The organism is Streptomyces sp. NPDC054786 (assembly GCF_053611685.1).
Map to the genome: position 1 here is coordinate 1 of NZ_JBSHAW010000039.1, position 55,171 is coordinate 55,171.

56 protein-coding genes (1 of these 56 cut by a window edge) are annotated in these 55,171 nt (G+C 71.7%); 20 read left to right on the forward strand and 36 right to left on the reverse strand.

Annotated features, from left to right (window positions below):
- Positions 1-2,721 (reverse strand): FtsK/SpoIIIE domain-containing protein (locus tag ACWGI6_RS28735; protein ID WP_453270279.1); only part of this gene is annotated, 2,721 nt, incomplete at its 3' end.
- A gap of 260 nt (positions 2,722-2,981) precedes the next feature.
- Here ACWGI6_RS28735 and ACWGI6_RS28740 point away from each other — a divergent pair.
- Positions 2,982-3,923 (forward strand): hypothetical protein, encoded by a 942-nt coding sequence (locus ACWGI6_RS28740; RefSeq protein WP_453270202.1) that lies wholly within the window; start codon positions 2,982-2,984, stop codon positions 3,921-3,923.
- 3 nt (positions 3,924-3,926) lie between these two features.
- On the opposite strand, the gene ACWGI6_RS28745 is transcribed toward ACWGI6_RS28740, so the two are convergent.
- The 6 genes from ACWGI6_RS28745 to ACWGI6_RS28770 all read right to left on the reverse strand — a co-directional run bounded on the left by ACWGI6_RS28745 (position 3,927) and on the right by ACWGI6_RS28770 (position 7,903).
- On the reverse strand, positions 3,927-4,511 hold the full coding sequence (locus ACWGI6_RS28745) for a sigma-70 family RNA polymerase sigma factor (RefSeq protein ID WP_453270203.1): 585 nt from the start codon (positions 4,509-4,511) through the stop codon (positions 3,927-3,929).
- A gap of 145 nt (positions 4,512-4,656) precedes the next feature.
- A complete protein-coding gene (locus ACWGI6_RS28750) occupies positions 4,657-5,436 on the reverse strand; it encodes a LamG domain-containing protein (protein WP_453270204.1) in 780 nt (259 codons plus the stop codon).
- Between the two features lie 498 nt (positions 5,437-5,934).
- Positions 5,935-6,102: a hypothetical protein gene (locus ACWGI6_RS28755; protein WP_453270205.1), complete on the reverse strand. Its 168-nt coding sequence runs from the start codon at positions 6,100-6,102 to the stop codon at positions 5,935-5,937.
- A gap of 113 nt (positions 6,103-6,215) precedes the next feature.
- Positions 6,216-6,866: a GTP cyclohydrolase I FolE gene (gene folE / locus ACWGI6_RS28760; protein WP_453270206.1), complete on the reverse strand. Its 651-nt coding sequence runs from the start codon at positions 6,864-6,866 to the stop codon at positions 6,216-6,218.
- A gap of 1 nt (position 6,867) precedes the next feature.
- Positions 6,868-7,296 (reverse strand): hypothetical protein, encoded by a 429-nt coding sequence (locus ACWGI6_RS28765; protein WP_453270207.1) that lies wholly within the window; start codon positions 7,294-7,296, stop codon positions 6,868-6,870.
- Between the two features lie 70 nt (positions 7,297-7,366).
- A complete protein-coding gene (locus tag ACWGI6_RS28770) occupies positions 7,367-7,903 on the reverse strand; it encodes a DUF2231 domain-containing protein (RefSeq protein ID WP_453270208.1) in 537 nt (178 codons plus the stop codon).
- 133 nt (positions 7,904-8,036) lie between these two features.
- Between ACWGI6_RS28770 and ACWGI6_RS28775 the strand changes: the two genes are divergently transcribed.
- A complete protein-coding gene (locus ACWGI6_RS28775; protein ID WP_453270209.1) occupies positions 8,037-8,759 on the forward strand; it encodes a helix-turn-helix transcriptional regulator in 723 nt (240 codons plus the stop codon).
- Between the two features lie 118 nt (positions 8,760-8,877).
- Complete coding sequence (locus ACWGI6_RS28780) at positions 8,878-9,075, forward strand: hypothetical protein (protein ID WP_453270210.1); 198 nt, start codon at positions 8,878-8,880, stop codon at positions 9,073-9,075.
- A gap of 160 nt (positions 9,076-9,235) precedes the next feature.
- On the opposite strand, the gene ACWGI6_RS28785 is transcribed toward ACWGI6_RS28780, so the two are convergent.
- The 3 genes from ACWGI6_RS28785 to ACWGI6_RS28795 all read right to left on the reverse strand — a co-directional run bounded on the left by ACWGI6_RS28785 (position 9,236) and on the right by ACWGI6_RS28795 (position 12,111).
- Positions 9,236-10,297, reverse strand: a complete 1,062-nt coding sequence (locus ACWGI6_RS28785) for a hypothetical protein (protein WP_453270211.1) — start codon at positions 10,295-10,297, stop codon at positions 9,236-9,238.
- Positions 10,298-10,682: 385 nt separating this feature from the next.
- Positions 10,683-10,859 (reverse strand): hypothetical protein, encoded by a 177-nt coding sequence (locus tag ACWGI6_RS28790; RefSeq protein WP_453270212.1) that lies wholly within the window; start codon positions 10,857-10,859, stop codon positions 10,683-10,685.
- 52 nt (positions 10,860-10,911) lie between these two features.
- Complete coding sequence (locus ACWGI6_RS28795; RefSeq protein WP_453270213.1) at positions 10,912-12,111, reverse strand: FAD-dependent monooxygenase; 1,200 nt, start codon at positions 12,109-12,111, stop codon at positions 10,912-10,914.
- Between the two features lie 105 nt (positions 12,112-12,216).
- Between ACWGI6_RS28795 and ACWGI6_RS28800 the strand changes: the two genes are divergently transcribed.
- From ACWGI6_RS28800 to ACWGI6_RS28830, 7 genes are all read left to right on the forward strand, one after another.
- Positions 12,217-12,837, forward strand: a complete 621-nt coding sequence (locus ACWGI6_RS28800) for a PadR family transcriptional regulator (protein ID WP_453270214.1) — start codon at positions 12,217-12,219, stop codon at positions 12,835-12,837.
- Between the two features lie 145 nt (positions 12,838-12,982).
- Entirely contained in the window at positions 12,983-13,339 is a 357-nt protein-coding gene (locus tag ACWGI6_RS28805; RefSeq protein ID WP_453270215.1) for a YwqJ-related putative deaminase, read from the forward strand.
- Positions 13,340-13,404: 65 nt separating this feature from the next.
- The gene (locus ACWGI6_RS28810) at positions 13,405-13,881 is read left to right on the forward strand and encodes an SUKH-3 domain-containing protein (RefSeq protein WP_453270216.1); all 477 of its coding nucleotides are present in this window, start codon (positions 13,405-13,407) and stop codon (positions 13,879-13,881) included.
- Complete coding sequence (locus tag ACWGI6_RS28815) at positions 13,874-14,263, forward strand: YwqJ-related putative deaminase (RefSeq protein ID WP_453270217.1); 390 nt, start codon at positions 13,874-13,876, stop codon at positions 14,261-14,263. The genes ACWGI6_RS28810 and ACWGI6_RS28815 overlap by 8 nt, the downstream gene beginning before the upstream one ends.
- A gap of 6 nt (positions 14,264-14,269) precedes the next feature.
- Positions 14,270-14,878, forward strand: a complete 609-nt coding sequence (locus ACWGI6_RS28820; protein ID WP_453270218.1) for an SUKH-3 domain-containing protein — start codon at positions 14,270-14,272, stop codon at positions 14,876-14,878.
- 888 nt (positions 14,879-15,766) lie between these two features.
- Positions 15,767-16,969, forward strand: a complete 1,203-nt coding sequence (locus tag ACWGI6_RS28825) for a hypothetical protein (protein ID WP_453270219.1) — start codon at positions 15,767-15,769, stop codon at positions 16,967-16,969.
- Positions 16,970-17,337: 368 nt separating this feature from the next.
- Positions 17,338-17,784, forward strand: coding sequence for a nuclear transport factor 2 family protein (locus ACWGI6_RS28830; protein WP_453270220.1), 447 nt, complete (start codon positions 17,338-17,340; stop codon positions 17,782-17,784).
- A 194-nt stretch (positions 17,785-17,978) separates the two neighbouring features.
- Here ACWGI6_RS28830 and ACWGI6_RS28835 read toward each other — a convergent pair whose 3' ends face one another.
- Entirely contained in the window at positions 17,979-18,323 is a 345-nt protein-coding gene (locus ACWGI6_RS28835; protein ID WP_453270280.1) for a hypothetical protein, read from the reverse strand.
- Between the two features lie 990 nt (positions 18,324-19,313).
- Between ACWGI6_RS28835 and ACWGI6_RS28840 the strand changes: the two genes are divergently transcribed.
- Positions 19,314-19,544 carry a type A2 lantipeptide gene (locus tag ACWGI6_RS28840; RefSeq protein WP_453270221.1) on the forward strand — a complete coding sequence of 77 codons (231 nt, stop codon included), beginning with the start codon at positions 19,314-19,316 and terminating at the stop codon, positions 19,542-19,544.
- A gap of 471 nt (positions 19,545-20,015) precedes the next feature.
- Positions 20,016-20,945: an SCO2400 family protein gene (locus tag ACWGI6_RS28845; protein WP_453270222.1), complete on the forward strand. Its 930-nt coding sequence runs from the start codon at positions 20,016-20,018 to the stop codon at positions 20,943-20,945.
- A 294-nt stretch (positions 20,946-21,239) separates the two neighbouring features.
- Here ACWGI6_RS28845 and ACWGI6_RS28850 read toward each other — a convergent pair whose 3' ends face one another.
- The 11 genes from ACWGI6_RS28850 to ACWGI6_RS28900 form a co-directional block, all read right to left on the reverse strand.
- A complete protein-coding gene (locus tag ACWGI6_RS28850; RefSeq protein ID WP_453270223.1) occupies positions 21,240-22,856 on the reverse strand; it encodes a protein kinase domain-containing protein in 1,617 nt (538 codons plus the stop codon).
- A 177-nt stretch (positions 22,857-23,033) separates the two neighbouring features.
- On the reverse strand, positions 23,034-23,261 hold the full coding sequence (locus ACWGI6_RS28855) for a ferredoxin (protein ID WP_453270224.1): 228 nt from the start codon (positions 23,259-23,261) through the stop codon (positions 23,034-23,036).
- Between the two features lie 4 nt (positions 23,262-23,265).
- On the reverse strand, positions 23,266-24,567 hold the full coding sequence (locus tag ACWGI6_RS28860) for a cytochrome P450 (protein ID WP_453270225.1): 1,302 nt from the start codon (positions 24,565-24,567) through the stop codon (positions 23,266-23,268).
- A 196-nt stretch (positions 24,568-24,763) separates the two neighbouring features.
- The gene (locus tag ACWGI6_RS28865) at positions 24,764-25,561 is read right to left on the reverse strand and encodes an ABC transporter permease (protein ID WP_453270226.1); all 798 of its coding nucleotides are present in this window, start codon (positions 25,559-25,561) and stop codon (positions 24,764-24,766) included.
- Entirely contained in the window at positions 25,558-26,550 is a 993-nt protein-coding gene (locus ACWGI6_RS28870; protein WP_453270227.1) for an ATP-binding cassette domain-containing protein, read from the reverse strand. The genes ACWGI6_RS28865 and ACWGI6_RS28870 overlap by 4 nt, the downstream gene beginning before the upstream one ends.
- Positions 26,551-26,601: 51 nt before the next feature.
- Positions 26,602-27,438, reverse strand: coding sequence for a DUF4097 family beta strand repeat-containing protein (locus ACWGI6_RS28875; RefSeq protein WP_453270228.1), 837 nt, complete (start codon positions 27,436-27,438; stop codon positions 26,602-26,604).
- A gap of 181 nt (positions 27,439-27,619) precedes the next feature.
- Complete coding sequence (locus tag ACWGI6_RS28880; protein WP_453270229.1) at positions 27,620-28,156, reverse strand: hypothetical protein; 537 nt, start codon at positions 28,154-28,156, stop codon at positions 27,620-27,622.
- A 321-nt stretch (positions 28,157-28,477) separates the two neighbouring features.
- Positions 28,478-29,005, reverse strand: coding sequence for a DUF5994 family protein (locus tag ACWGI6_RS28885; protein WP_453270230.1), 528 nt, complete (start codon positions 29,003-29,005; stop codon positions 28,478-28,480).
- Positions 29,006-29,184: 179 nt separating this feature from the next.
- Complete coding sequence (locus ACWGI6_RS28890; RefSeq protein WP_453270231.1) at positions 29,185-30,489, reverse strand: glycosyltransferase 87 family protein; 1,305 nt, start codon at positions 30,487-30,489, stop codon at positions 29,185-29,187.
- Between the two features lie 5 nt (positions 30,490-30,494).
- Complete coding sequence (locus ACWGI6_RS28895; protein ID WP_453270232.1) at positions 30,495-31,196, reverse strand: class I SAM-dependent methyltransferase; 702 nt, start codon at positions 31,194-31,196, stop codon at positions 30,495-30,497.
- Positions 31,197-31,266: 70 nt separating this feature from the next.
- Complete coding sequence (locus ACWGI6_RS28900; protein ID WP_453270233.1) at positions 31,267-32,385, reverse strand: glycosyltransferase family 4 protein; 1,119 nt, start codon at positions 32,383-32,385, stop codon at positions 31,267-31,269.
- Positions 32,386-32,459: 74 nt separating this feature from the next.
- Between ACWGI6_RS28900 and ACWGI6_RS28905 the strand changes: the two genes are divergently transcribed.
- Together ACWGI6_RS28905 and ACWGI6_RS28910 are read left to right on the forward strand one after the other, a co-directional pair.
- Positions 32,460-33,284, forward strand: coding sequence for a PIG-L deacetylase family protein (locus ACWGI6_RS28905; protein WP_453270234.1), 825 nt, complete (start codon positions 32,460-32,462; stop codon positions 33,282-33,284).
- Positions 33,281-34,315, forward strand: a complete 1,035-nt coding sequence (locus ACWGI6_RS28910) for a lysylphosphatidylglycerol synthase transmembrane domain-containing protein (RefSeq protein WP_453270235.1) — start codon at positions 33,281-33,283, stop codon at positions 34,313-34,315. Before ACWGI6_RS28905 ends, ACWGI6_RS28910 begins: the two co-directional genes overlap by 4 nt.
- Here the strand turns inward: ACWGI6_RS28910 and mptB are convergent.
- The 4 genes from mptB to ACWGI6_RS28930 all read right to left on the reverse strand — a co-directional run bounded on the left by mptB (position 34,248) and on the right by ACWGI6_RS28930 (position 39,455).
- Positions 34,248-35,705 carry a polyprenol phosphomannose-dependent alpha 1,6 mannosyltransferase MptB gene (gene mptB, locus ACWGI6_RS28915; RefSeq protein ID WP_453270236.1) on the reverse strand — a complete coding sequence of 486 codons (1,458 nt, stop codon included), beginning with the start codon at positions 35,703-35,705 and terminating at the stop codon, positions 34,248-34,250. The two genes, ACWGI6_RS28910 and mptB, sit on opposite strands and share 68 nt — an antisense overlap.
- 65 nt (positions 35,706-35,770) lie before the next feature.
- A complete protein-coding gene (locus ACWGI6_RS28920) occupies positions 35,771-37,327 on the reverse strand; it encodes an alpha/beta hydrolase (protein WP_453270237.1) in 1,557 nt (518 codons plus the stop codon).
- Between the two features lie 126 nt (positions 37,328-37,453).
- Positions 37,454-38,194, reverse strand: a complete 741-nt coding sequence (locus tag ACWGI6_RS28925; RefSeq protein ID WP_453270238.1) for a PP2C family protein-serine/threonine phosphatase — start codon at positions 38,192-38,194, stop codon at positions 37,454-37,456.
- A gap of 130 nt (positions 38,195-38,324) precedes the next feature.
- Complete coding sequence (locus ACWGI6_RS28930) at positions 38,325-39,455, reverse strand: site-2 protease family protein (RefSeq protein WP_453270239.1); 1,131 nt, start codon at positions 39,453-39,455, stop codon at positions 38,325-38,327.
- Between the two features lie 185 nt (positions 39,456-39,640).
- On the opposite strand from ACWGI6_RS28930, the gene ACWGI6_RS28935 reads away from it, so the two are divergent.
- Positions 39,641-39,928 (forward strand): hypothetical protein, encoded by a 288-nt coding sequence (locus ACWGI6_RS28935; RefSeq protein WP_453270240.1) that lies wholly within the window; start codon positions 39,641-39,643, stop codon positions 39,926-39,928.
- A gap of 287 nt (positions 39,929-40,215) precedes the next feature.
- Positions 40,216-40,614, forward strand: a complete 399-nt coding sequence (locus tag ACWGI6_RS28940) for a hypothetical protein (protein ID WP_393908475.1) — start codon at positions 40,216-40,218, stop codon at positions 40,612-40,614.
- Positions 40,615-40,805: 191 nt separating this feature from the next.
- Here ACWGI6_RS28940 and ACWGI6_RS28945 read toward each other — a convergent pair whose 3' ends face one another.
- The 3 genes from ACWGI6_RS28945 to ACWGI6_RS28955 all read right to left on the reverse strand — a co-directional run bounded on the left by ACWGI6_RS28945 (position 40,806) and on the right by ACWGI6_RS28955 (position 43,119).
- Positions 40,806-41,186: a hypothetical protein gene (locus ACWGI6_RS28945; protein WP_393908385.1), complete on the reverse strand. Its 381-nt coding sequence runs from the start codon at positions 41,184-41,186 to the stop codon at positions 40,806-40,808.
- Between the two features lie 205 nt (positions 41,187-41,391).
- A complete protein-coding gene (locus tag ACWGI6_RS28950; RefSeq protein ID WP_453270241.1) occupies positions 41,392-42,054 on the reverse strand; it encodes a transglycosylase family protein in 663 nt (220 codons plus the stop codon).
- A 300-nt stretch (positions 42,055-42,354) separates the two neighbouring features.
- Positions 42,355-43,119, reverse strand: coding sequence for a hypothetical protein (locus ACWGI6_RS28955; RefSeq protein WP_453270242.1), 765 nt, complete (start codon positions 43,117-43,119; stop codon positions 42,355-42,357).
- Between the two features lie 363 nt (positions 43,120-43,482).
- Here ACWGI6_RS28955 and ACWGI6_RS28960 point away from each other — a divergent pair, with 363 nt between their 5' ends.
- A complete protein-coding gene (locus ACWGI6_RS28960) occupies positions 43,483-44,631 on the forward strand; it encodes a sensor histidine kinase (RefSeq protein WP_453270243.1) in 1,149 nt (382 codons plus the stop codon).
- Positions 44,632-44,715: 84 nt separating this feature from the next.
- Positions 44,716-45,447: a response regulator gene (locus tag ACWGI6_RS28965; protein ID WP_453270281.1), complete on the forward strand. Its 732-nt coding sequence runs from the start codon at positions 44,716-44,718 to the stop codon at positions 45,445-45,447.
- A 32-nt stretch (positions 45,448-45,479) separates the two neighbouring features.
- On the opposite strand, the gene ACWGI6_RS28970 is transcribed toward ACWGI6_RS28965, so the two are convergent.
- From ACWGI6_RS28970 to ACWGI6_RS28995, 6 genes are all read right to left on the reverse strand, one after another.
- On the reverse strand, positions 45,480-47,324 hold the full coding sequence (locus ACWGI6_RS28970; RefSeq protein WP_453270244.1) for an FAD/NAD(P)-binding protein: 1,845 nt from the start codon (positions 47,322-47,324) through the stop codon (positions 45,480-45,482).
- A gap of 251 nt (positions 47,325-47,575) precedes the next feature.
- Positions 47,576-47,662, reverse strand: coding sequence for a class III lanthipeptide (locus ACWGI6_RS28975; protein WP_199838955.1), 87 nt, complete (start codon positions 47,660-47,662; stop codon positions 47,576-47,578).
- Between the two features lie 125 nt (positions 47,663-47,787).
- Entirely contained in the window at positions 47,788-47,874 is an 87-nt protein-coding gene (locus tag ACWGI6_RS28980; protein ID WP_199812551.1) for a class III lanthipeptide, read from the reverse strand.
- Complete coding sequence (lanKC, locus tag ACWGI6_RS28985) at positions 47,875-50,556, reverse strand: class III lanthionine synthetase LanKC (RefSeq protein ID WP_453270245.1); 2,682 nt, start codon at positions 50,554-50,556, stop codon at positions 47,875-47,877. It abuts the gene before it with no gap.
- Positions 50,553-51,350 (reverse strand): GNAT family N-acetyltransferase, encoded by a 798-nt coding sequence (locus tag ACWGI6_RS28990; protein WP_453270246.1) that lies wholly within the window; start codon positions 51,348-51,350, stop codon positions 50,553-50,555. Before ACWGI6_RS28990 ends, lanKC begins: the two co-directional genes overlap by 4 nt.
- A gap of 15 nt (positions 51,351-51,365) precedes the next feature.
- A complete protein-coding gene (locus ACWGI6_RS28995; protein ID WP_453270247.1) occupies positions 51,366-52,625 on the reverse strand; it encodes a beta-ketoacyl-[acyl-carrier-protein] synthase family protein in 1,260 nt (419 codons plus the stop codon).
- Positions 52,626-53,166: 541 nt separating this feature from the next.
- Here ACWGI6_RS28995 and ACWGI6_RS29000 point away from each other — a divergent pair.
- Positions 53,167-53,346 (forward strand): DUF5708 family protein, encoded by a 180-nt coding sequence (locus ACWGI6_RS29000; protein ID WP_030075520.1) that lies wholly within the window; start codon positions 53,167-53,169, stop codon positions 53,344-53,346.
- 60 nt (positions 53,347-53,406) lie between these two features.
- On the opposite strand, the gene ACWGI6_RS29005 is transcribed toward ACWGI6_RS29000, so the two are convergent.
- A complete protein-coding gene (locus ACWGI6_RS29005) occupies positions 53,407-54,654 on the reverse strand; it encodes a helix-turn-helix domain-containing protein (protein WP_453270248.1) in 1,248 nt (415 codons plus the stop codon).
- 372 nt (positions 54,655-55,026) lie between these two features.
- Between ACWGI6_RS29005 and ACWGI6_RS29010 the strand changes: the two genes are divergently transcribed.
- Positions 55,027-55,171, forward strand: partial view of a DUF1707 SHOCT-like domain-containing protein gene (locus ACWGI6_RS29010; protein WP_453270249.1) — the start only. It continues 509 nt past the right edge of the window; the window shows 145 of its 654 coding nt (coding positions 1-145); its start codon is at positions 55,027-55,029; its stop codon lies beyond the right edge, outside the window.

Consider the following 55,171-nt stretch of genomic DNA (forward strand, 5'->3'; position numbering starts at 1 on the left):
GGTGCGGCCCGTCCCCACCGGGGGGGGCGGGGCCGCGCCGCGCGGCCGCGCCGGCAGCGGCTCGCCGAGCCGCTCCCAGCCGACCGCCACCGCCCAGGGCGCCGGCAGCGAGGCCGCCGCGGCGCCCGGCCGGCGGCCGCCGACCCGTCCTGACTGGAACGGCACGAGGGAGTTCTGGCCGAGCCGTACGTACGCGCGGCCGGGCGTGCCCTGCGAAATCCCGGCGGCCTCGGAGGAGTTGATGACGTCCTGGCTCTCGCCGGAGTCCGTCACGCGGAGCGCGATGCGCAGGTTGGTGTTGGCGCGGATCTCCGAGGAGACGACGCCGCTGGGGCGCTGGGTCGCGAGGATCAGGTGGATGCCGAGGCTGCGGCCCCGCTGCGCGATGTTGACCAGGCCCTTCACGAAGTCCGGCAGGTCGCGCACCATCGAGGCGAACTCGTCGATGACGATGAGCAGCCGGGGCATCGGGGTGTGGCTCGCCGGGTTCCGCTCCAGCAGCTCGACGTAGTCCTCGATGTCCTTGGCGCCGGCCGCGGCGAGGATGTGCTCGCGCCGGGTGAGCTCCGCCGTCAGCGACACCAGGGCCCGCTCGACGAGGTGGGCGTCGAGGTCGGTGACCATGCCGACGGTGTGCGGCAGGTTCACACAGTCCTTGAACGCGGAACCGCCCTTGTAGTCGACGAGGACGAACGTCATCGCGTCCGGACGGTTCGCCACCGCGAGCGAGGCGACCAGCGTCTGGAGGAGTTCGGACTTGCCGGAGCCGGTGGTACCGGCGACCAGCCCGTGCGGGCCGTCGCGCTTCAGGTCCAGGAAGAACGGGCCGTCCAGGGAGACGCCGACGGCCGCCCGGGTCGAGCGGCCCCCGGCCGTCCAGCGCGCCCGGATGCCGGCGGCCTGCGGCGGGTCGAGGGCGAGTACGTCGAGCAGCCGCGCGGAACCGGGGAGCACCGCGGCTTCCTCGTCGGCCCCGCCCGGGTCCCGCAGCGCGCCCATCGCGCGGGCCAGCGAACGGCACCAGTCCAGGGACACCACGTCGGGCCGGATACTCCCGACGGTGCCCCTCCCGGAGCGTCCCACCCGCACGGTTCCGCCGGGCTCCTCGGCGACGACGGCGTGGCACTCCTCGGGCAGCAGCCGCTCCTCGGCGTCCAGGCAGACCGCGCGGACGCCGACGGACGGTCCGTCGCGCAGGATCTGCGCCACGCCGGGCAGCGAACGCAGCCTGCGGGCTCCGTCGAGGACGACGAGCACGTCGGGCCCGGCGGTCCGGCTCCGCCGGTCCTCCCGTCCCGCGCGCTCGGCGATCAGCGCGGTCAGTTCGGCGACCCGCCGGGCGCAGGTCTCCGTGCCGTAGCCGATGCTGGCCGGGGTGTCGCCGGACTTCTTCCGCACGTGCGGCAGCCAGCGCAGCCAGGACCAGCCGTCCCGGCCCGGTTCGCCGGTCGTCAGCAAGTGGATCTGGAGGTCACGGGGGCTGTGCAGGACGGCGGCCTGGGCGACCGCCCACCGTGCCACGGCGCGTGCGGTCGGGCCCTCGCCGGCGATTCCCAGGACGTCGTGCTCGCGCAGCGGGACGGTCACCGGGACGTCGTAGGCGGTCCAGGGGTCCTGGCGACGGTGTTCGTCCTTGGTCGGGTCATGGAGTACCACGTCGGAGGGCAGGTCGGCGGTGCCGATGCGCAGTTCCAGGAAGTCGGCGTCCGAGGTGCGGCGCTCCCACAGGCGGTGCCGGGGGCCGACGGCGGTCAGGACGACCTCGGCCGGGTCCGGGAAGCCACGGCGCCGGGCGGTGCGTTCGGCCGCCAGGGCCTGCTCCGCTTCGCCCTCGATGCGCGCCTTCTTCTCCTCGTAGGCGGCGACCTCGCCGGAGTGGGACTGGCGTCCGTTGCGCCGGCTCATCAGGTAGTTGCCGACGATCACGACCGGCGAGAGCAGCCCGAACAGCAGCATCGTCGGGCGGCCGAGCATCGTCGCCCCGGCCACCGCCATCACCAGCGGGGCGGCAGCGGCGAGCCACGGGAGCGGCCGGGCGGCGGGCGACGCGGGCGGGGAGGGCAGGGTGAAGCGGGTGGCGTTCTCGGCCGGCCGCAGCCGAGGGGGCCGGTTGTAGTCCCAGCCGGTGCCGTCCTCCGACGGCTGCACGGCCGCGTCCGGCGTCTGCGGGAGGGCGAGTTCGAGCAGGCAGCCGTCGACGAGGAGCTGTGCGCCGGCCGGCCAGGCGGTGGCCCCGGCGAGGTCCTCGCGGTCCAGTTGCAGGGTGCCGCCGTCCGGCGCGGACGCGTCGGGCGCCACGCGGCAGCGTCCTTGGGGGCCTACCGTCAGGACGGCGAAGGGACGGGCCGGTACGGCGCGCAGCACCTGGGCGGTCCCGTCGTGCGCCAGTCCGATCCGGTACTCGCCGATGTCGAGCCGGTGCACCGCGCCCGCCCCGGTCCCGCCGACCGCACGGACCTCCACCAGCCCGGCCGGTTCGGCCGACGAGGTGCCCGCCGGGCGGCCCAGGCCCACGACGGCCGCGTGGTGGAGCGGCGAGTCCCGCAGCCGCAGGTCCGCGGGCAGCAGCCGGTCACCGGCGTACAGGCCGAGGCCCTCCGGCGGCCGGTGGACGCCTCCCGCCCCGGCCAGCGCCTCCGCGACGGCACCCACGGGCGTGTCGGGGTCGGCGTCGAGGTGGACGTCGAACGCGTCACCGCCCCCCTCGACCACGGTCAACATCAACGACACGAAAACGTCCTCCAGCCGGCGTGAATGCGGGGGTACGGGAGCCCTGCTCGGCGGCACCCGTACCACTGACGGGACCTACGGCGCCCGTCCGCGGATGGTTCACGGGCACGACCGTCCACCGTCCGTGAACCATCCGCGGGCGGGCTCCGTAGTGGCCTTCGGGTACATGCACCGCGACGTTGCCGCGGTGCCGCCCCCGCTTTCGACCGTCCCGGCTCCGCCGCCGGGGCGTCCCGACAAGGAGTCAGAAGATGATCTGGTACGTCCTGGCCATGGTGCTGGGGCTGGCGCTGATCGGGGCGGTGGCCGCGCTGATCGTCACCGAGCGGCGGCCCCGCCCGCCGAAGCCCGCCGCCGCCTCGGCCGCCGTCGTGGGGCGGGAGGCGCTGGACGTGGTCGACGCGGGCCTGCGCCGGCTGACGGGCGCGTGCCTGCGCTCCGGCCGGTCGCTGCCCGACCTGTACGCCGTCGTCTACTCCGAGGAACGCCTCGGACTGCTGCTGGCCGGCCCGGAGGAGGCCGCCCCCGCGCCCTGGACCGCCGAGGCGGACGGCGAGCGCTGGACGATCTCGCCCGACGACCTGCACCGCCCCGGCCCGGAGGGCGAACCGGCCCTGCCGTACGCGCTGACGGTGACGGTGGGGCTGGACGGCGCCGACCGGGTGCTGGTCGACCTCTCCCGGGCGGCGGGGCCCGTCTCCGTGACGGGCCCGGACGCGGAGGTGCGCAGCCTGGCACAGGCCGTCGTCGCCGAGGCGCTCGCCGGCCCGGTGGGCGCGCTCGCCGAGGTCACCCTGGTGGGATCCCTGGCCGGCGACGGGTTCCTGGCCGGCGACGCGCCGCGGACCTCGCGTCTGCACACCGCGGCCAGCCTGGAGGAGGCGTTCGCCAGGGCGACTTCGGCGGGCCCGGGACAGCCGGAGACCGGATCGTCCGACGTCACCCAGATCTTCCGGCTGATCGAGGGCAGCAGCCGGATCGCCGTCCAGGGCGAGGCGCCCCACCTGTTCGTCGTGGACGCCTCACAGCTCCCGCGACGGGAGGGGGCGTTGGACGGCCTGCGGCGCGGGGACGCGCTGCTGGTGCTCGGCGACGCGCCCGCGGGGTGGCCCTGGCGGGCCGGTACGGACGGATCCCTCGACACCGGACCACTTGGCCTGGAGATCACCCGGCACGCGGGGCGTTTCGCATGAGTCTCATCCGGCGGCCCGGTCCTGGCCGCCCGCCTGCAGTCCGCGGCTGTGCAGCGCCTCCCGCAGGGCGCGGGCGGCGTAGTACGTCCGCGACTTGACCGTGCCCGGCGGCACGCCGAGGACCCGGGCCGTCTGGTTGACGCTGCGCCCCAGGTAGTGCACGTGCAGCAGGACCTCGCGCTGCGGCGGCCGCAGGTCCCGCAACGCCTCGATGAGCACCTGGGAAGTGAGGATGTGGTCCACGTCGTCGGACACCGGAAGGTGGGCGAGTTCCGGGTCACCGGCCTCCGGTGGTCTGGCCTGGCGGGCCCGGTGGCCGTCGATGACGAGGTTGCGCAGCACGGTGAACAGCCACGGCCGCACCGAGTCCGCGGTCGGGTCGAGCTCCCCGGCGTGACGCCAGGCGCGTATCGCGACTTCCTGGAGGACGTCCTCGGCGCGGTGCCAGTCGCCCCCCAGCCGCCGCGCGGCGAACTGCAGCAACGCGCTGCCGTGAAACTGGTACAGGGCTCTGAGGAACTCGTCGGGGCGGAGTTCCGCGGTGCGGGGGCGGGATATGCGGTCTTCGGTCGAAGCACTGGCCGACAAAGGCCTTTTCCTCTCCGGTCGTCTGTGAGGAGACGGATTCCGACGGCCGCGGGGGAAGCCGGCGGGCGCCGCCGCGAGCGGTCGTCCGCTCCGTGCGGCGTGCCCGCCGGCCGGCGGCGGCGGTGCACCCGCCCCGGAACCGCCGTCAGTCCGGTTCGCGGGAGGAAAGCGACCGCACCTCGCGGGGCGTCAGTTCCCTGTCGTAGAGGTGCACATCGGCGACACCCCCCTTCCAGTGGTCGGCCGCCTTCCCGTCGAACTTGCCGCGTCCGATCACCACAGAGCCGGTGGGCTTCACCGTGCTGGAAGCCTCTCTGCTTCCCGCGAGCCGGCCGTCCACGTAGATCCGCATCCGGTGGTCCTGCTGGCTGTACGTGCCGGTGAGGTGGTACCAGCGACCGGCCTGCGGCTTCTCGGCCTTCTCCGCGACGGTACGGGCACCGGTGAAACTGAACGCGAAGTTCTCGTCCTGGCCGGAGTACTGGAGGAAGAACGTGCTGATCCGGTCGCCGTCCTGGGACAGGACGGTGTGGAAGCCGCTCATGTCCTCGGGGGTGAGCCGCACCCGTGCGGCGACCGAGTAGTCCTTGCCGGCGGTGTCGATCCGGGAGCCGGTGTCCGCGTATCCGCTGGTGCCGTTCAGCCGCAGGGCGCCGCCCTCGGGGCCGTCGGTCCACTGCCCGCCGTCACTGACGACGGCGTCGTGCTCACCCGCCTTAGCGGTGCCGGACCGGTGCAGGGGCCACCACCCGACCCCGCGCAGCGACCCGGCGTCGGCACCCGGGCCCGTCGAGGCCGATGTCCCCCCAGCCTGCTCCTTCCCGGACTCCCCGGCCCCCTGGCCGCGCACCAACTGGGCGACGACGAAGGCCAGCGCAACGGTCAGTGCGGCGATCGTGGTGATGAGCGACCATCTGCGCGTCATGAAACTCCCCGGGACGTACGGCATACAGGTGTCACTGGTGACCACGTGTCCGTTCCGGAAGTGGTTCAACGTGCCCCCGAAGTCTGACAGGCCGTTGAGACCGCAGGCGTGGGCGCCCCTGAATGTGCCGCCCTGCGCCGGAACATACGGCGACACCACGGTATGAGCAGTTCAGCGCGGTTCGTTGGGATGCTCCGGCGACGCGGGGCCGTCGTCCGGCGAGCGTTCCGGGGTGTTCGGGAGCATTACCCGGATCTCCTCAGCATCGAGTCCGGTTCAGCTGGTCCCGAACCGTGCGGTCAGGCTGCGGATGCCGGTTGTGGCCAGGGTTGCCGCCAGCAGGGCGATGATGCCTACCTGCACGGCGGAGGCGGGACGAGCACGCCGGGGGCGCAGAGCATGGTGGCCATGACCGGCGTAAAGGGCACCACACGCTACGAATCCTGAGACTACGGACTCCCCCATGACTGACAACGAAGACCGCGCAACCCTCCTCTTCTACCCGCCGGTGGACGACGCGAATTCGTGGCGAAACGGGCTGAGCCCCTTCGAGGCCGGGCCGGGGCCGATGAGCCTTGGCGGCGACTTGCGGTGCTGCAGGAGCCGATGTGCCAGGCTCTGGCCATCGACACCGGCATGCGTGTCGATGACGCCGACTTTCTGCATGACGCACATGCTCCGCCCACAGCCGGAAAAGGGAGCGCGGGGTTCAGGCGTCTCCCGCATCCCCGCAGTGTCCACCAGCGGTTCTGGAGCCTCCTACGGCAGGACGGGTCGTGTCAGGTGAGGCCGGCCAGGGCCAGGAACTCACTGCGTGAGCGGGCGTCGCTGCGGAGCGTTCCCAGGAGGGTGGAGGTGAGGGTGCTGGAGCCGGTGGCCTGCACACCGCGCAGGGTCATGCAGGTGTGTTCGGCCTCGATGACGACGCCTACGCCCTTGGGCTCCAGCTGGCTCTGCAGCCAGTCGGCGACCTGTTTGGTGAGGCGTTCCTGGACTTGCGGGCGGCAGGCGAAGTGCTCGACGACGCGGGCCAGTTTCGACAGGCCGAGGATCCGCCGGCCCGGCAGGTAGCCGACGTGGGCGATGCCGACGAACGGCAGTAGATGGTGCTCGCACACCGAGCGCACAGGGATGCTGCGGGCCAGGACGAGTTCGTCATAGCCCTCGTCGTTCGGGAAGGTGGTCAGGTCGAACGGGCGGGGGCTGAACAGCTCGGCGTAGGCGCGGGCCATGCGCCCAGGCGTCCCGCGCAGACTCTCGGTTCCGGTGCTGATGCCGAGAGCGTGCAGGAACTGTCCGGCCGCGCGTTCGGCGGCGGCCAGGTCGATGCCGTCGGTTTCCTGGACGACGCGCAACGCGGCCGGGGCGGGCAGCGGTATCTCCGGGTCGTCGGGTGCCCGGTGCACGGCGGTGTGGGGATGCTGGGCCATGTCAGCTGCCACCGATACCGAGGGCGGTGAGCAGCACCAGGACGACGGTGACGACGGCGAAAAGCCCGTGCCCGGCCACCACCGGCACGGGGAAGTACCGCTCGGCGGGCCCGGCTTGCCCCTGCGCGGTGGCCGGGGCGGCGGAACGGGCCCGGTACACGGGGATCCACCGGGCCAGCATCACGAAGCCGAGCAGGGCGACGGGAACCAGCAGGCCGAAGGCGGTCCAGGCCAGTACGTCCTTGTCGGCGATCACGTAGACGATCCAGACGACCAGACCGACCGCGGCGAGTGCGAAGTGCCCGAAGAGAACGGGGACGGGCAGCCGGCTGTTCCCGGCCTTGGCGCCTCCGCGAGAGAGCCAGGTACCGAGCATGTAGAAGCCGCCGAGAGCGGTGAGCACCCAAGTGATCAGTGCGGCGATGTCCATGAGGACTCCTCGTTGGTGATGTGCGTACCCACCGCGACCACGCCTGCGCGCGGCCACGCCGGGAAAGGGGTCAGCCGGTCCGCCGGCCCGGACTGTCGTGGGTGGGCACAAAGCCCTCGGCCTGGGTGGCCTCGTCGGCGACGCGCACTCCGTAGCGGTAGGCGAGCTTGCCGCCCAGATATCCGGAGACGCCCAGCACCACGAGGCTCACGGCGTTCAACGCGAGCATCCCGCCGCCCCGCTGCCCATGGCTCGCGTGCCGCCACAGGAAGTTCCCTGCGTAGGCGGCGGTCACCAGCAGGTTCAGCGCCATGTGCACAAGACCGACGCGGAACGCCCGGGTCCCCGGCGGGATCGCGAGCAGGTCCAGGAAGCCGACCATCGCCGCGGCCAGTGCGCCGACCACCCCGAGGGCGATGAGCCACATCGCTCCCCGGGTCAGGAAATCCGGGTGACGTACGAAAGGAGAGGCGACATCGAAGACCAAGCTGCCCACCCAGGCCCCGATCGGGACGGTGACCAGGATCGGATGGAACGGATGCCCGTACGGGCCGGCCAGCGCGGCACTCACCGGCCGCTTGGCCCCTTCATACGACGGATCCACCATGCCGACCACCACCTTAGTTTCACCAATAAATATTGGTCTTATTCAAGGGAGGCGTCAAGAGGCCCAGCCAGTCGCACATGCCGCACGAAGATTCACTGGTTGCACCTATCGGTGTACGCGTTACCGTGAAGAGGTGACCTCCGATGCAACGCCGCAGCCTCCCACCGGTGACGCCGCGATCGAGTCCGTCAGCGTCCTCGGCGAGGACTCCCGGCGGCAGATGTTCGCGTTCATCCGACGTCAACGCCGCCCCGTGACCCGGGACGAGGCAGCCGCCAGCGCGGGCATCTCGCGCAAGCTCGCCGCCTTCCACCTCGACAAGCTGGTGGATGCCGGTCTGCTGCGTGCCCGGTACGAGTCACCCGGCGGCATCCGGAAGGTCGGCCGCCAGCCCAAGGTCTACGAACCCACCGACAGCGAAATCCGCGTCAGCATCCCCGACCGCCGCCACGAGCTGCTGGCCGACCTTCTGCTGGAGGCCGTCGTGACCGAGGACGAGGGGGAGACCGCCACCCACGCCGCGGTGCGTACGGCCGGTCGGCGCGGCCGGGAACTGGGGGAGACCGAGCGGGAGCACACCCGCCCCGGCCGGCTCGGCGCAGAACGCGGCCTCAGCGTCTGCGAGCGGATGCTCGACCAGCACGGCTTCGAGCCGGTCCGCGAAACCCCCACCCAACTCCGGCTCCGCAACTGCCCCTTCCACCCCCTGGCGGCCAAAGCCCCGGACCTGGTGTGCGGCATGAACCACGCCTTCATCGCGGGCTACCTTCAGGGCCTGGAGGTCAGCGGCGTAGAGGCCGTACTGGCACCCCGCCCCGGGGAATGCTGCGTCCAGCTCGGCCCCGCCAAGGGCTGAAGCCTGACCGCAACGGGGGATGCCATCCCCTCGGGCCGAGGCGACGCGATCGAAGCGGCCGTCAGTCACTCACCCCCAGGAGGCCTCGTCGTCTGCACAGGAGACGTCCCAGGTACTGGTGGCTCTCGACACGTGCATCGCCGCTGCACCCGAGGAGCAGAGCGGCCCGCTGTGGCGGCCGGCGCAAAGAATCCGGCAGCTCGACGACAACCTGGTGAGGCTGCCCGCGGGCGCGTGTGTGACCGGCCACGTCGAACCCGAAGTGGACGTGTTGCTGGTCGTGGTCGACGGCGACGGACAGCTCGACAACCCGTAGGGGCGCAGACGCTGGAACCCGGAGTCGTGGCGTGGCTGCCGAAGTCGACGCACCGGGCGCTGTTCCCGGGTCCGTGCGGGCCGGCCTACCTGACCGTCCACCGGCGACGTCTGGTCGGGAGCGGGCCCTTCCGCCGGCGGACTGCCGCCGGGGCCAGGCCTCAGCCCGCGTTTTTTTCGGGCGACAGCAGCGATTCGTGCACCGTAAAGAAATAGGCGAGGGCGAATCCGGCGACAACGCCGCCGATCCCGGTCACCCAGCGCCAGAGGCTGGGAATGTCACATGTCAGCAGCACTCCGCATGAGATGAGCAGCACAGAGAGCGTGAGCGCCAAGGGGGGCACGAAGAGTGGCCAGGCGGAGCGTGGATCCCAGAGCCGGAGGGCCCTTGTCCCTCGTCCTTCGTCCGCGGCCTTTTCCGGACCGGCAGTTTCCACGTCAGCCTTTTCCACGGAAATGCCCTCGGCGGCCAGCAGCTTCGCGTCCCCGGCCTTGAGCATGCCGTGCATCACCCAGCCATCGTCAGAAACCAACGCCGCCGGAGTGCTGCTCGGCGAGAAACGCTTGCCGCCGGTTCCGCGGTGGGCGTCCCAGCAGAGCCAGAGATGCTGGCCGTTCAGGGAGTCAGGGAGTTCACGTTCCGTGACGTTGACAAGGAAGTGTGCGGTCCGGGATGACGGACTGACCATCCTCAGGCACCGCTCCTTGCTGGAGCCTTGCCGCCAGAAGCCGGGCCCCAGGCATACCGCTCGTACGGCCTTGTCCGCGTGGCCCAGTCGGGAAAAGGAACGGAAGCCATAGCGAACTGATACGGCAGCCACGGAGAGGCCCATACCGAGGATCCAGACGCTCATGAAGATCCAGGTGCCTGTGGTCGACATCGTGTCGCCTTGCAGTGCATGACCGAGAGTGCGCTCGTCTCCCGCGATGGCGCCCAGGTGGGGTTGCCCAGGGGCATAGAGCACGGCGACCCGGCTCCCGGGGGCCAGTCGGTTGGGGGAGTTCGTGTGCACGGTTGCCTTCACCGGTGCGCCGGTTGGCCCTTGGGCAAGCCGGACGACTGCGGTCGAGGTGTAGTAATCCTTGCCCTTGCTCGGATCGTGGAGCTGGACGTCGCTGACCTTCTCGACCCGGACGTTCGCGAATTCCGCCCCGGCGTCATGAATACGCTGCATCAGTTCCGGCCGCTGGGGCGTGCCCGCCGCAAGCGCGATCAGGCTCACCAGCACTGTGGAGGCACCGACATACCACCCCAGCGCACGCCACTGCATTCCCCGTCGAGAGGGGAGCCCACGGGGCATCGTCGCCGGCCCCGACGCGGGCGCTCCGTCCGCTGCGGTGGCTCCCGAGAACTCGGCGACGGCGACCGTGTGGAACCGCCGCCGTCCGCCCGCCGTGCGCTGATACAGCGCAATGGCCACAAGGCAGCAGAGAGCGCACCCCAAGGCGGCAAGGATCCACTTCTGCCGCAGGGCAGGGGATGAGCTGAAGAGCCAGAGCGGGAGTACGGGCACGACGACCGCCAACCCGAGCGCGGCGAACCATGCTCCAGCCCGGCGGGGTGCCGCGCTCACACGGTCGTCGGTAGCAGCGCCCGCCACAGCGTCGTCACCCGAAGACATCTCGGACCTCGTCGGTCGCGGTTCCCTTTCTGCCCTGGGTTCCCTGCTTTGCATCCGACTGGCCTTCCTTTGTGCTCTTGTCGACGTCTTCCCAGCCGTCCTTGCCGTCGTTCGCTGCGACGCCTCCGGCGATGGGAACGACGGTGCCCCACGCCGTGTCCATGTTGGTTTCATGGTGCTCCGGCGTGTGCGTGCCCTTGAGATCATTCGCGATCTCACACCGACCCGGCGCTGACCTTCTCCTCCCAGTCAATCCGATGGAAGTGGAGCGGGCGGAACATGTCCTCAGGGGAGGGGAAGGCCGGCCCCGGGGCGTCGTCCTTGCCGGCTTTGACCTTGTTGACGGCTGCGGCGTTGCGGCCGATCGCTTCCACGCGCGGGCGGCGCAGGGCCTCGTAGGCGGCGAACGCCTCGCCGGGCGTGGGCAGATCGCGCAGGCAGCGGGCCAGTTCGACCGCGCTCTCGATGGCGAGCGAGGCCCCCTGCCCGGAGCTGGAGGACGGGGCGTGCACCGAGTCTCCGACCAGCACTATCCGGCCGCGGTACCAGTGCGGTACGGGCGGCATGCGCTCCATCCGGCCGACCACCATCAGCTCGTCGGGGCCGGTGTGCTGCAGCAGCCGCTCGCCCGGGACATGTCCGGCGTACAGGTCACGCAGCCGGCTCAGCCACTCGGTGGCGGGCACGCGGGCCAGGTCGGCCGGGCTCGGCGGGGTGTCCGTGGGCAGTCCGGCGAACCAGATCAGTCGCCCGTCCGGGCCCCGCCAGTAGCCCATGAAGGCGCGGCCGAACGCGAAGTACATGGTGCCCGGTTCGCACCCGTCCGCACTGCCCACCGCCGCATAGCCGCCGAAGCTCAGTACACCGCCGTACTCGGGGACGGGTGAGTGCGGATCGATCACGGTGCGGACGGTGGAACGGATGCCGTCGGCGCCGATCAGTATGTCGGCGGACGCGGAGGTCTTGTCGGCGAAGTGAGCGGTCACGCCGCCGGGCGTTTCCTCGGCAGCGACCAGCCGCTTGCCGTACGCGAACCGGACGCCCGCGGCGACCGCACTGTCGGTGAGCGCCCGGAACAATTGGTCGCGCGGCAGCGTCAGCGTGGCGGGCAGTTCGGGGAAACCGCCGAAGCCCGCGAGGTGATTGCCGGCGCCGTCCGCCATCACCACTCCGGGCACCGGCTGTCCGGCGGCCTTCACTGCCGCGTCGGCACCGACCGTCGCCAGCGCCGCCTGACCGTTCGGCGCCAGACCCAGCCAGGCCCCCACGCCGTCCGCCGCGGTGGGGTACGCCTCGTAGACCGTCGCCGTGATGCCCGCCCTGCGCAGTGCAAGTGCCGTCACCGGGCCCGCCACACCGCCCCCGATGACCAGTGCCGTCCGTACGCCGGAGCCGCGGCCGTCGTTGTCGCTCATAACCCCTCCCATGGGTCATGCGGATGCGCCGTTTGAGCGCTGAGTCCATAGTTGCAAAGCAACTAGTCTCCATGCAACTAATTTCCCCATGACTACGATGCCGGTATGTCCGCCTCCGTAAAGAGTTCGCCGCTCGGCCTGACCGTGCTGACGCTGCTGCACCACCGGCCGCTGCACCCCTACGGCATCCAGCGACTGCTCAAGCAGTGGGGCAAGGAGCAGGTCGTCAACGTCGGCCAACGGGCCGGGCTGTACCGCACCATCGAGCGGCTGCAGGCGGGCGGCCTGATCGCTGTCCGGCAGACCGAGCGCGACCAGCAGTACCCCGAGCGGACCGTCTATGAGGTCACCGACGAGGGCCGGGCGGCCACCCGCGAGTGGCTGGAGCAGATGCTGGCGGTACCCAAGTCGGAGTTCCCGCTGTTCCCGGCGGCGCTCTCGAACATGCTGATGCTCGACCCGGACGAGGTGGCGCCGATCCTGGAACGGCGGGCGACGCGACTCGCCGCCCAGCGCACAGACCTGGAGCGCCAGTCCGCCGAAGCCCCGACCGGGCTGCCGCGCATCACACTGATCGAGAACGAGTACCTGCTCGCTGTCCTCGACGCCGAGGAGCGCTGGCTGCACGGCGTGATCGACGATCTGCGGGACGGCAGCCTGACCTGGTCCCCGGAGATGCTCGCGCGGTTCCAGGAGGCGTCCGAATCGGGTGCGGCTGCGACCTGACGGGGCCGGAGCCGCCAAGCGCCCTGATCCCAGGCTCAGAGCGCGGCCGGGTTCGATTCCCGTCAACCGCTCCACAGACTCAGGTCCAGCTCAGGGGTACAACCCCAAGGCTGGGCCTCTGTGTTGGCCGGGCCGGCTCAGGTCCGTGCACCACCTGGCAGGCGTCGGGCCAGGCGGAAGCCGCCTATCGGGAAGTGATCCTGGCAAGGATTACCGTAAAGACGGGTGTGCAGGCAGCCTCTTGCACAATGGAACAGTCACTTCACATACGAGTGCAATCAGGCGGAAGCCTGTCATCACTCCGCAGGACAGGAAACGGATCGATGCGGGGGAGATGGAAAAACCTGAACCACAGCTGCACCCCCGAGCCCACCCTGCCGTACAGAAGGTGCTCGACGATATCGAGCATGACAGCAAGGCTCAGGGCGGACATCCGGGATCGGGGCATGGAAACTGCGCGGAAGTGTCGCTGATTTCCGACCGACTTCACCAGTTGCTGTAATGCTTCCCGCCCTGGGAGTCAGGGCTCACCGATAGCTGAAATCACGCCGGAAGGAAGGAAATCCTATGCCAAGTGACACAACACTCGAAGAGATTGACCATTTTCTGGCTGAAGCGGGATGGGATCCGGGGCGGGACGAGGCGGACCGGGTGGCCGAGTTGACGCAATTTGTGGTCTCCGACCTGGCTGCTCACGACTGCGCCGTCTCACTATTTCCTGCCGCGGAGACCTTCTTGCGCTCCTACGGGTTCCTCGATGTAAAATTCCCTTATGACCCGGGCCGCACGGAACACTTCAATACGTGCGCCAGGTTCTGCGCCGATGAAGCCGAAGAGATCACTGAACTCTCCGAGGACCTGCAGCAGTCCATATTTCCTGTTGGCTGGGACAAGATTGAAGGGGGGCTCGCCGTGATCGACCCGTCGGACCGGATGTTCTACATTCACCACACCGGGTTCTACTACATGGGAGTTGGAATCAGAGAGGCGATTGCCGCCCTGTACGTGGGAGGCCTGCAGCCAGTGGAGGATTACCTTGTCTAGCATTGTCCCTGGCACTGCCTCTTCCCTGCTCGTTCATGGCAAGATCTTCAGTCATACCAACTTGACCGGTGATGGCGAGCCGAACCTCCATCCAGCGGTGCTTGAGTTCTTCCACCGGCTCCCGGTCGAACAGCGTGAACCATTTGCCGGATACTGCGCGGAGTCGGCGCTCGTTTCCGACCAACTTTGGGCACTGGAATCCGAACAGGCAGGACAGCACCAGATTTCCCTTGACGAAGCCGCTCCACACTTTGCGGGTGCGGCCATGGTTTCGAAAAAGATCCGCGATCACGGAGATCCCAGCCATGGGCAGCCCACAGAGCCGTGTGGCGCCTGTCGAGCCCTTCTCGACAGGCTGAACATCCGATTCATCGGGCCGTGAAATCACATGGAAACTACATCTCCAGAGCCGGTGGTGCGCAGCGCGGTCGAGGTCTTGACTCGCGCGGGATGGGCTGCTGGGCGAGACTGCGGCTCGTCCGCCCTCATGGCCATCTTGGAAACTGTCAGTACGGTCGGCCGCGATGAGCAGGCAAGCTGGAAACTCTTCCCGGCGGCTGAGAGCGCTTTGCGCGAGTTTCACGGGGTGGAGGCGCTCCTCCACGGTCCCGGCATGGAAGTTGCGCTTCATGGCATAGTCATCGACCCTCGCGAGGGTCGTCATGCACTGACCGCAATGCGTCGGTTCGCGGAGCGCATCGGCAATCTGCTCTTCCCCTTCGGCTCTCATGGTGAGGAGTCCCTGATCGCCGTGGACGAGCGGAACAAGCTTTTCCTCGTCAACCATGGCGGCTGGTGGTTCCTCGGAAACTCGGTGCTCGAAGGGCTCACCGTGCTCATCGAAGGCCGCCGTCCCGCCCACGTACGCGAGGATGGGACATGGAGAGAAGGCGGCTGCTCCGAACCAGATCTGAACCAGGACAGCGAGCCTGCCGGGATCGAGGTGCCGCCGACCGCCCCTCACGCTCACACGGACATTCAGATCGTTTTCGGTTAGCGGTCCCCCCAGGGTCGTGAGTCTTGATTGCTGTCTGGACCATTTTGGGGCCTCGTGCGCTTCGTGCGCCCTACACGCTGACCGCTGAACCGAGTTGGCAGCCGCAAGACCCGCCTCCGTGATCCGATGGGTGCCATCACACAGCCACGAAGCACAGTGAACGATCAACGCGGCCAGCTGTTCCGACAGCTGAGCGCGTGGCTGGTCATAGAGATGGCCCATCTACGAGCGGGGATGGGGAGACGGCTCCGGCGCTCCGTGGTGTGCCCGCGGCCCCCGGCCTCCGAACTGGCCGCCCCGCCAAGGGAGAACCGCCCGTGAGCAGTCCCGTCGTCCCCGCCGTCCCCGCCGTGCTGTTCGGCTGCGTCCACAACGCAGGGGTGTACTGCAACGGTTGTTAGTGAGGCGTTACCGGTGCGCTAGCGATCTCCGTGAGAGTCATGTGCATCCAAGGGCGTTGGGTGAGGGCCGCTGAGGCTTTCAGCTCTCTGCCGCGCCCATCGATCGGGGGAGCACGACATGCAGAACATGACACCGGACCACGACGGTCACGCCGGGCAGGCCGCGAAGACAGAAAAGGGGCGGGGCCCACGGGGTCCGCTCCTGACGGTAGGGGTGACCGTTGACAGCCCCGTGAGCGGCAGCGGGGCAGCGCAAGGGTTCACCTTCTCCTTTTTGAAGTTGACCATCGCCTAGTTCGCTGCGGAGTGCCGGGCCGGAGCGCTTCCCATGGCTTCGGAGAATAATGCGCCCGCGACGCTCCGTTGATAATTCTCCTTCTCGGGGTCGAATCGGAACCTCGGCATCCGCCTCCCCGTCTTTCTGGACGTCCCACTTCTCCGGCCGTCCCCCATACCAGAACTTCGAACGAATGCGATGGGTATCGTGATGCGTGAATTCAGCCGACGGGGCATATTTGGACTCGGGGTAGGAGCGGCGGCCGCGCTGTCCGTCGCCGGCTGCTCAACCTCCGGGTCGTCGGCCTCCGGCAAGGTCGGAACCACTCCCGGAAAGACGGCGCAGAGCAAGCCGATAGGCGACGGCTCGACCGCGTACACCGGAAAGCAGCCCAACCAGCCGCCCGCACCGGAGAAGCTGAAGCCGGGCCAGAAGCCACCGCAGTTCGTCGTCTTCTCCTGGGACGGGGCAGGCGAAGTGGGCAACGGCCTCTTCCCGCGGTTCCGCAAGCTCGCCAAGGACCACAATGCCTCGATGACCTTCTTCCTTTCCGGGCTGTATCTGCTGCCCGAATCGAAGAAGCGCCTGTACCGCCCGCCGAACAACCCCGTCGGCGCCTCCGATATCCCCTACCTCACCGATGCCCACATCAAGGAGACGCTGAAGAACGTGCGCGCCGCGTGGCTGGAGGGCCACGAGATAGGCACCCACTTCAACGGCCACTTCTGCGGAACCGGCAGCGGCTCGGTCGCCCACTGGACCCCCGCCCAGTGGGACTCCGAGATAGAGCAGGCCATGGACTTCGTCACCAAGTGGCGGACGAACACCGGATTCACCGACCTCGAACCGCTGCCGTTCGACTACGGCAAGGAACTCGTCGGCGCCCGTACGCCGTGCCTGCTCGGCCAGGACAACCTGCTGCCCACGGCACGCAAGCGCGGCTGGCGGTACGACGCCAGCTCCCCCGGCGGCCTCCAGGCCTGGCCCACCAAGAAGCAGGGCATCTGGGACTTCCCGCTCCAGTCGATACCGTTCGCCGGGCTCTCCTCCGGGGTCCTCTCGATGGACTACAACATGTTGTACAACCAGTCGAAGAACTCCACCAAGGGTCCGCCGGCCAACTACCCGGGCTGGCGCAAGCAGGCCACCGACTCCTATGTCGCCGGCTTCCAGCGGGCGTACGAGACGAACCGCGCCCCCCTGTTCGTCGGCAACCACTTCGAGCAGTGGAACGGCGGCATCTACATGGACGCCGTCGAGGAGGCGATCAAGCACATCGCCGACGACAAACACAAGGACGTCCGGATGGTCTCCTTCCGCCAGCTCTGCGACTGGCTCGACGCCCAGGACCCCCAGGTCCTCGCCGGCCTGCGCGCACTCGGGGTCGGGCAACAGTTCACCGGACGCGGCTGACGGCACCGGGAGGGGCAAAGATCCCCGCCCGCAGCGGACAACAGCGGTCGAGCACCGTACCCACGGACCACACCAACCCCCGTCCCAGCAGGCCGAACCAGCAGAGCGGTGGTGCTTGATCGCACGGTGCAGGCTGCGGGATGCCGTCCGCGGTTCCGGCCGGGCCCCACAGGCATGCCGGCTCGACGAGATCGCGCCGCCGCGGCCGTTCGGCCTCGCGGAACCGGATGCCCTCGGCCGTGGGAAAGCCGTGCGGAGCGGGGTCGTCAGGTCCGGTTGACCACCGACGGGGCGGTGTCGCGGGAGCGTCGGAGGGCAGTGTCCACAGTAAGTGGAGGGCCAACCGGCCCCGGTGGAAAGGCATCCGCATGACCATGCACGTCCCGGCGACCGATCCGACCCGCGAGGACGCCCGCGCCCTGTTCGACCGGTGGACGGCGCTCTGGAACGGCGAACTGGCGCTTGCCGCGCAGATCCTCACCCCCGGTTTCCGCATCCACTTCGGAGGCGCTCCCTCCGCCGGCACCGACACCGACACCGATGCCTTCCGCGGACCCGACGAATTCGCCCTCTTCATCGCCGCGTTCCGGGACCGCTTCCCCGCCCCCGGCCTGCGCTACGCCGTCGACGGCACCCCCGTCGTGGAGAGCGGGACCGGATACGTCGTCGCCCGGTGGACTGTCGATGTTCCGGACGTCGAGGGGGCCGTGGTCACCAGGAGCGGCATCGACGTGCTCGCCCTCGGCGGTGGTCGTGTTGCCGAGGTGTGGTCGATCACGGGCGCCCGCCGCTTTGCGCCGAGACCGACCGCCTGAAGCCCGGCCGGGCCGTCGAGCGCCTCGTCCGACAGCGGCTCGTTACCCCGCCGTGTCCCGTGCGCGGAACCGGATGCGGGGGCGGTTGTTTGCGCCGGCCGCGTTCGGTGGCGGCTGGGCAAGTGAAGGGATCCGGGTTCCGTGCCTGCCGAACCGTCGCTGTTTCCTCGCGGGCCGGGGCTGGGGCAACGCGGTCAGAGGCGGCGCATCCGTGCGGCTATGCCGTGCCCGGCGAGCAGATAGATCACGGCCGGGAGGCCATAGTTGAGGAAGACGCGAAGGCCTTCGGTATCCATGGTGAAGATGTCCTGTGACCACCAGGCCAGCAAGTCCGCCACACCCTGCACAAACCCGACGAATACATTGGCCCGATTGGCTTCGAGCAGGTAGAGCAGGATCCACAGGCCCAGGAAAACGGCGGCGATGTCGGCGATCGTGTGAATGATCAGGGCTGTCCGCCTTGCGGCGGAGCCGTCCCGGTTGCGCTCATAGCGGCGTGGGCCGCCCTGGGAAGGGTCGTATGGCTGATTTCCCGGCATGGGTTCGGTGTTGCTCACTGGATTCCCAATCTGACGCGTACGAGGCCTTGACGGCAAGGGGAGACACGGCCCGGCATTTCCGTTTCCTCCTCCCCCGGGGCATTACCGCCATGGCCGCATACGGGTCGCTCGGCGCGCCCGTATGCAGTTCTGCGCCGGAAGGGTGGTGTTGCGTTACCCGGCCGCCGCAATACATCCGATGTGGGCTCCGCCCATAATCCCGCGATTCGTTCGGGCCGGGTGTGCGGCGATTGATCATCCGTGGCGGAGATCCCCGAGCTACCGCTGCCCCGCTGGAGAACGGTGCCGTCCCGCTGCCCTCGCCTTCGGCGTCGAGGGCGCCGTCGGCACGGCTCCAGCCGGTGGGCTCGTAACCGCGCGGACGGGGTCGTCGGCGAGGTGAACGAAGGTGCGGGCGGCGGTGCTTGGGGCGTCGCCCGCCGGCGCGGGAGGGCCACGGTACGGGCGTGGGCGTCGGCAGGACTGCGGGTGGCGAAATCACCGTGAACGGCGCAACCCGAAAGGGAGCACCTCCGAACATGGCACATCAGGTGAACCCGAAATACCGCGACACATTCCCATGGAGTGGAGGCCCGGCAACTCTGCGCATTCTCCACACAGAAAGGGCACACTCTCCTTGGCGACTCGCATTTTTGCCGGACGTACGCCGCCTTCAGGGGTTGATATGCCCTTCGGGCGACCACATCGGCCCCCTCCACAAGCCCCGGCTGCCGAAAGATACGTGAAGGAGTTGTCACCGTCCGGTCGAAAATCCCGCTTGCCGACATGCCGCAATACCCAAACGTCTGCAGAAATTTCGGACGGATCGGGGTGGCTGCGCTGCCGTAGACATGGTTTGATCCGCGTCAATCGGAAGTTTCGCATCCACTTCCGGGTGTCGGACGGCCATCAATCCGGTGGGATCAACTTGCCGCCGGGTCGCTCGATACGGCTCAGAAATCGCCAAAAAACGAAAGGGAAGGGCCCGTCATGCGTAAGGACGCCATGCCCCAGAACGACACCCTCGAGATCGCCGACAGCGACCTGGACAACATCTCCGGCGGAATTCTCGGCACCGAGAACCTCACGAGCGGTGCAGCGTCCGCGCTGCCCGGCCTGCCCGCCCTGCCCTCTCTGGGCGGCTCGGTTGCGGGTGGCCTGAGCGCCCAGGCCGGCCCCGTCTCCGGCCACGCAGGCTTCTCCGGCGGCCTCGGCGCCTGAGCCAGTACGCACCAGGACCACCTGGTCCGCATCACCCGCCCTACCGGTCCATCACCTTCCGGTAGGGCTGCCATGGGCCCCGGCGCTGCTGTTCCGGGGCCCATGGCCTTTCCCCCGTTGCCCGCCTCGGCACGGCACCTCGTCCGGAGCTGTCTGTGCGTCGCGTCGGTCGGTGAGGACGTGGGCGGGCTCGGGTGCCGAGCCCGAGCCGCGCCGGTACCCGCCCTCCCGAGGCTGTGATCACGGCGGAGTGCCCGCGGCGAGTGGCTGTCCAGCAGTCCATCGAGGGATTCGTCGGCGGATGTCCGGCATATCGAGGGCGGCCGGTGAGGAATCTGCACCGAAGCGTCACATGGTCTTCGCGTTGCCCTCGACGGGTGCCGTTAGCGTTACAGCCCGCTCGATCCCGCGTGCGAACTTGATCAAATCGCCGGCGTCCTTGGCGGCGCAGTCAGCACAGAAAGATCGCAGATGGACTACTGCTCGTCGTGCCGCCGAAGTCTCAATGGGGCACTCGTGTGTCCGGGATGTGGAGATTACGCCCCCGACATAGCCCCGCCTGCCCACCGCCGGAACGCTGCGACGACCGCTGCCGCGGCGTGGGACGCGTGGCGTGCGGAGGAAGCCGCTGCCCTGGAGTTCCCTCAGGGCCCTCAGCATCACGGGGCTCGGCATCACGACGCTCAGCCGTCCGGCGCCGCGCAGTTCGGCAGCGGTGCGGCTGCGGAGGGCGCGTGGGCGGATGCTGCGGACGACGGTTCGTCCGAGGCCGCCGGGGTCGCCGCCGGTACCGGGCAGGGCCGGGCGGCTCGCCGTCGGCAGCTGGCACGGTGGAAGAAGCATCGGCGTCGGGCCGCGGCCGCTACGGCGTTTGCCCTTGTCGGCGGTGGCCTGACCGTGTCCCTGCTGCAGAACAAGCCGTCCGCCGGCCATGCGCAGGCGGCCTCGTCGCCCGAGCCGGGAAGCGTGGGCACACCCCGGACGGAGACCGCCGCCTCGTCGTCGGAGCAGCCGGACACCGAGGCTTCACGGCACCCCGACGCCCGCCCGCACAAGACGGCCGTTCGGCCGGACACCGCCGCCGCCACGCCGTCCGCGGCCACAACGCCCCGGCAGCAGCGCTCCGTCACCCCGGCGCACCCCCTCTCGTCCCCGGGCACGACACAGCACAGCAGCACGCCCAGCTCGTCCAGGAAGACGCACGCCGGCCACACCGGTGTCGCGGCACCGTCGACGACGAGCGCCCCCGCTCCCAGCGGGCACTCGGGCGGCACGAGCACGTCCCCGGTGGACCCTGCGCCGACCACGTCGACCGCACCGCCGAGCACCCCGACGACGCCGGCGGCCGAGCCGACATCACCGTCGCATGTGTGTCTGCTGGGACTTGTCTGCGTCAACTGACGGCTCCACGGCCGGCCTCGCACGCCGGTGTCCGCCCGCGCCGAGGAATCGCACCGCGCCTCTTCGCCGCTTCTGAAGGGCGCCCGGTCCTCGCACGCCGGGTCGTGGGCCGCTGCTGCCGCTCGTTCTCGTCGCGCACGAGGACGCCGCGCCGCGCTTTCCCCGCTCCTCGCGCAGCGCGCGGCAGCCGGGCTCGGTGAAGGCTTCGGCACGGTGCGGGGCACCGGCGAGCAGGGCCGGTACCGGTGCATGTGCCGCGGTCGGACGGTGGCCTGGCCACCGCAGCAACTCCCTTTACCGGACCGCGTGCTGGTCTGCTGCCTTTCGTGCCCGTCGGAGGCCGGTGGGCAGGTCCTCCGGAGGCTTCGGCGCGCCGGCACCGGCGGCCCCGGTGTGGGGATCGGCGAGGTGTCCGGCCGACGGCGGCCGGGTGCGCGACTTGAGTACCTGGGCGCCGATGGCGAGTGTGACGCCCAGGAGCAGGACGTAGAAGACGCCGATCTTGCGGAGGTCGTCGAGGAAGAACCAGACGGAGGCCAGGGCGGTGAACCAGAACGCCACGAGGGCGAATCCGCCGGTGCTTTCGTCCCGGTATCCGGCGGCCAGGCAGAGTGCGGCGACGATGCCCAGGACCAGGCCGATGATGACGTAGTGCGTTTCCCAGCCAACGTTGCCGCGGGCGAGCTCGGACCACGTGGCCACGGCCTCGGCCACCGGGCCCCAGGCCACCGCGCAGGCGAGCCGCGCCGACCAGAGCAGCAGCACCGCTCCGGCGACGGCGGCGAGCAGCGCGACCCGGGAGAACTGGCCGGCCTCGACCATGTCGGTCCGGGATATCACCAGGGACAGGAAGCAGCCGAGCAGGGCGACCGCGCCTTCGGCCGTCGGGCGGAACACCACCTTCGCCGGCCTCCGGCGGGTGGGCCGTGGTGCCTCCGGTCCGCTTCCGGCGGACGCACGGGAGGCGTCCGGTGCCGGGGCGGAGACGCCGACCGCGGGGGAGTTGCCCGCCGCGGAGGCGGGCTGCCCGGCGGCGGGGTCGAGCGCGGTGGGGCTGCGGACGGGGGGAGGCGCCGTGGTGGTCCGGGCGGCCTCGTCGAGTGCCTCGTGCATCGCGGACGCATGCGGGAAGCGGTCCTGCCGGCCTTTGTGCAGCGCCCTGACGATCACCGCGTCGACGGCGGGCGGCAGCTCCGGGCGGAGCTGCGAGGGGGGCACCGGTTCCGCGGCCAGATGCTGGTGCATGACCGAGAACGGTGAATCTCCGGTGTACGGGGGGCGGCCCGTCAGCAGCTCGTAGAGCAGACAGCCCACGGCGTAGAGGTCCGTGCGGTGGTCGGTCTCACCGCCGTTGATCTGCTCCGGGGCCAGATAGGCGGGGGTGCCGACCGCCACGCCCGTGCCGGTCAGCCGGGTGGCCACCTCACTGAGCGCCTTGGCGATGCCGAAGTCGACGACCTTGACCTTGCCCGTACCGGTGAGCATCACGTTCGCGGGTTTGATGTCCCGGTGCACGATGGCGTGCCGGTGGCTGTGCTCCAGGGCGTCCAGCACCTGGCCAACGATGTCGACCGCCTGCGCCACCGGCAGCGAGCCGTCCTTGAGGACGTGGCTGAGGGTTCTGCCTGCCACGTACTCCATGACCAGATACGGCTCGGCCGCACCGCCGCCGGCGTCCTCACCCACGTCATGAACGGTGGCCACACCGGGGTGGTTGAGCGCGGCGGCGGCGTGCGCCTCCCGCTGGAAGCGCGTGAGGAACTCGGGCTGCAACGCCAGCTCGGCGGAGAGGGTCTTCACGGCGACGGTACGGCGCAACCGGTGGTCGACCGCCCGGTAGACCGTTCCCATCCCGCCGTGCCCGAGCTGCTCCACCAGCTCGTACCGCCGGCCCAAAATCCTGTGCTCCACCGGGTTCCTCCAGGGACCGTCAACGCCAACACGTACGCGGAAAGACGTAGCGGAGAGCGAGCGGGTTCCTCCGGGTGCGGCTGCCACCGGCCCATGGCTGCCGCCGCCCCGTGTCTGCGAGGACCCGTGGCTGCGTCCGGCCCGTGTCTGCCGCCGCCCCCGCCGGCCGGGGTCCGGTTACGGCTCCGGTGTGGGCGAGCCGAGGGGCCCTTCCTCGACCAGGGTGAGGGCCCCGGCGGGGCAGAGGCCGGCGGCCAGACGGGCCGCGGCGGTCCGGCCGGACGGCGGCTCGGCCACGAGGAGCAGGACCAGGCCGTCCTCGGCGTCCTGGTCGAAGACCTCGGGGGCGGTCAGGGCGCACATACCGGCGCCGATGCAGCGGTCGCGGTCGACGGTGACCTTCACCGGACTACTCCTTGTCCCAGGTGACGGGGAGCCGGCGCACCCCGTAGATGTTCATGCCGTCCCGCAGGGGCACTTCCTCGGGCGGGACGGCCAGTCGCAGCGTCGGAAAGCGGGTGAACAGCGCCGGGAAGGCGACCCGCATCTCGACGCGTGCCAGCTGCTGGCCCAGGCACTGGTGGATGCCGTGGCCGAACGCCAGATGCCCGGTGGCCTTGCGGTGCAGATCGAGGGTGTCGGGGTCGGGGAACCGTGCCGGGTCGCGGTTGGCGGCCTCGATCGAGAGGGTCACCGTCTCGCCCGCCCGGATCAGTTGGCCGTCCAGCTCGACGTCCTCCAGCGCCGACCGCGCCCCGGTGTGGGCGATGCTCAGATAGCGCAGCAGCTCCTCGACCGCCTGGTCGGCGAGGCCCGGATCGGTACGGAGGGCGGCGAGCTGGTCCGGGTGGCGCAGCAGGGCGAAGGCGCCGTGCGCAAGCATGTTGGCGGTGGTGTCGAGGCCGGCGGCGAGGAGGAAGCCGCCGGTCCCGGCGAGTTCTTCCTCGGTGAGGTCGGTGGTCGCGAGGTCGCTGAGCAGGTCGTCGGTGGGTTCGGCGCGCTTGGCCGACACCAGCTCGGCCAGGATGTTCTGCAGCGCGGTCATGGCGGCGACGACGTCGTCCTGGGTGGTGTTCTGGGTCATCACCGTCGCCGTATGACGCTGGAAGACCTCTCGGCCGGCGTACGGCACACCGAGGAGTTCGCAGATCAGCAGCGCGGGGATGGGCTTGGCGTACGCCTCCACCAGGTCCACCGTCGGTCCTTGGCGTTCCATGGCGTCCAGGTGCTCGGTAGTGATCTCCTCGATGCGGGCGGTGAGCAGGCGCATCCGGCGGACGGTGAACTTGCCCATGAGCAGCCGCCGGTAGCGGGTGTGCTCGGGCGCGTCGAGCCCGGTGAGGTCACCGACCGGTGCCGGGGGCAGTTCGCCGGCGTAGCCGCCCTCGAACGGGTAGTGCATGAGCTCGTAGCGTGAGCTGAAGCGGGGGTCGGCGTGTATCGCCCGGACCGCGGAGTAGCCGGTGGCCAGCCAGCCCACGTGCCCGTCGGGGAAGCGCATCCGGGTGAGCGGCCGCTGCTTGCGCAGCTCCGCCAGTTCACCGGGCGGGTCGAAGGGACAGCCCGCGGGCCGGGCCGTCGGCAGCTTTACGGGTGCGGAGGGCGGCGCTGCTTTCTGCGCTGCTTTCTGCGCCGCGTTCTCGGGCACGGGCGGCTCGCCCGGGTGCGTGGAGCCGGGAGCGTGGGGAGGCGTGGTCGGTTCGGGGTGCATGGGGGTTCCTCCGATGCGGAGTGCGGGATGCGGGATGCGAAGGCCTGAGTGGCCGGGCGCAGGGCGCACGTGGCGTGGGACGGCAGGTGGTGGGGCGCGGTGCACGGCGTCGCGTCATGAGCGCGGTAGGCCGTGAAGCCGTGAAGAGGTGGCGCGTGTGGCGTGCGCGGGCGCGGTGGCTCGTGTGCGGGGCCGCTTACCGCGTGGCGCCGCGGCGGAAGGCCGAGCGTGCCCACAGGTAGCCGGTCAGGCTGAGGCCGACGCCCCACGCCAGGGCGATCAGGCCGTTGTTGCCGATCTCCGTGCCCAGCAGAAGGCCGCGGAGCGTCTCGTTGAGAGGGGTGAAGGGCTGGTACTCGGCGAACCAGCGCAGCCCGGCCGGCATGGAGTCGGGGGTGACGACGGCGCTGCCGAGGAGGGGCAGGAAGGTGATCGGCATGGGGGCGTTGCTCGCGGACTCCACGGTTTTGGCCACCATGCCCATCGCGGCCGCCAGCCAGGTGAGGGCGAAGGCGAGCAGGGTGAGGAGGCCGAGGGCGGCGAGCCAGGTGACGGGGGTGGCGTCCGGGCGGAAACCCACCGCCAGCGCGACGGCGAGGACCAGGACGAGGCTGACCATGGTCTGGACGACGCTGCCGACCACATGGCCGGTCAGCACGGAGGCGCGGGAGATCGCCATGGTGCGGAAGCGGTTGATGATGCCTTCGGTCATATCGGTGGAGACGGACACGGCCGTCGAGATGGCGCCGGAGGTCACGGCCATCAGGATGATGCCCGGGACGACGTAGTTGACGTACGCGCCGCGGTCGTGCGTCGCGCCCGGCAGGCCGATGCCGCTGCCGAGCGCACCGCCGAAGACATACACGAAGAGCAGCAGCATCACGATCGGCATGGCGACGACCTGCAGCGTCAGGGACGGATAGCGCCGGGCGTGCTTGAGGTTGCGGCGCAGCATCGTCATCGAGTCGCGCATCGCGTACGAGAGGGTGCTCATCGGGCGCTCTCCTCAAGGGAGTTGACCGGGGCGCCGGGCTGCGGGGCCCGGCCCGTCAGGGTGAGGAAGACCTCGTCGAGGTCGGGGGTGTGCACGGTGAGCGCCTCGGCCTCGACCGATGCGCGGTCGAGGGCGTCGAGGACGGTGCGCAGGGCAGGGAGACTGCCGTCGCCGGGGATGTGCAGCGTGAGCGCTTCGTCGTCGCGCGCTGCGGAGGTGAAGAGAGCGGCGGCCGCGGCGAGTTGGTGCGGGCCGGCGAGCCGGAGGCGGATATGGCCGCCGGGGATCTGCCGCTTCAGCTCTTCCGCGGTGCCTTCGGCGACCAGCTTTCCGTGGTCCAGGACGGCGATGCGGTCGGCGAGCTGGTCGGCCTCCTCCAGGTACTGCGTCGTCAGGAAGACGGTGACGCCGTCGTCGGCGACCAGACTGCGGATGATCTCCCACATGGTGCGCCGGCTGCGCGGATCGAGTCCGGTGGTCGGCTCGTCGAGGAAGATCAGGCGCGGCTCACCGACCAGGGTCATCGCCAGGTCGAGCTTGCGGCGCATACCGCCCGAGAAGGTGGCGACGGGCTTGGCGGCCGACTCGGTCAGCTCGAAGCGGTGCAGGAGTTCGGCGGCGCGCCGGCGGCCTTCGCGGCGGTCCAGATGGTGCAGGTCCGCCATGAGGAGCAGGTTCTCCCGGGCGTTGAGCAGGTTGTCCACCGCCGAGAACTGGCCGGTGACGCCGATGGCGGCGCGTACGGCGTCGGCCTCGCGGACCAGGTCGTGGCCGGCGACCTGCGCCTGGCCGGCGCTTGCGGGGATGAGGGTGGAGAGGATCTGCACGGTGGTGGTCTTGCCCGCGCCGTTGGGCCCGAGCAGGGCGAAGACCGTGCCCTCGGGGATGCGCAGGTCGATGCCGTCGAGCACGACCTGGTCGCCGTAGGACTTGGTTAACCCGCGGGCGGTGATCGCCGAGGGGCGGGCGGCCGGAGTTTTCATGATCATGACAGTTCCTGGGGTGTGGTGGTGGGCCGGCCGGGAGCGGCCGATGACCTGTCAGGCGCGGCGGATGACGATGTCGCCGATGCTGGTGTGGGCGCGGACCTCGACGGTCTCGGCGGCATCGCCGGGGCCCTCGGACGGTCCGATGGAGTTGCGCACACTGCCGAGGCCGGTGGCCACTTCGAGCCAGGCGGCGGTGGTTTCACGGATGCCGACCTCCAGGTCGCCGGCCGCGGTCCGGAGTGCGACCCGGCCGCGCGCCACGTCGCCGAGCCGGATGGCGCCGTTGGCGGACTTGGCTTCCACTCCGGCGTGTGCGACGCCGACGGAGATCAGGCCGTTGGACGAGTTCGCCCGCAGCGCGCTGGTGACCTCGCCGATCGTGGTCGCGCCGTTGCCGTTCTTGACCAGCGCGGCGCCCGCGATCCCACCGGCCTCGATCCGGCCCGCGGCGATGAGTTCGGCGTCGCCCGTCGCCCGGGCCAGCCGGATGTCGCCGTAGTCGGTCCGCAGGTTCACGGCGTCCGCCTCGTCGACCTGGATGTCGCCGAGCGAGGTCTTGAACCGGCACGCACCGAGACGGCCCCCACAGGTGAAGTCCGCCATGGGCGAGGTGCCCTGGACGTCCGAGCCGGCCGGAAGTTCGATGGTCACGTCGAGCGATCCGCACTTGCCGAAGAGCGAGCGCTTCTTGGGCCCCTTGACCAGCAACTTGCCGCCGGAGCAGGTGACTTCGGTCTGCTGTGCGGCTCGCACGTCGGCCTCTTCGGTGGCGTCGGCCGGGCGTACCTCGACGACCGTGTCGGTGCGTTTGCCCGCGGTGATCCGGGCGCGTCCGAGGTCGAATTCGAGGGTGACGGAGATCGGTTCGGGAGTCTCAAATGCAGGCATGGCTGTCCCGTCCTCATGACTGTGGTGTGCCTTCCCGCCGGTCGGGCGGGTGAGGTGAGTGGTGGTGTGGTGGCGTGGTGTGGTGGCGTGGTGTGGCGTGGTCCGCCGGGAGTGGCTGGAGCGGCCGCCCTGGGGGGTCGTCACCCGCCCGCGCGGCTCGCGACGCCTGGCCCCGGCCCCGTCAGCGGACCCAGCCGGTGTAACCCTGCTTGCCCCCGTGGCGGTTGCGGCCGGACGGGCGGGAGCTCTCGCCCGGTTCCAGGGCACCGGCGACGGCCCGTACCAGCCAGGCGTTGACCGAGAGGCCCTCGTGTCCCGCGGCGTCCTCGACCCGGGTCTTGAGATGGGCGGGCAGGCGGAAGTTGATCCGCGCGGTGCCGCCCTCGTCGGCGTCCGCAGGGACGGCGGGCACGGGCGCCCGCCCGCCGCCCGGCGCGCCCTCGGACGCCTCGGCCTCCCCGTACGGCTCCTGGGCCGGCGCGGGCGTCACCACGAACTCGGGGTCGAGCCCGCGCAGCCGTACGTCGACCGAGCCCGGTGCCAGCTCGCGGGTGACCTCGGCCATGGCGGAGGACAGTGCGTTGAGCAGGGTCAGCCGGGCGGCCGACTCCAGGGGTGCGGTGAGTCGTTCGGCCAGGGCGCGGGCTTCGGCTCCGCCCGCGTCCGCGGCGACCGCGAGCTCGTCCCGGAGGTTGTCGACATACGGCGTGAGGTCCATAGCGCCATAGTGGCACCACTATGGCGCCAGCGCAAGCACTTGTGGTGCCACAGCTACGAAAGGCGCGCCACCGTGACGCCAAGTGCCGCCATTGCGGCGCCATCCGGCGCCGCCCGCGGTCGGCCGGGCGAACGCGGGGCGCCGCGGCGGCAGTTGCCCCACCGGCCGCTCCGCCGCCCGCGAGGTGCCCGGATGCGGGGAGCACCACCTACCGGCCGGCCTTCGACACCGCCGTCGAGGAAATCCGCCTCGATGCCCGACGTCCGGCACCTGCACCGGGACCTGCACCCGGACCCGGACCCGCCCCCGGCAGCCCGGACGTCAGGCCGATCCGCTGGTTTCCCGGCCGGTCCGGGGGCTCTCCACGGGGCCCGGACCCGGTGGAGAGCTGCCGGTGTCGATGAGGATCTGTCCGGCCTGGGCGATGTTGTCGGCCCGGACGGCCGTGGTCATGGCGGCATGTGCCGCCTCGGGCGTGGCCGTCGGCGGGACCACCAGCAGCGAGAAGTAGTCCCGGTCGCCGCGGGTGACGAGGATCGTGTCGTCGCCGACCGGGAAGGAGTCGATGTGCACGATCAGGTCGTCGATGACCAGTCGGGTCGGGAGCGCTTCCCAGGCACCCGCATCCAGGCCGACGCGCTCGATGGGGCCGAGGTACGCGGCCAGCGCGGTGATCAGGCCGGGCAGCTCGGCGGCGATGTCGCGGGACCGCGGCCACCAGGCACCGTCGAGAATCCCCTCGCGGGACCGGGTCGTCTCCAGCCTCAACAACGCCATGCCGGGGCGCACCGCCTGGTGGACCGCTTCCGGCAGAAGCTTGGGGAGGTCCGGGACATCGGAGTCGGCCATGGTGTGCTCGCCCGTCTGCGGTTCGGTACGTCCGCTGATCGCCCGCGACGACGCCGGCGCGGGCCGCCGGCCTACGCCGACGTACAAAGCCTCGCTGGCTTCACCGTACTCCGCGGGCCGGGACCCGGCCCCGTCGGTCGGGCGGCGGGCCATACGCCCGCCGGGGTCATGCCGACGCCTCACGGCATCGGGCTGACGGAGGCCGAGGAGGAGGCGCGTGGGTGACGGGAGGCCGGGGGCCCGCCGCTCGCTTTCCCCGCGGCGGGGAGCAGCAGAGCGACGAGGGTGAGCACGGCGCAGACGGGATAGCTCCAGCCGAGCACGGCGAGGTACCAGGGGCGGCCGAACTGCCAGATGTCCGGCTGGGCCAGTGCCAGCCAGTGGATGAGGTACCCGGCGAGGGCGAGGGCCCAGGCGGTCAGGGCCGCGGTGCGGCTCCGGGTCCGGTGCGGGGTGTGGGTCAGCCACAGGACGGCCGCGACGGCCCAGACCCAGTGATGGCACCACGAGATGGGGCTGAGCAGGAGGCCGAGCAGCTGGACGGCGAGCAGACAGCCGAGTGGGTCGGTGCGGCGGGCGCAGCGCACCACGGCCGTCAGCGCCAGTAGTGCCGCCGGGACGGCGCAGGCCCACCACGGGGCGGACCAGCCGGCGTCGTGGCCGAGCGTGCGCGACAGCGCCCCGCGCACCGACTGGTTGAGCACCGAGCCGACCGGACCGACCCGTGCGGCGTCACCGACCGCGTGGAGCCAGAAGTCGGCCGCGGGCCGGGGCGCCGCCCACCACCCGGCCGCGACCGTGGCGGCACCCGCCGCGGCCGACCACCACGCGGCCGACCAGCGCCGGTGCACCAGGAAGTAGAGGCCGGTGACGGCCGGGACCAGCTTCACCCCGGCGGCGAGGCCGATGCCCAGCCCCGCCGTGGCTGCCGAGCGCCGCCGGACCGCGAACGCGACGCCCGCCGCCAGCAGCAGGTTGATCTGCCCGAGCGCGAGCGTGACGGCGACCGGCTCGGTCCACAGCAGGGCGGCGCTCCACAGCAGGACGCGCCGGCGGTGCCGCGCGGCGGGCGCGGCCGGATCGGCCATCCGCAGGCAGCAGTGGACCAGGACGCAGAGCGCCAGCGTCGAGGCCGCGGTCCAGGCGGCACTCGCCAGCGGCCACGGCACCCAGGAGAGCGGGAGGAAGAGCAGTGCGGCGAAGGGCGGATAGGTGAACGGCAGCGGGAACAGATCGGGGCCGGGCAGGTTCAGACGGAAGGCGTACAGGTCGCCGCTGAGCAGGTGCGGGGCCGCGGTCCGGTAGACCCGCAGATCCACCATGCCCAGGCGCAGGCAGGCCGGGACCCACGTCAGCAGCAGCATCGCCACGGCGGCGAGGAGCAACACCGTGCCCGGACGGCGGGCCAGGACGTGGCGCGCCGCCTCGATGCGCCGTCGGCCCGGCCGGGTTCCCGGCGGGCCGCCGGCCGGGGCCCGCACCACGGGGCTCACTCTCCCCGGCCCTGATCCGCAGCGGGGCCCGGGTTCCGGGGCTCCCCGGGCCGGGCCGCGGCGGGGGACTCGTAGACGCTGACGGCGAAGGGGCGGCCGGAGTCCGGTTCCACATGCTCGACCACGCGGTGGAACCCGGCGACGGCCTCGAAGTACGCGCAGAACCTGCGTGATTCCGGCCAGGGGTGCACCAGGACCAGCAGTCCACCGGGCGCCACGGCCTGTGTCAGATGTGCGCAGGCCCGTCGCAGATGCTGGGGCCGGCCCAGGTAGTACAGCAGCTCGGCGCAGAAGACGAGGTCGAAGCGGTCCGCCGGTGGCGCGGTGAGGATGTTGAGCCGCGCGAACCGGGGAGCGGGCGTACGGCCGGGCACGGGGGTGCGGGCCCGGGCGAGCGCGCGCTCGGAGATGTCCACACCGGTGATCTCCGCATGCGGATACGCCGCCGCGAGGCGGTGGGTGAAGGCTCCCTCGCTGCACCCGACGTCCAGAATCCGCCGGTAGGGGCGCCGGGGGAGCTGCCCGAGGGTCGTCTCGTACTTGAACTGCTCGTAGTCGTCCACGGCCAGCCCCCAGGGGTCCGGCCGCCGGTGCCACCAGTCGAAGTACCAGTGCAGGACCCGCCCCTGTCCGCGGATGCCGATGAGGGAGAGCGAGGCGAAGAGGAAGCGGTGAGCGCGGTCGAGGACCCGGTGCATGAAAACCTTCCGGCCGTTGCGGTGGCCACTGTCCCGGGAGGCCGCCGGACGTATGCGGTATGACGGGGCGTCAGCGGGTGACGTCGTCGTAGGCGTGAGCGAAAGCTTCGGTGACCACCGGCCAGGTGCAGTGCACCGGCTCGGTTTCCCAGTTGTGTGCGGCCAGGCTGCGCCGCGCCCCCGGCGTACGGGCCAGCCACAGCACCTCGTCGGCCAGGGCGAAGGCCGAGTGGCCGCACAGGGCTCCCTCGCGGTTGTGCCGTACGAAGTCGGCGACGCCGGTGTGCACCCGGGCGAGGACCGGCAGTCCGCTGGTGCGCGCCTCCAGGGCCGCGATCCCGAAGGACTCCCGGCGGGAGGGATTGACGAACATATCCGCTCCGGCCAGCAACTCCCGTACCTCTCCCGGCTGCAGCCGGCCCGCGAGGCGGATCCAGCTGTCCATCCCGTTGCGGCGCAGATAGCGCTGTATCGGCCGCACGCTCGGTCCGGCCCCGGCGAACGTGGCGCGCAGCGCGGTGCCCCGACGGGACATCCGCGCATGGGCGGAGTGCAGCGCCGCCAGCAGCTCCATGGGTTCCTTGCGGGGGACGAGCCGGCCGACGGCGACGACATGCACCCGGCCGTCCTGACGCTCGGCCGCGGCGCCCTGGCTGCGCCACCACGCGGCGTCGATGCCGTTGGGGATGACACGGGGGTTGACGTCCGGCAGGGCCTGCCGGATCAGCCGGGCGGCCGACCTGCTGACGGTCGTCACGGCCACCGGAGCGGTGGGACCGTACCCGGTCCGGCTCAGCAGCCGGTACAGGGCCCGCACCACGGGATCCCACATGCTGTGGACGGTGGCCACGGTGGGGATGCCCCGTCGCCGGGCGCAGGCCAGCGCGGCCCAGGCGAACGGGGAGGCCGCGCCCAGGTGCACATGCACCACCCGCGGGTGACGTGTCGTCAACAGCCGGTCGATGGCGTGTCCCGCCCTGGGGTGAACGGGCAGTTGCCCGGGCAGCCGCGCGCTGATCCTGTGCACGGGATACGGCCATGAGGTCGCCTCCGGCCCCGGAGCGGCGGGCGTCGCGGTGACGACCTCGGCGGCCTGGCCCGCCCGGTGCTGCGCGGCGGCCAGGGCGGCGACCTGGATCTCGATACCTCCTGTCCGCGGCGCAAAGCAGTCTGAAATGTGAAGGATCATGGCTGCACTTCCGAAATGGGGCGTGAAGTTCCCCAGTATGGGGTGGTAAAGCATGCTTCGTGAGACATACGTGCTTGTTCTTTCATGCGCATCCGGACGATGAGGCGCTGCTGACCGCCGGCACCATGGCGCGCCTGGCCGGTCAGGGACACCGTGTGGTGCTGGTGCTGGCCACGGCGGGCGAGCGCGGCCTGGCCTCGAAGGCCCTGCAGGACCGCGGCCTGGGCGAGGTACGCCGCGACGAGGCGCACGCCTCCGCCCGGATTCTGGGCTGCTCCCGGGTCGCCTTCCTCGGCTACGCCGATTCCGGGCACACGCCGGCCCCGGCCCCTGCCCGCGGCGGCGCGGAGCCGTTCGCCTCGGCGGATGTCGGCGAGGCGGCCGCCCGTCTGGCCGCACTGCTCACCGAGGAGCGCGCCGACCTGCTGACCGTCTACGACCCGGCCGGCGGCTACGGGCACCCCGATCACGTACAGGTCCACCGTGTCGGCTACCGCGCCGCCCAACTGGCGGGCACCCCGGTGGTGCTGGAGGCCACCGTCGACCGGACGCTCCTGCTGCGCGGACTGCGCGCGGCCTCCTGGTTCTACCGCTTCCCGCCGCAGTTCGACCGGGACGCCTTCCGGCAGGCGTACGGCGCACGCGGCGAGATCACTCACCGGGTACCGGTCAAACGGCACTGGAGGGCCAAGCGCGCCAGCCTGTCCGCGCACCTCAGCCAGGCCCGGGGCGGCGACTCCGAACGCACCCTGGCAGCCCTGGGCCGCCTGCCCGGACCGGCCTTCCGCCAGGTGATGGGGACCGAGTGGTTCATCCAGCGCGGGCTCCCCGCAGGGCCCGTCCTCCGCGATCCGCTGGCCACGCTGCCCGGCCGCGGCGTGACGGCAGCGGGCCGATGACACCGCTCACCGTGCGTCTGCCGAAGTCCGCCCTGCGGCTGCTGGGCCTGCTCTCCTCCGCCGCCGGCCTCGTCCTGCTGGCCCTGGCCGTACCGAAGGCGGCGGGAACGGACTGGGCCGCCGTCCGCACCCACCTCGGGCACATCAGCGGCCCGCAGGTGGCCCTGCTGTGCGCCCTGGCAGCTGCCGCGCTGTGGAGCTACACCTACGTACTCAGCGCCGCCCTCCCCGGCCTGACCCTGCGTCAGGCGCTGCTGGTGAACTGCACCAGCAGCGCCGTCAGCAATCTGCTGCCGCTCGGCGGCGGTGCGGGGGTCGCGGTCACCTATGCCATGACGCGTCGCTGGGGGCATCCGCCGCGGGCCGTGGCCGTGTGCGTCGCGCTCACCGGGGTGTGCAACGTGGCCGCACGGCTGGTCCTGTCGGCGGTGGGCGCCCTGCTGCTGGCGGGGACCCCCGTTCCCGGCATCGGCTGGGCGGCGGCCGCGGGCGGCGTGGTCCTCGCCGTGCCCGTGGCGCTCGCGGCCGGGTGGCCGGCCCTGCGCCACCGCCGCCGGACGCCCGGAACGCACCGGCGGGCGGCGCCGGCCGGGGCGCCGCGGCGGATCGCCCTGCGGGCCCGGCAGCTCGCGGTACGGCTGCGCGACGAGAGCCGGGACCTCGTGCGCCGCTCCTGGGCACGGTTGGTGTGCGGCATGGGCGCCACCCTGGCGGCACAGGGCGCGCTGTTCCTGGCCTGTCTGCAGGCGGCGGGCTCGCGCACCGGAACGGGGGAGGCGCTGGCGGTGTTCGCGGCCAGCCGGCTGCTGACCCAGATCGCGGTCACCCCCGGCGGTATCGGCGTCACCGAGTGCGCCGCCGCCGTCGCACTGGTCGCCCTCGGCGGCGACCCCGCTGCCGTGGCTTCGGCGATGCTGCTGTTCGCCACGTTCACCCATCTGCTGGAGATTCCGCTCGGCGCGCTCACCGGCGCGCTTTGGCTGCTGCGCGCGGGACGACGGCGTCCCGCACCCGCACCGGCCGCTCCCTAGGCGCCCACCGCACCACCGCCGCCAGTGCCACCGCTCCCCCGACGGCGGCCGCGAGCCCGCTCGACCAGGTGGGCCCCTGCCCCGAGGGCATCACCACCAGCGTCAGCCCCACCATCGCCGCCTTGGCGCCGCCCCGCCCCAGCCGTCGCCAGGACACCGCCGCCAGCGGCACCACCGCCCACAGCACGTACCACGGCTGCGCCACCGGAGCGGCCGCCACCAGCGCCAGCAGCGCCGCCCCCGTCGCCCGCTCGGCGCCGGCGTGCGGGGCGTACCGCACCCAGTAGCCCACCGCCCCCAGGCCCACCAGCAGCCCGGTCAGCCGCGCGGCCGTCATCGCGCCGGCCGCCGTGCCCCACCCCAGCCCCCCGGCGAGCCACCCCAGCAGATGACCCGCGTCCGTGCTCAGGGACAGCAAGGTGTGCACCTCGGCCGGCGTACGGATGGTCCACAGCCACCCCCAGCCCTGGCCGCACGCGGCCACCCCCGCCACCAGTGCGGCGGCGGCCGCCCCGGCGACCCCCGCCGCCCTCCGCACCCGCCGCCACGCCCCGTCCCGCCCCGCCACGGACACCGCTGCCGCGCACAACAGGGCCACCCCGGCGGGAGCCTTCACCAGCACCGCCGCGGTCAGGGCGACGGCCCCCACGGCCCAGCGCCCCCGGCGGAAGGCCAGCAACCCGGCCGTCATCAACCCCAGTATCAGCGCTTCGTTGTGTGCCCCGCCGACCAGATGCAGCAGCACCAACGGGTTGAGCGCACCGGCCCACAGCGCGCCGGCCGCACCGGAGCCCGACGTCGTCGCCAGCCACCGCAGGGCCCACGCCATGAGTCCCAGACCGGCCACCGCCACCAACCGCAGCCCCAGGGCCGCGGCCACCACATGATGTTCCCCGGTGACCGCCACCACGGCCCGCGCCGCGGCGACGGACAACGGCCCGTACGGGGCCGGGGCGTCGTGCCACATCCCGGGCACGTTCGCCGCCAGCGGGCCGCCCAGCGCCGCCGGGCCCAGCGCATACACATCGCGTCCGCGGCCCGCCAGCGCGCCCTGGGCGAGATAGCTGTAGGCGTCGCTGCTGCCCAGCAACGGGCCCGGCACCAGCGGCAGCGCCCAGCACCACAGCGCCGTCCGCAGCTCCCGCCACCCGACCGCCGTCCCGTCCGCGACGCGCGTGCCCAGCCGCCACCACGCGGTGATCAGCAGCACCAGCCCGGCGTACGACACGGCGACGCCCACGCACAGCAGCGGCTCGCCGTGCCGCCCCCACAGCCCGTCCGGAACTCCCCGCGGCAGCGCACCGGATCCCCATCCGCCGACCCCCAGCAGCACGGACCCCAGCGTGCCGAGGAGCACCTCTCCCCGGACGGTGACCCCTGCCGCGCTCATCCGGCCAACCTAGACGCGGGACCGGGCCGCACCCCGCACGCAAAGGGACATGTCGCCCGTCCGCGCTACGCCGGGCCGCCGGGCAACGCCGTGCCCGGCACCGCAGCGGCCCCGGCTCCGTCGGCGCAGTACGTGTCCCGCTGCGGGCGCCGGCCCGTCGTCAGGAAGGCGGTGACCAGGCGGTTGCCGCAGGCGTTGCCGTTGCCCAGGTAGGCGCCGTGGCCCCCGTGCCCGAGGGTGACCAGGCGGGCCCGGCCGCCGAGGGCCTGACGCATCTTCAGGGCACCGGAGTACGGGGTCGAAGGGTCCCGGCGGTTCTGGACCAGCAGGATGTTGGACGGGCCCTCGGCGGTGATCCGCACGGGCCGGTCCGCCGGCTCGTCCTTCCAGAAGGCGCAGGGGACGGCGTTCGCCGGCATCCCGGCCGTGAGCGGATGCCGGGCGCGGTCGGCGGCCACCGCGCGCCGGTAGCCGGGGACCGACGCAGGCCAGCGCACGTCGTTGCAGACGGTGGCCACCACGGCCGCCGCGTCCGCGTCCGGCAGCGGCCCGGCGAGGGCGTCGGGCAGCACCGGCCGTGCGGCCGGGTCCTGGGCCTGCCGGACGAGCCGGGCGAGCGGGGGGAAGAGGCCGTCGCTGTACAGGGCGTTCTGCAGCGCCTGGCGCAGCAGGTTGCCGGTCAGCGGGACGCCCTTCGTGCCGGACTCCTTCGGTGCGCGGTCCAGCCGCGCCGCCAGCGCGAGGAACAACGGCCGGACGTCCTGGGGTCGTTCGGCCAGCCGCAGCCCCTCGTCCTCCCGGGCCGGGTCCGCCGCCCAGGCCGCGAAGTCGGGGAACCGGTCGTCCGCGCCCGCCGCCATGTTCGCCAGCCACCCCCGCTCCACCCGCGACGGGTCGGGATCGCCGTTGCTGTCCAGCACCCAGCGGTCGGTGTGCTGCGGGTACTTCTGCGCGTACACCGCCCCGACGTACGTCCCGTACGAGCTCCCCCAGGCCGACAGTTTCTCCTCGCCCAGGGCGCGGCGGAGGCGGTCGATGTCGCGCACCTCGTTCGCGGTGGACATGCTGCGCAGCACGGCACCGCCATGGCGGTGGCACGCCTCGGCGATCCGCCGGGACCGGGCGATGTTCTCCGTGATGCCGCCGTCCGGACCGGGCCAGGACCGCAGGGTCACCAGATGCCGGTCGTCCGGATCGAGCGCACAGCTCGCCGTCGAACTGCCGCCGGTGCCCCGCGGATCGAAGGTGACGAGGTCGTAGGCCCCGGCCATCTCCTTGCCCAGCGCCGGCCCCTTCGCCACCAGCCGCGGCACCCCGGGTTCGCCGGGCCCGCCGGGGATCATCAGCAGCGTGCCCCGCCGTGCCCCGGGCCGGTCGCTGCGCACCCGGGACACGGCGAGGGTGAGCTGCGGGCCGTCCGGGTCGCGGTAGTCGAGCGGTACGGGCAGCTCGGCGCACTCCTGTCCGGCGAGGCCGGGCTCGGCGCACGGCCCCCAGGCGAGGGCGGGTCCTGTGGTGCCGGGGGCCTGGGCACGGGCCGGCGGGGAGACGGCGGCGAGGGTGCCGGCGACGGCCACGGCGGAGAGCGTGAGCAGCAGGGTGCGGTGGGTGTAAGTCGTCATGGGACAAGGGTTGTTGAGCGGAGAGGCGCCGCCCATCCGGCTGCCGGGACACCCCGTGGTGGGGTTTTCCCCCGAGGGCGCGCCCTCGGCCGGGCCCCGCCCGGTGCCGCTCCGGAGCGGCCCGGCTCACTCCCCGACGGCGATCAGTGCCAGCGTGATGTTGTCGGGGCCGCCCGCCTCGATGGCGGACTTCCACAGTTCGAAGGCGGCCCGGCCGCCGCTGTGGAGTCGCAGCAGTTCGTCGAGGGCGTCCTCCGGGACGGGGTCGGTCAGCCCGTCGGTGCACATCAGGTAGCGGTCGCCCACGGAGAGCGGCGCGGCCGTGAGGTGCGGGGTGACGGCGCTGAACTCCGGGGCGCCGCCGAGCGCCTGGGTGACGAGCGAGGTGGTGCGCCGCCCCGGCGACAGCGGGGGGCTGTCGTCCACGCTCACCTGGCGCAGGGCGTCGCCGGTGGCATCGAACACCCGGCTGTCACCGACGTTGAAGACCAGCACGGACTTCTCCCGTACGACCGCACCGGCGACCGTGGTGCCCATGGTGAACAGCTCCGGGTCCCGCTCGGCGGCCGCGTACACCGCGCGGTTGCAGAGGTCCAGGGCGTCACCGGCCGCGTCATCGCTGTCCAGGGAAGGGCCGAGCGCGGCCAGCTCCCGGACGACCAGTGCGCTGGCCACCTCCCCGGCCGGCTGCCCGCCGATGCCGTCGGCGACCGCGACGACCAGCGGGGTGCCGAGCGGGAACACCAGGGTCTGCGGGTTCTCGGTCACGGTGCCGCAGAGCGTCCAGGGGCCGGCCACCAGGCTGTCCTCGTTGTGCTCGCGGATCAGCCCGGTGTGGCTCAGGGCGGTCACGGTGAGGTACGGCATGGACGTGGTCCCGGTCCGGTGCTCCGCTGCGGCAGCCCCGTCGTCCCCCGTGGCATGCCGTACCTCCATTGTGGCCGCCGGACGGCCCCGCGCGCCCGTCGGGCCGGACGACGGCGTCGGGCCCGGCCGGTCAGCCGGTCTCCCTGCCGCTCAGGGTGTTGCGCTGCATCAGCCGGGAGATGTCCTTCCCGGTGACGATCCCCACCAGCAGCCCCGCGTCCACGACGAGGAGGCGCGCGCCGGTACGCAGGCTGATCTTGTCGAGCGCATCGCTCAGCAGATCGTCCGGAGCGGCGACCGCGCACTGGGACAGCGGGGTCGCCGCGTCGCGTACCCGCACCGTCTCCCGGTTCGGACCGGGCACCGCAGCGAGCCGGCGGATCTGCACGATGCCGCTGGGGCGGCCGTCGAAGTCGAGCAGCGGCAGCGCGGAGTGACGGGAGTGCACGACCACCTCATCGATGAAGCGCCGGACGGTCAGCCAGTCGGCGCCGGTCGCCACCGGGCTGGTCATGGCCTCGGCGACCCGTACCCCCCGCAGCGCGGTGTGGAGGGCGGCCCGGCGCCGCTCCGCCCCGGCGACGATCATGACGAAGAGGCCGATGAAGACGATCCACAGCCCGCCCGGTGCCCCGCGGAGCACGGAGATCCAGCCGGCGGCCACCAGGAGCAGCCCCATGATCTGGCCGCCCCGGGACGCCGCCAGATCCGCCCGGTCCCGGTCCCCGGTGCGCCACCACAGCACCGCCTGCACCACCCGCCCGCCGTCCAGCGGCACGGCGGGCAGCAGATTGAACACGCCCAGGAACAGGTTCGCCCAGCCCAGCCACGCCAGGACGACGGAGGGCACCGCCCAGCCGGACAGCCCGTGCAGCCCGAACCCGGCCCCGAGCGCGACACCGCCGACGACCAGGCTGGTGAGCGGCCCGCTGACGGCCACCGCGAAGGCCGCCGCTGCGGACTGCGGCCGCCCCATCCGGGTCGTACCGCCCAGCGCCCACAGCGTCACGTCCTGGACCGAGATCTTCTTCCGCAAGGCGGTCGCGGCATGTGCCGTCTCGTGCAGCAACAGGCTGCCCATGAGCAGCACGGCCCCGATGACACCGGCGAGGGCGTAGACGGCATCCGAGCGGCCCGGCGTCCAGACGGGAAGGCCCTGATGGCCGAGTCCGTACGCGAACAGGCCCACCAGCAGCGGCACGCTCCAGTGCATGCGCAGCGGCACCCCGACCACCTGTCCGACACGGACCGAGCCGTTCATCGTCGTCTCCAGCCGGCCCGGCGCCCGGTCCCTCCGAGCAGGCCTTGGCGACCTGCACTCCGTGGACCGGCCGATCCGGCGCCCACCACAATTGTCGCTCGCGGAACCTGCGCGGGCGGTACGAGAGGACTGCTGGTCGTACGGGTGGCACGCTGGTCGTACGGACGGATTGCCGGAGGTGCGTCATGGGACAGAGCCACCACTTCCACCTGGACCAAGGTGATCACTCGATCACCGTGAACGTCGGACCCGGCCGGGCCGGGAAGATCGAACTGCTGGTCGACGGCAAGGTGGTCGCGTACCGGAAGGAGCACGGCCCCGGCATGAATGTGCTGACCGGCGAACTCCCCGAAGAGCCCGCCCACCCCTTCCGGATCCTCCTGCGCCAGCCGCACCTGGTCCCCTCCATGCCCCGCTGCACGCTGGAGCTGGACGGCGTGGAGCAGCCCATGCCGGAGCGGCTGGTGCTGTGAGCGCCGGTGAGCTGCCCGTCGGATGACGGCAAGCTCCCGGTGGCACGACCGGAGGCGGACCGGCCCCCGGTGACGCGGCGTGACCGGGCGGTGCGCGCCGGCCTGCCCGCGGACCCGTGGGTCCGTCCCTGCAGCGGAAAGCGCCCGAGGTTTTGGGCCACCCGGCTGATTGTGGCCGACGAGCGTTTCGCTTCCCGCGGGTTGAACGACGATGCGGACCGACAACGGCAGCACGATACGTCTGGCATCAGAAGGACGAAGCGGCGAGGAGCGACGTGAGAAGAATTGTGCAGACGGGAAGTGTCGTCGGGGCGTGCGGGCTGGTGCTGTTCGGCGGCGGGCTGGCCCGTGCGCAGACCATTCCGGGCGATTCCCTGCTCTCCGCCGCGGTGGGCGCCGATGTAGGCACCGTGGCCGGCATGGTCTCCGGGGTGATCTGCAACAACCGCCTCGCCGACTTCAACTACAAGTCGCCGGTGGTCAAGTCGCCGCACCCCTGCATCAACGGGCCCGTCCACAGCGGCAACAGCCTGAACAGCGGAAACTTCCTCAACCACGGAAACCCGAACAACAGCGGCAACATCGCCAACACGAACGGGTCCACCAACAGCGCCAACTCCGCCTCGGGCGATTCGGTCGCCAGCAGCAACAACATCCAGCGCATCCTCGGAGGCCTCTTCCACTGACACGGATGTGAACTCCTGAGAAGGCCGGGACCCCGGCCTCTTCACGAGTCGTCCCCCGATCGCCCGGCGAACTCCGCCGGGCGATCGCCGTTTCCGGCCCCGGCCCCCGAGCGCCCCGGCCGCCCCGGCCGCCGGACATGCCTCCGGCCCCGGAGCGAGCCCGGGGCCGGAGGGGTCGGATCAGCGTCGGGTCACAGCTTCTGCTTGTCGTGGCGACCGACGTTCTGCAGGTGGTTGCGGGTCCTCGACTCGACGCCGTGCGTCTCGTTGTGCGAGTTGGTGTTTCCGTTGATGTTGGTCGGGCTCCCGCTGTCGTTGTTGTTGCCCCGCATGTAGACGTTCTGCGAGTTCCTGAGGTTTCCGCTGTTCAGCGGTCCGTTGATGCAGAACTGGGTCCGGCGCGGGCAGCGGATTCCGGTGCGGATCTCGGCGATGGTGTCGCTGTCCCACACGCTGTCACCGCCCCCGCGCCACGGCCCGCCCCACGCCTGGGCGGGCGACGCCCCACCGACGGCCAGGAGCAGGCCGCAGGCTCCTGCGATCACATAATTGATGCGTGCGTTGTTCTTCACTGTGTGCTCCTGCACCTCGCGGTTTGGTACCCCGCGGTCTTGCTACCGGGCCTTCCCCCATCCGCCAAGCCTGAGCAACGGCCCGTCCCGCTCATTCACTCTGAACGATCAGTGGATTCACCGTGACGGCCCTCCCCGCGACCCCGGCAGCGGGCTTCGCCGGCGGGGTGCGGCTGCCGCATCCGGCACGGCCCGGGCGCCGGCCTCACCCCCGCAGCCGCAGCCGCTGGCCCGGGTAGATGTGGTCCGGTCCCTGGTCGAGCGTGTGTTTGTTCAGTGCGTACAGGGCCTTGGCGCCGCCCGGGGCGTGGGTGCGTTCGGCGATGACGGAGAGACAGTCCCCGGGATGGACGACATAGCTGCGGGCCGTGGTGCCGGTGGTCGGGGTGTGGGCGCGCGGGGCCGCGGCCTGGGCGGCCGAGGGGGCCTGCCGGGCGGCGGGGGCGGAGCCTTCGTCGGAGTCGCCCGTGGAGCTGCCGCTGGAGCCGCCGGCGCCGCTCGTGGCCGCACGGGCGCAGTTGGGCCACGCGGACAGTCCACGGTCCCGGACGATGCGCCTGCCGATGGTGATCTGCTCGGCGCGGCTGGCGAGGTCGGCACGCGGGGCATAGCGGCGGCCGCCGTAGGCGCGCCAGGTGGCGAGGTCGATCTGCAGACCTCCGTGGTAGCCGTTGCCGGTGTTGATGTGCCAGCGGCCGTTGCTCTCGCAGGCGGCGATGCGCTCCCAGTCGGGCCTCGGCGAGCCGGAGAACGGGCCGGCCGCCGCGGCGCTCGGGCCGGCGAGGGCGGCCAGGCCCACCACGCCCAGGAGGACCAGCAGCGCGGACAGCAGCGTTTCGACGGACCGTTTGGCGAGGGGCGACGGCATCACGGGAATCCTCCGCTGTGCTCCGGCTACGCCGTGACGGAGTACTCGCCACGACCGGTGGGCACGCACCAACTAACCCGGCAATATGGTTTTCGGCATGCCTGGGGAGCGCGACATGCGCGTGTTTCACCCGGGTGGGTGCAGAGCGCGAGGTCCCCGCGTCTCGTGGCCTCTTGACCCCGCGGCCGTGCGATTGCGCCGCTATTCCTGTGCCGTCGCCCTACGTCAAGGTCCGAATTCAAGCCAGCCAAAGCAATTTCGGCCCGGTGCGCTTGCCGCCGTCCATGTGGGAACGGGCATTTACGTGACCGAATAGGCGAAAGACGGGGTGAGAGAGAGGGGTTCCGGGGTGGCGACGGCGAACTCGTAGCAGGGGGAGAGGGAGAAGTTCCTTACGAAGACCGGGACTTCGACGCCATGAGGTCCGGGGACGGTGACCGTGCCGCGGTCGGCGGGGAAACCGGCCTCGATGCGTTCGGGCGCGATGGACAGGCCGCGGCCGACGGCCTGCAGGGCGGCGTCCTTGCGGACCCAGAAACGGGTGATGAGGCGTTCCCGCTCGGCGGCCGGGCGGCCGGCCGCGGTGCGTGACTCATGGGCCGTCAGCACCTCGTACGGGGCGTGCGGCGGGGAGGTTCCGGGCCGGACGGATTCCACCGAGAAGCCCATCTGGCCGGCGTCGTCGCCGCACGCCACGATCAGCAGGCCGCGGGTTCCGTACAGCTCCCAGTGGGTGGCGGTGGCCATCGCGGCGCCCACCCGGTCGGGAAGCCGGGCCAGCAGCCAGCTGCGGGACGCACCGTCGAGGGTGGCCCGGGAGTGGCCGTTGAGGCCCAGGCAGATGTCGGGGGACAGCCCCGTTCCCGAACCGCGGGAAGGGGTGGATCCTATGGGGACGACGAATATCGGAACGGGTGTGGACGAGAAGTCCGGGTGATCGTGAGCAGCTGCGGATGCGGCTGCGAGTGGTGCCGGGTGCGCCTGGCCGGGCTGGTGCCGGTGATGATGAACGCCCAGGTCAAGGGGATCCGGACAGAGTTCGAGAAGAGCGGCGTTCGTTTCCACGTACTTTCCGTCCTCCGCAGTTGAGCGGTGCCAAGGCCGTCCTGGATGAGTGACGGCCCGTCATTCAGTGAGGTCTCTCCCCCTTTTTCGCCTACATCGATCGATACAGACAGCCCAAGGTTTGCAGATCCTCCGGAACCTTCGAGTCATCCCTCTTGCTGATGTACGGCTACATACTTCGATGTACTGGAGACCGACCCAAATTCGGGCGCCAGGGCCAGGAGAACGGGCAATGCACCGAAGTACTGTCCTCATGTGTGGTTACGTCTTTTCACAAGTACGCACGCGCGCCGCCGCCCCATACCGCTCCGTGACCTCAGACTGGCAGTGGGTTTCTTTGCCGGCTGTCTGATCCTGTATGTCGTGGGCGGCCCACAGGTGATGGGGGGCGATATCCCCGTTTGGCAGGCCGTCCTGCCGGTCCTCGTGCTGTGTGCCGCGACTGCCCTGCGCAGTGCCCTGCCGCCGGTCGCGGTCGCCGTCGGCACCCTCACCGTCACCGTGGAGACCACGTCCAGCGGTGGCCTGGGCCCCGTCCTCATCTATACGGATCTGCTCTATGCGGCCGCCCTGTACGGAGCGCCCTGGCTGTGCCGGCTGCTGCAGTTCGGGACCGTCGCGGCCACCCTCGCCACCACCGTGGCCCTGGTCCTCACCGGCGACCGTTCGGAGGGGGTGACGACCGGTGTCATCGTCGCGCTGCTGCTCATCTCCCCCGTATGGACCGGGGTGTTGATACGGAACCACAAGGAGCGGGCGGATGCCGAACGGCACCGTGCCGCGCAGATCAACCGGCTGGCGGAGCTGGACCGCAAGACCGTGCTGCAGACCGAGCGCACCCGTATGGCGCGGGAGCTGCACGATCTGGTGGCCAACCACCTCAGCGCCATCGCCATCCACTCCAGCGCCGTGCTCTCCCTGACCGAGACGAAGGAGGAGAAGAACGGCGTCGCCGAGGAGGATCCGGTGCTGCGGGCGCTCGCGGTGATCCGCGAGAACAGTGTGCAGGGGCTGGCCGAAATGCGGCGGATGGTGGTGCTGTTGCGGTCCGACCGGGGGGTGGACGACGACTGGGACCGGCCCCAGTTGAACGCGCTGGGGGCACTGGTCGAACAGGCCCGGCCCGCCGCCGACGCGGCGGCGCTGACCCTGCACACCGAGTTCCCCGAGAGCTTCCCCGACGTGTCGTCGGTGATCGAGGTGACGGCGTACCGCATCGTGCAGGAGGCGCTGACCAATGTCCTCAAGCATGCCTCGGCGGGGCGGGTGCGGATCCGCTGTGAGGCCGGCGCCGAGCAGCTGACCATCTCGGTCGACAGCCCGCTGACCCGGCCCGACGGCCGGGCCCGGCAGCGCCCCGTGGAGCAGCTGACCACCGGAGCGGGCGCCGGGCTCGCCGGGATGTCCGAGCGGGCCGCGCTGGTCGGCGGCATCTTCGACGCGGGACCCGACCGCACCGCCCCCGGACGCTGGCGGGTGCGGGCCGTGCTCCCGCTGACCCAGAACTCCTAGGACCGTCCCGGACGTCGCGGGCCCGCGCTCATCCGACAACACACGGGGGTGACGAGAAAGGTGGAGCAGCCAGTGGAGGAACTCATGGCGGACGAGCGGAGGGGCAGGCCGGCGGGTGCGCCGGCGGAGGCCCCGGTGGGCCGGCCCGAGGGCATACGGGTGCTGGTGGCCGATGACCAGGCCGCCGTGCGGTCCGGGCTGGTCCTGGTGCTGCAGACCGACCCGGGCATCACGGTGGTCGGCGAGGCCGGTGACGGTGCGGCCGCGGTCCGGATGGCCGCCGAGCTGCGGCCCGATGTGGTGCTGATGGACGTACAGATGCCGCAGCTCAACGGGGTCGCGGCCACCCGCAGGATCGTGGAGCGCGGACTCGCCGAGGTGCTGGTGCTGACCACCTTCGACCTCAACGAGTACATCTTCGGTGCGCTACGGGCCGGGGCCGGCGGCTTCATCCTCAAGAACGCGGAACCGGCCGTACTGGTCAGCGCGGTACGGGAGGTGGCATACGGGGACGGGTTCCTCACCCCGGCCATCGCCCGGCGGCTGATCACCGAGTTCGCCGCCCGCCCGCCGGTGGCGGGCCCCACCCTCCCGGAGGGCGCCGCGCAGGCCCTCGACACCCTCACCAAAAGGGAGTTGGAGGTGCTGGCGTGTATCGCCCGCGGGCTGGCCAACAGCGCCATCGCGGAAACCCTCAACCTCGCGGAGGGCACCGTGAAGACACACACCAGCCGCATTCTGTCGAAGCTGCATCTGCGCAGCCGGGTACAGGCCGCGATCCTGGCGCAGCAGCACGGGATCGCCCTGCAGGGCTGAGCGGCCGCGTGCGGGGGGTGCGGCCCCCGGCGTCACCCGTCGGTGAGCAGCCGGCGCGCCAGGGCGTCGTTCTGGCGGAAGTAGACGGCGTTGGTGTGCGGACGGGGGAACTGGGCCGGCCCGGCGACGATCCGGTCCCGGTGCACGGTGCCGGACGCGTCGACGGGGTGCAGTCCCGCACCGGACAGCCGCAGCATGCCGCCCGCGCCGTCCTGGACCAGCTCACCGCGGGACAGCAGGGCGCGCAGCAGGGGGTCGGTGACCCGGTCCGGGCCGGGAGCCGCAAGGCGGGCGTCGAGCAGGACGGCCGCCTCGTGCACGGCGCCGGGCACGGCGGGGCTGCTCGCGCGGAAGACGGCGCCGCCCGCAGCACGCTCCCCGGCCCCGGCCTCCTCCCCGGCCTCGCCCCCGCCCAGGGCCTCGACCCGCATCTCGGGCCCCACGAACGTCACGATCCCCGCCTCGGCCAGCGCCAGCAGCTGTGCGGCGCGCAGCGGCGGCGGGCCCGAGCTGAGGTACGTACCGAGCGCGAAGTGCCGCAGCGCCTCATCGACATGGTGGGCGTCCAGGCCCCCGGACCGCCACAGCTCCTCGATGACCGAGCCGACCCGCTGGAGGGCGTCGACCAGGGCGGTGTCGACACCGCGCGCCGGTCCGGTACGGCGTTGCAGCACCTCGGCGAGGTGGCCGCGCAGCTGCCGCTGGAGGTCCTCGGTGCCCGCGAACCGCAGCCCGGCCAGCGGCGCGGCCAGCCGGTCCAGGTCGAGGCGGTCGGCAGGGTCGGGCACCGCGGCACGGGCGAGTTTGGCCAGCCGGTCGGCGTCGGTGATCAGCACGGCGTACTGGGCGTCGAAGTCCTGCCAGCTCATACGGGTACGAGCGGGCTGTTCCGCGAAGAGTGCGCGGTAGTGGCACCAGCCCAGTTCGGCCACCACCAGCGGCCAGGCATCGCGGGCGAAGCCGGCGCCGGGCCGGGACAGCCGGGCGCGGCAGGCGTCGACGGTGGCGAAGCGGGGGGCGGCGGCCGGGGCCGTCGCCGGGGCCCCGGGCGCCGGTTTGGCCGGTTTGGGCGGCAGCGGAACGCCCCGGCGGGAGCCGGCGTACAGCCGCGGCTCGCGCCCGGACGGCAGATAGCGCAGCGCACCGTCCGGGGTGCGCGTGAAGCGGCCGCCGCGGCCTTCCGTCAGCAGCGCCACACAGTCGATGAAGACCAGTCCGAGGCCGCGGACGACGACGGGCGCGCCGGGCGGGATGCGCTCCAGCGCGTCCGGGTCCGCGGGCCCGGGGCCGATCCGGGTCAGACCGGCCGGCACGGGGGCGGCCAGGGTCTCCGTATGGCCTTGCGCGAACACCACCCGGTCGGCGAGGAAGGGGGGTTCGCCGGAGTCGAGGATCACCTGCTGGCGGCCCCGCCCGTCCGGTGCCGCCCCGCCGTCGGCCGTGCGCCGCAGGTCGGTCACCCGGGCCCGGTGGACGAACAGCCGCACCGAGGCGGGCCGTTCGCGGGTCACGGTCTCGAAGAAATGGCGCAGATAGCGGCCCTGGTCGCGGCGGGCGGCGTAGGCGCCGTCGTGGAGCGGGGCGTCGAGCCAGCCGGCGGTCGTGGGGCCGGGCCGCGGCGGCCCGTCGCACTCCACGCTCTCGTCCGGGTACATCGTGACCTGCTCGGCGGCGGAGTTCATCCACAGCAGGCCGGACTGGCCGGTGCGCCAGGTGCGGCCGGCGCCCGGCGGGTACGGGTCGACGATGTGCAGATCCAGGGGCCGGTCGCCGTACAGGGCCGGGACGTTGGCGAGGATCCGCTCGACGATCGAGGCGCCGCGCGGGCCGCAGCCGATGAGGCAGAGGGAGCGGGCCGGGCCCGTGTGGTCGTTCAACTGGACTCCGTCCGTTGGCCGCTGTCCGGACGTGGGGTGCACGCACAAAAGGGGGCCCGGTGGCCCGTGCGCGAAGCACGGGACCACCGGGCGCCGTGTCAGCAGCCGCCGCTGACGGTGGAACCGAGCGCCTGGGCGTCACGCTCGCCCGGCACCTCCAGACCCTGAAGATCCATGATGCTCATCTCGAACCCTCCCTTCCGTTGTCCGATCCGGGTGCGTACAGTGCGTAGAGGACACCGAACTCGGTGTCAGCAGCCGCCGCTGACGGTGGAGCCGAGCGCCTGAGCGTCACGCTCGCCCGGCACCTCCAGACCCTGAAGATCCATGATGGTCATTTACGACACCTCCCTTCGGGGATGAGCAGGAACGGTGGACAGCGGAGCTGATGTCCCAGGTGCCGTTGCGGGACACCTGGAGCCGGCGGGACGGGCATTGCGGTGCACGGCCCGCCGGCGTCACATCAGCAGCCGGTGCTGACGGTGGAGCCGAGCGCCTGGGCCTCACGCTCGCCCGGCACCTCCAGACCCTGAAGATCCATGATGGTCATTTACGACACCTCCCTTCCGTTGTCCGCAGTGCCCGCCGTCCCGGACGGGGCGGTGGGGGTCGCGGCGCCATGGGCGCCGCGGGCGCGCTCCGGGGCGGCCGAGTGAACGGCCGCGGCGGACCGCGAGTCAGTGAGGAACGGGAGCAGTTCGGTGCCCCGTTCGGCGGCGCCGAGGGCCAGCAGTACGCCGGCCCCGCCGGTGGCCACGTCCATGGAGATCCGGGCCCGGCCGTCACAGGGGAAGACCGTCGCGCCGTTCAGCGTCATGGCGTGCTGGTGAAGGTTGGTCAGATGGCGGCGCAGCTGCCGCTCGGCGGTCTCCGCGGGCAGCGGGACCCACTCGCGCAAGGTGGCGAGGGTGCCGATCAGTCCGGCGCGTCCGCCCCACAGCCCCGATTCGATGACGAAGTCGGAGGAGCAGGCCCGCAGCAGGGCCGGCAGGGCCTCGCGGATCCGCGCGTCGTCGCGGTGGCGCAGGAGTTCGGCCGCCACGAGGGCGATGCCCGCGCTGCCGTTGTCGAGATAGGGCAGCAGCCGGAATCCCTCGTCGACCTGAAGGGTGTCCTGCGGTCCTGACGCGCAGCGGTCGAGGTCGCGGTGCACGGCCCGGACCGCCTCGTCCAGCAGGCCCCGGTCGCCGGTGGCCCGGTGGGCGCGGAGCAGGAACAGCGCCGGTCCCGACCAGCCGTACATCAGCCCGGCGGCGTGGGTGGAGCCGCGTCGGCGCTTGTGCTCGACGGGCTCGGTGCGGGCCGCCGCGAGCCGCTCGGTGACCCGGTCGGCGAGGCCGAGGGCCTGCTGCCGCAGGGCGTCGCTGTCCAGTGCGTCGGCGAAGTGCAGAAGGTTCAGACCGACGCCGGACAGGCCGCGGTAGAGGCTGGGGCAGTGGCGTACGGAGAGCCGGTCAGCGGCCCGGTCGAGGGCGCGCAGGGCTCCTTCGTCGTCGCCCAACTCCCGTAAGACGTAGGCCATTCCGTGCAGGCCGTCGTAGAAGCCGGTCCGCTCGGCGGGGACCCGGTCGACGGCGGCGCGCAGCCAGGCCGCGCCCTCCTCGTCGCGTTCCCCGAGGACGGTGTGGCGGGCCCACAGGACGCCGGCCGCGCCGTGTCCGAAGCCCGCGCCGCCCTCGGCGAACTGGGCGAAGTCGCCGGGGTACAGGCGGTCTTCACGGTGCGGGGTGGCGCTGTCGCGCAGCCCGCGGCCGATCGAGGTCAGTACGTCGGGCGGGGGGAACGCCCCTGGGGCGCTGCGGAGCGGGGAGGTCGTGTTGTCGTTGGGGGCGAGCTGCGGGGCCAGCCGTGCCACCAGGTCGCCCGGGAGGCCGAACCGGCGTGCCGCGGTGTCGAGCAGCGCCGACGCCTTGTCGGGAGCCAGCCCGCCGAGCGCGGCGAGCGGCAGGAACAGCCACAGCGCGATGGCGGCCAGTGCGTAGTGGTCACCGTCCGCGCCGGTGGCGTCGGCCCGGTGGAAGCCCGGGGCGCCGAGGCTGCTGGGGGTGGCCAGGTCGATCGCGTCGGCCACCTCGAAGTCCAGCAGGACGGGGATGTCGCCGGGCTGGATGATGAAGTTGCCCGGGTGCAGGTCGCCGATGCGGACCCCGCGCCCGTGCACCGAGGCGATCAGCGCCTCGATCCGGCCGAACAGGGCCAGGGCGCGGTCCCGGTGGGCGGCCACGGCCGCCTCGTCGGGTTCGGGCACGGTCAGCGGATAGATCCCGGCCAGCCAGGACTGGAAGTCCTGCCCCTCGACCTCCTCCAGGACCAGGAACAGGTGGTCGCGGACCTGGAAGGTGCCAAAGGTGCGGGGGATGCCGGGCAGTCCGGCCAGCTTCGCCAGGATCCGGTGCTCATGGGCGAGCCGGGCGACCGCGTCGCGGCCGACGCCGTCCGTACCCGAGTACGGCCGGCCCTCCTTGAGGACGACGCTGCGCTCCCCGGCGCCGAGGGCGTGGTCGCCGGCCGGCTCGGCGCGGTAGACGCCGCCGCCGTGCGAGAAGTGCAGCGCCCCGGTGATCCGGTACGGGAAGTCGTCCACGGCCTGCCGGGCGGCCAGCGAGTCCTTGAGGATGTCCGGCACCGCCACCCAGTCGGGGGTGTGGAAGACCGGAGTCCGGCGGTCCGGCTCCGGGGTGCCGTCGGGACGCCGGAAGGCCGTCACCAGCTCGCCGTCGCCGTCCTCCATGTAGCGGGTGCGGAAGCCGCCGTAGCGTACGTACAGCGGGCCCTGGCGGAAGCGCAGGTCGGTCAGGACGTACGGGCCCGGACGGCCGCCGACGAGCGCGTCCAGTCCTTCGAGGGTGCGGGCCAGCTCGGCCTCGTCCACGGGGTAGACGGTCAGCAGCTTGCCGGCGGAGGAGCGCTGGGCGTACTTGCGGCTCAGCGCGCGCAGGACGTTGGCGCTCTTGAGGTACTTGAAGGCGATGCCGTGCCGGGTGCAGTGGGCGGCGACCTCGGCGAGGGTGCGGTGGGCATCCTCCTGGGCCGCGCTGACGTGGATCTTCCAGCCCTGGTCGGGGAGTTGGTCCTCGGCGGGACGGCAGAAGGTCCAGGCCTCGTTGTCCTCGCGGGTCCAGCCGTCGGGCAGCGGCGGGGCGGGGAAGCGGGTGGCCTCCAGGTCCCAGTTGCCGGGCCAGTCGAAGAAGGTGCGGTCGGCCAGGGCGAAGCTCTCGGCGCCGTCTCTCATGCGGCACCTCGGGCGGGTGCGGCGGCCGGGGCGGGCTCGGGGGTCAGGACGGTGCCGTGCGGCCCGTCGGCGCTGCCGGGCGTGGCCTCGTGGTGGCGCGCGGCCTCGTCGTGGCGCGCGGCCTCGTCGTGGCGCGTGCTCTCGTCGTCCAGGAACCCCGCGAGCGCGGTGCGGCGGGTCGTCGTCAGATGCTCGGCGAGGATGGCGCGGGCCTGGGTCTTGTCGTCCTCGTCCACGAAGTCGGCGAGTCCCACGGCCAGTACGCGGTTGTCGGCGCTGGGCTTCAGCGAGGCGTAGTGCTCGTCGCGGAGCAGCCCCCACACGATGGAGTCGTGATACGCCCCGTCGAGATAGCAGTGGTCGCGCAGGATGCCCTCGACCACGAACCGGGTCTTGGTCATCAGCCGGATGATGCCCTTGTTGTAGCCGGCTGTGGTGACCTGCACGCGGTGCGCGTCGAGCTGGTGGAAGAGGTAGTCGACGAGCAGGACGACGGCCTCCGCGCCATAGCCGCGCCGCCACAGCTCGGGGGAGCCGATCGCGCCCCCGACGGTGAAGCCGCCGATCCGGCCGCTGCGCTGGTAGCTGACGGTGCCGATGCCCTCGCCGTCCTTCGTACGGATCACCAGATGGTGGACCCGTCCCGAGCGGTTGGCCTGCTCGACCTCGGCGGCGCCCAGCAGCTCCCAGTCCCCGCTGAGCACGGCGGCCGGCGAGCCGGGCCGCAGCCAGGAGGCGATCGCGGCCCAGTCGTCGTCGCCGGGCCATTCCAAGGTCACCAGTCGTCCCTGCACGGTGCGTCTCCCTCCTCAGCCGGTGTAGCGGGTCAGTACGAGTACGGCGTTGTGTCCGCCGAATCCGAAGGAATTGCTCAGCACCACGTCGCCGTCCCAGTCACGGGCGCCCTTGATGACCAGGTCGAGATCCGGTTCCTCGGGGTGGTCGCAGTTACGGATCGGTGGGATCTTGCGGTCGCGGAGCGAGAGCACCGCGGCGGCGGCCTCGGCGGCCCCGGAGGCCCCGAGCATGTGCCCGGTCATGCTCTTGACGGCGGTGACCGGCGTACGGCGCAGCTGGTCGGGGCCGAGCACCTCGCGCAGCGCCGCGGCCTCGATGCGGTCGTTGAGCACGGTGCCGGTGCCGTGGGCGCTGATCTGCCCGACGTCCTCGGGGGCGCAGCCCGCGTCGGCGAGTGCGCCGCGCATCGCGCGGATGGCTCCGGCGCCGGTCGGGTCGGGGGCGGTCGGGTGGTGGGCGTCGGTGGTCGCGGCGTAACCGGCCACCTCGGCGAGGATCGGGGCGCCGCGGCGCTCGGCGTGCCCGGCCTCCTCCAGTGTCAGGACGGTGGCGCCGGCGGCCATCACAAAGCCGTCGCGGTCCCGGTCGAAGGGCCGGCTGGCGCCTTCGGGGTCGTCGTTGCGGCGGGAGAGGGCCTGGGCGTTGGCGGTGCCGGCCAGGTCGACGGCGGTGAGCGAATCGTCCGCCCCGCCGGCCAGCGCGATATCGGCGCGGCCGTGGCGGATCAGCTCGGCCGCCTCGCCGATGGCCACCGCGCCGGTGGCGCAGGCCGCGGACACCGCGCAACTGGGGCCGCCGATGCCGTACTTGATGGACAGCAGGCTCGCCGGGTGGTCGATGGCGGTGAGGACCGAGTGGTAGGGGGAGACCCGCCGCGGGCCCTGCTTCTTGAGGACGTCGTACTGCTGCTGGATCGCGGAGGCGGCGCCGTAGCCGGAGCCGATCACCGCGGCGAAGCGGTACGGGTCGATGCCAACGGGCGGTTCGAGGCCGGCGTCCCGCAGGGCCTGGGCGGCGGCGACCACCGCGTACTGGGTGAAGCTGTCGCTGCGCCGGGCTTCCTGCGGGGTGAGGTAGCCGGTCGTGTCGAAGCCGGTGACCTCGCCGCCGATCCGGACCGGGAGGTCCGAGGCGTCGAAGCGGGTGACGGTGCCGAGGCCGCTGCGGCCGTCCAGGAGGGCGGCCCAGAAGTCCGCGGTGGTGTTTCCCACGGGGGACACCACGCCGCAGCCGGTGACGACAACGCGCCGCCGATCCTCGCGTAACTCCATGAAAGCCGCCTCCTACTTTTCTGCCCCGTTGTCACGCTTGGGGCGTCCTCATGACCAGAAACATGACAGGCGAGTCATTGGCCTGTCAACAGTTCTCTGGGAAGACCGTCCGTCGCGGTTCTCCGCATCTACCGACCCGCAGGCCTCGTACCAGCGGAAACGCTCTCAACGAGATGACTGACAGAGTCATGAAAATTGACTCTGGCGGGAATGCGACTGCCGCTGACGGGGAGGCCGGGGGCGCGGACGGCGGACGGCGGCGACCGGGGGAGAGCCGTCGCCGGGCCGCCGCCGGATCACTGCCGGGCCGCCGCCCACACCCGTCGAGCCCCTGCTGGGGGCGGGCCCTGCCGGTCCCTGGCGGCCCCGCGGCGCCCCCGCCGGCGCCCCCACACCTCCCCCCGGCAAGGCCGGGAGTACATAGAAAGTGACAGCGGCGGGGCGGAAAGTGCCTACCTGCGGATGATCCGAATGTGCCGGCCGGGCGGGACGCTGGTCCGTACAACGAGCTCCGACACATCACAAGGAACGAGGGGAACCCATGAAGGGTATTGCCGTAGGCATTGTTCTGGCGATCGTAGGTCTGGTCCTATGGCTGACCACAAAGGAAGTGGAGACCCCGATCGTCTCGCTTCACAAGGCCGGGCTGATCCTGGCGATCATCGGCGGCGCGGAGGCCTTGTTCGCGCTACTGGGATTGGGAAAGAAAGCTAATAAATAAACGCGCATTGCGCGCAATAACGGCATTTGCGCCGCAGCGGCACCGAGACCCCGGTAGTCGTCAGTCCCGCTTTTCGATGAGATCAGCCAGCCGTTCCCGGGCCCGCTCGGCGTGCCGGTACGCCTGGGCCCGCCGGAACAGCTCGGCGGAATACCGGAAGTGTCCGGCCGCCCTTTCCCGGTCCCCCACCCGCTCACATGCCGCCGCGATCTCCCAGAGCGCGGCGGCTTTCTCATGGCTGCGGCCGGTATCGGGCAGCGCGGCCAGCCGCTCGCCCAGCACAACGAGGCGGCCGGTGTCACCGGCCGCCTCGGCGCAGACCGCCTCCGCGGCCGTGAGCCAGAGCGGGAACTCCGGTTCCTGCGCCACCGAGGCCACGACCAGGCCGCGTTCGACGATGCTGCGCGCCTGTGCCGTCTCGCCGCGGTGCAGCAAGAGCAGGGCGTAATGGCCGTTGATCTTCTCCCAGAGCGGGAAGCCGGCGGCGGGGGTGACCCGGCGCGCGCACTCCCCCAGCAGGGCGACGGCGCGCTCCACCTCGCCCCGGTCGCGCAGGTCGAGCGCCCGGTGCAGATCGATGGCGGCGCGCGGACCGGAGAGCACACCGTCCGCCGAGGGCCGGCCGTGGTCGGTATCGGGGGCCCAGTCCGGGCAGCCGCTCCAATAGGCGCAGCGGGTGAGCACATCGAGGACCAGCAGCGAGTGGAATCCGGTGCCCGGTCGCTGATCTGCGCATTCGAGGGAGCCGGTGAGCGCGTAGCGCAGCCCGTCCTGGACCCGGCCGGCCGACTCCAGCAGATCGGCGAGCGCGATCAGGGCGCGCAGCCGGGGCTCGGCGTACGGCGCGGGGGCCAGCGCGTCCAGCATCCGCAGCAGGACCTCGGCGCCCTCGTCCGCGCGGCCGAGTGTGCCCAGTATTTCGGCAATGGCGAGCTGCGCCTCGGTAAATACGTCGTCCTGCCGTGCGGCCGGCCCCATCTCGGCCAGTGCGCGGAATTCCGACAGCGCACCCTCGGCGTCACCGCCGTCCCATTGCCTGCGCGCCGCCACCAATCGCCCGACGAGGTCGAGCCTGCGGACCCGGCCGGTGGTTTCGGCCTGCTCGGCGGTGCCGGATATTTCGTCCACGCCGACCCCGAGGCGTTCCGCCAGGATCTTGAGTGCCCGGCCGCTGGGAATACGCTTCCCGCGTTCGACGAGCGAGATGTAGCTGGACGACATGTCGGACCCGGCAAGGTCGTGCTGTGTCATTCCAGCGCCGACCCGAAGTTCTTTGATTCTCCTCCCGGTGGCCGCCAGCTCAGGCATTCGACAAACCCTCCGGATTTCGAACAGTGGATGGCCCCGGCCGGCTGCATCAAATCGCCGAGTCACAATGAGTGCTAGTCACTTTACCAAGCAGTCAAGAAGAAGTCGACCGCTATTCGGATTCCGTCATCGGGTCTTCACCGAGTCCGCCGAGATCATTTCGATGGCCTCGGCGCATTGCGCACAGCACCCCCACGAGAGACCGGGGCACCCGCCGAAAAACCGGCCGCCGGGTACACCGAACTGTGTGCGGCGGCGCCGTGGGTCAACCTTTCGATGTACTACCGCACGGCGATGCACACCTCCCCGGTGACGTGGTCGGATGACGCAGCAAGCGCCCCACCACCGCCGGACTCCGCGGAGGCACCACCCATGACGCAGCCCCAACGCCCTGATCTGCAGAAGGATTTGGCGTCCCTTTCCACCTCCTCGCCGTCGGTGCTGGCCTCGGACGCCGAACGCGAGAACATGGTCGAACAGCTCAGAGAGGCCACCGTGGAGGGCCGGTTAACCCTGG

What these genes read in the sequence shown, in the direction of transcription:
- ACWGI6_RS28740 (WP_453270202.1), top strand. Translation starts at nt 2,982, where the DNA reads ATGATCTGGTACGTCCTGGCCATGGTGCTGGGGCTGGCGCTGATCGGG.
- ACWGI6_RS28750 (WP_453270204.1), bottom strand. Translation starts at nt 5,436, where the DNA reads ATGACGCGCAGATGGTCGCTCATCACCACGATCGCCGCACTGACCGTT.
- ACWGI6_RS28755 (WP_453270205.1), bottom strand. Translation starts at nt 6,102, where the DNA reads ATGCAGAAAGTCGGCGTCATCGACACGCATGCCGGTGTCGATGGCCAG.
- folE (WP_453270206.1), bottom strand. Translation starts at nt 6,866, where the DNA reads ATGGCCCAGCATCCCCACACCGCCGTGCACCGGGCACCCGACGACCCG.
- ACWGI6_RS28765 (WP_453270207.1), bottom strand. Translation starts at nt 7,296, where the DNA reads ATGGACATCGCCGCACTGATCACTTGGGTGCTCACCGCTCTCGGCGGC.
- ACWGI6_RS28770 (WP_453270208.1), bottom strand. Translation starts at nt 7,903, where the DNA reads ATGGTGGATCCGTCGTATGAAGGGGCCAAGCGGCCGGTGAGTGCCGCG.
- ACWGI6_RS28790 (WP_453270212.1), bottom strand. Translation starts at nt 10,859, where the DNA reads ATGGACACGGCGTGGGGCACCGTCGTTCCCATCGCCGGAGGCGTCGCA.
- ACWGI6_RS28795 (WP_453270213.1), bottom strand. Translation starts at nt 12,111, where the DNA reads ATGAGCGACAACGACGGCCGCGGCTCCGGCGTACGGACGGCACTGGTC.
- ACWGI6_RS28800 (WP_453270214.1), top strand. Translation starts at nt 12,217, where the DNA reads ATGTCCGCCTCCGTAAAGAGTTCGCCGCTCGGCCTGACCGTGCTGACG.
- ACWGI6_RS28810 (WP_453270216.1), top strand. Translation starts at nt 13,405, where the DNA reads ATGCCAAGTGACACAACACTCGAAGAGATTGACCATTTTCTGGCTGAA.
- ACWGI6_RS28820 (WP_453270218.1), top strand. Translation starts at nt 14,270, where the DNA reads ATGGAAACTACATCTCCAGAGCCGGTGGTGCGCAGCGCGGTCGAGGTC.
- ACWGI6_RS28825 (WP_453270219.1), top strand. Translation starts at nt 15,767, where the DNA reads ATGCGTGAATTCAGCCGACGGGGCATATTTGGACTCGGGGTAGGAGCG.
- ACWGI6_RS28830 (WP_453270220.1), top strand. Translation starts at nt 17,338, where the DNA reads ATGACCATGCACGTCCCGGCGACCGATCCGACCCGCGAGGACGCCCGC.
- ACWGI6_RS28835 (WP_453270280.1), bottom strand. Translation starts at nt 18,323, where the DNA reads ATGCCGGGAAATCAGCCATACGACCCTTCCCAGGGCGGCCCACGCCGC.
- ACWGI6_RS28840 (WP_453270221.1), top strand. Translation starts at nt 19,314, where the DNA reads ATGCGTAAGGACGCCATGCCCCAGAACGACACCCTCGAGATCGCCGAC.
- ACWGI6_RS28845 (WP_453270222.1), top strand. Translation starts at nt 20,016, where the DNA reads ATGGACTACTGCTCGTCGTGCCGCCGAAGTCTCAATGGGGCACTCGTG.
- ACWGI6_RS28860 (WP_453270225.1), bottom strand. Translation starts at nt 24,567, where the DNA reads ATGCACCCCGAACCGACCACGCCTCCCCACGCTCCCGGCTCCACGCAC.
- ACWGI6_RS28865 (WP_453270226.1), bottom strand. Translation starts at nt 25,561, where the DNA reads ATGAGCACCCTCTCGTACGCGATGCGCGACTCGATGACGATGCTGCGC.
- ACWGI6_RS28870 (WP_453270227.1), bottom strand. Translation starts at nt 26,550, where the DNA reads ATGATCATGAAAACTCCGGCCGCCCGCCCCTCGGCGATCACCGCCCGC.
- ACWGI6_RS28875 (WP_453270228.1), bottom strand. Translation starts at nt 27,438, where the DNA reads ATGCCTGCATTTGAGACTCCCGAACCGATCTCCGTCACCCTCGAATTC.
- ACWGI6_RS28880 (WP_453270229.1), bottom strand. Translation starts at nt 28,156, where the DNA reads ATGGACCTCACGCCGTATGTCGACAACCTCCGGGACGAGCTCGCGGTC.
- ACWGI6_RS28885 (WP_453270230.1), bottom strand. Translation starts at nt 29,005, where the DNA reads ATGGCCGACTCCGATGTCCCGGACCTCCCCAAGCTTCTGCCGGAAGCG.
- ACWGI6_RS28895 (WP_453270232.1), bottom strand. Translation starts at nt 31,196, where the DNA reads ATGCACCGGGTCCTCGACCGCGCTCACCGCTTCCTCTTCGCCTCGCTC.
- ACWGI6_RS28900 (WP_453270233.1), bottom strand. Translation starts at nt 32,385, where the DNA reads ATGATCCTTCACATTTCAGACTGCTTTGCGCCGCGGACAGGAGGTATC.
- ACWGI6_RS28910 (WP_453270235.1), top strand. Translation starts at nt 33,281, where the DNA reads ATGACACCGCTCACCGTGCGTCTGCCGAAGTCCGCCCTGCGGCTGCTG.
- mptB (WP_453270236.1), bottom strand. Translation starts at nt 35,705, where the DNA reads ATGAGCGCGGCAGGGGTCACCGTCCGGGGAGAGGTGCTCCTCGGCACG.
- ACWGI6_RS28920 (WP_453270237.1), bottom strand. Translation starts at nt 37,327, where the DNA reads ATGACGACTTACACCCACCGCACCCTGCTGCTCACGCTCTCCGCCGTG.
- ACWGI6_RS28925 (WP_453270238.1), bottom strand. Translation starts at nt 38,194, where the DNA reads ATGCCGTACCTCACCGTGACCGCCCTGAGCCACACCGGGCTGATCCGC.
- ACWGI6_RS28930 (WP_453270239.1), bottom strand. Translation starts at nt 39,455, where the DNA reads ATGAACGGCTCGGTCCGTGTCGGACAGGTGGTCGGGGTGCCGCTGCGC.
- ACWGI6_RS28935 (WP_453270240.1), top strand. Translation starts at nt 39,641, where the DNA reads ATGGGACAGAGCCACCACTTCCACCTGGACCAAGGTGATCACTCGATC.
- ACWGI6_RS28950 (WP_453270241.1), bottom strand. Translation starts at nt 42,054, where the DNA reads ATGCCGTCGCCCCTCGCCAAACGGTCCGTCGAAACGCTGCTGTCCGCG.
- ACWGI6_RS28965 (WP_453270281.1), top strand. Translation starts at nt 44,716, where the DNA reads ATGGCGGACGAGCGGAGGGGCAGGCCGGCGGGTGCGCCGGCGGAGGCC.
- ACWGI6_RS28975 (WP_199838955.1), bottom strand. Translation starts at nt 47,662, where the DNA reads ATGACCATCATGGATCTTCAGGGTCTGGAGGTGCCGGGCGAGCGTGAC.
- ACWGI6_RS28980 (WP_199812551.1), bottom strand. Translation starts at nt 47,874, where the DNA reads ATGACCATCATGGATCTTCAGGGTCTGGAGGTGCCGGGCGAGCGTGAG.
- lanKC (WP_453270245.1), bottom strand. Translation starts at nt 50,556, where the DNA reads ATGAGAGACGGCGCCGAGAGCTTCGCCCTGGCCGACCGCACCTTCTTC.
- ACWGI6_RS28995 (WP_453270247.1), bottom strand. Translation starts at nt 52,625, where the DNA reads ATGGAGTTACGCGAGGATCGGCGGCGCGTTGTCGTCACCGGCTGCGGC.
- ACWGI6_RS29000 (WP_030075520.1), top strand. Translation starts at nt 53,167, where the DNA reads ATGAAGGGTATTGCCGTAGGCATTGTTCTGGCGATCGTAGGTCTGGTC.
- ACWGI6_RS29005 (WP_453270248.1), bottom strand. Translation starts at nt 54,654, where the DNA reads ATGCCTGAGCTGGCGGCCACCGGGAGGAGAATCAAAGAACTTCGGGTC.